Annotated in this window: 51 protein-coding genes and 1 pseudogene (1 of these 52 cut by a window edge); 32 read left to right on the forward strand and 20 right to left on the reverse strand. The window is 68.3% G+C overall.

What is annotated here, in order from left to right:
• Positions 1-946, forward strand: a 946-nt coding sequence (locus tag A7B20_RS10905) for an ABC transporter ATP-binding protein (RefSeq protein WP_157937656.1), incomplete at its 5' end; no start/stop codon positions are given.
• 149 nt (positions 947-1,095) lie between these two features.
• Here the strand turns inward: A7B20_RS10905 and A7B20_RS10910 are convergent.
• Entirely contained in the window at positions 1,096-1,767 is a 672-nt protein-coding gene (locus A7B20_RS10910; RefSeq protein ID WP_102108614.1) for a FadR/GntR family transcriptional regulator, read from the reverse strand.
• 152 nt (positions 1,768-1,919) lie between these two features.
• Between A7B20_RS10910 and A7B20_RS10915 the strand changes: the two genes are divergently transcribed.
• From A7B20_RS10915 to A7B20_RS10935, 5 genes are all read left to right on the forward strand, one after another.
• The gene (locus tag A7B20_RS10915) at positions 1,920-2,789 is read left to right on the forward strand and encodes a fumarylacetoacetate hydrolase family protein (RefSeq protein ID WP_102108615.1); all 870 of its coding nucleotides are present in this window, start codon (positions 1,920-1,922) and stop codon (positions 2,787-2,789) included.
• A 93-nt stretch (positions 2,790-2,882) separates the two neighbouring features.
• A complete protein-coding gene (locus A7B20_RS10920; protein WP_102108616.1) occupies positions 2,883-3,827 on the forward strand; it encodes a TAXI family TRAP transporter solute-binding subunit in 945 nt (314 codons plus the stop codon).
• Between the two features lie 75 nt (positions 3,828-3,902).
• Positions 3,903-5,834, forward strand: coding sequence for a TRAP transporter permease (locus A7B20_RS10925; protein WP_102108617.1), 1,932 nt, complete (start codon positions 3,903-3,905; stop codon positions 5,832-5,834).
• Between the two features lie 236 nt (positions 5,835-6,070).
• Positions 6,071-7,225 (forward strand): iron-containing alcohol dehydrogenase, encoded by a 1,155-nt coding sequence (locus A7B20_RS10930; RefSeq protein WP_102108618.1) that lies wholly within the window; start codon positions 6,071-6,073, stop codon positions 7,223-7,225.
• Positions 7,225-7,656 (forward strand): acyl-CoA thioesterase, encoded by a 432-nt coding sequence (locus tag A7B20_RS10935; RefSeq protein WP_102108619.1) that lies wholly within the window; start codon positions 7,225-7,227, stop codon positions 7,654-7,656. Before A7B20_RS10930 ends, A7B20_RS10935 begins: the two co-directional genes overlap by 1 nt.
• Positions 7,657-7,670: 14 nt before the next feature.
• Here A7B20_RS10935 and A7B20_RS10940 read toward each other — a convergent pair whose 3' ends face one another.
• The 3 genes from A7B20_RS10940 to A7B20_RS10950 are packed head-to-tail and all read right to left on the reverse strand — an operon-like array spanning position 7,671 to position 10,704.
• Positions 7,671-9,173, reverse strand: coding sequence for a tripartite tricarboxylate transporter permease (locus tag A7B20_RS10940; RefSeq protein ID WP_102108620.1), 1,503 nt, complete (start codon positions 9,171-9,173; stop codon positions 7,671-7,673).
• Between the two features lie 3 nt (positions 9,174-9,176).
• Complete coding sequence (locus A7B20_RS10945; RefSeq protein WP_102108621.1) at positions 9,177-9,659, reverse strand: tripartite tricarboxylate transporter TctB family protein; 483 nt, start codon at positions 9,657-9,659, stop codon at positions 9,177-9,179.
• Positions 9,660-9,714: 55 nt separating this feature from the next.
• Positions 9,715-10,704: a Bug family tripartite tricarboxylate transporter substrate binding protein gene (locus A7B20_RS10950; RefSeq protein WP_102108622.1), complete on the reverse strand. Its 990-nt coding sequence runs from the start codon at positions 10,702-10,704 to the stop codon at positions 9,715-9,717.
• 144 nt (positions 10,705-10,848) lie between these two features.
• Here A7B20_RS10950 and A7B20_RS10955 point away from each other — a divergent pair, with 144 nt between their 5' ends.
• Complete coding sequence (locus A7B20_RS10955) at positions 10,849-11,583, forward strand: GntR family transcriptional regulator (RefSeq protein ID WP_102108623.1); 735 nt, start codon at positions 10,849-10,851, stop codon at positions 11,581-11,583.
• Complete coding sequence (locus A7B20_RS10960; protein WP_102108624.1) at positions 11,580-12,452, forward strand: isocitrate lyase/PEP mutase family protein; 873 nt, start codon at positions 11,580-11,582, stop codon at positions 12,450-12,452. Before A7B20_RS10955 ends, A7B20_RS10960 begins: the two co-directional genes overlap by 4 nt.
• A gap of 45 nt (positions 12,453-12,497) precedes the next feature.
• On the opposite strand, the gene A7B20_RS10965 is transcribed toward A7B20_RS10960, so the two are convergent.
• The 3 genes from A7B20_RS10965 to A7B20_RS10975 are packed head-to-tail and all read right to left on the reverse strand — an operon-like array spanning position 12,498 to position 16,184.
• Positions 12,498-13,484 (reverse strand): ABC transporter permease, encoded by a 987-nt coding sequence (locus A7B20_RS10965; RefSeq protein WP_102108625.1) that lies wholly within the window; start codon positions 13,482-13,484, stop codon positions 12,498-12,500.
• A complete protein-coding gene (locus tag A7B20_RS10970) occupies positions 13,481-15,073 on the reverse strand; it encodes a sugar ABC transporter ATP-binding protein (RefSeq protein WP_102108626.1) in 1,593 nt (530 codons plus the stop codon). The genes A7B20_RS10965 and A7B20_RS10970 overlap by 4 nt, the downstream gene beginning before the upstream one ends.
• Positions 15,074-15,077: 4 nt before the next feature.
• Positions 15,078-16,184 (reverse strand): sugar ABC transporter substrate-binding protein, encoded by a 1,107-nt coding sequence (locus A7B20_RS10975; protein WP_102108627.1) that lies wholly within the window; start codon positions 16,182-16,184, stop codon positions 15,078-15,080.
• Between the two features lie 141 nt (positions 16,185-16,325).
• On the opposite strand from A7B20_RS10975, the gene A7B20_RS10980 reads away from it, so the two are divergent.
• Positions 16,326-17,354 carry a LacI family DNA-binding transcriptional regulator gene (locus A7B20_RS10980; protein ID WP_102108628.1) on the forward strand — a complete coding sequence of 343 codons (1,029 nt, stop codon included), beginning with the start codon at positions 16,326-16,328 and terminating at the stop codon, positions 17,352-17,354.
• Between the two features lie 6 nt (positions 17,355-17,360).
• Here the strand turns inward: A7B20_RS10980 and A7B20_RS10985 are convergent, their stop codons facing one another.
• Both A7B20_RS10985 and A7B20_RS10990 read right to left on the reverse strand, forming a co-directional pair.
• Positions 17,361-19,133 (reverse strand): hydantoinase B/oxoprolinase family protein, encoded by a 1,773-nt coding sequence (locus A7B20_RS10985; RefSeq protein WP_102108682.1) that lies wholly within the window; start codon positions 19,131-19,133, stop codon positions 17,361-17,363.
• 5 nt (positions 19,134-19,138) lie between these two features.
• On the reverse strand, positions 19,139-21,196 hold the full coding sequence (locus tag A7B20_RS10990) for a hydantoinase/oxoprolinase family protein (RefSeq protein ID WP_102108629.1): 2,058 nt from the start codon (positions 21,194-21,196) through the stop codon (positions 19,139-19,141).
• Positions 21,197-21,332: 136 nt separating this feature from the next.
• Here A7B20_RS10990 and leuC point away from each other — a divergent pair, with 136 nt between their 5' ends.
• From leuC to A7B20_RS11005, 3 genes are read left to right on the forward strand one after another with little or no spacing between them, the layout of a single operon-like run.
• Positions 21,333-22,736: a 3-isopropylmalate dehydratase large subunit gene (gene leuC, locus A7B20_RS10995; protein WP_102108630.1), complete on the forward strand. Its 1,404-nt coding sequence runs from the start codon at positions 21,333-21,335 to the stop codon at positions 22,734-22,736.
• The gene (gene leuD, locus A7B20_RS11000; protein WP_102108631.1) at positions 22,736-23,362 is read left to right on the forward strand and encodes a 3-isopropylmalate dehydratase small subunit; all 627 of its coding nucleotides are present in this window, start codon (positions 22,736-22,738) and stop codon (positions 23,360-23,362) included. The genes leuC and leuD overlap by 1 nt, the downstream gene beginning before the upstream one ends.
• A complete protein-coding gene (locus A7B20_RS11005; RefSeq protein WP_102108632.1) occupies positions 23,359-24,327 on the forward strand; it encodes a 3-hydroxyacyl-CoA dehydrogenase NAD-binding domain-containing protein in 969 nt (322 codons plus the stop codon). The genes leuD and A7B20_RS11005 overlap by 4 nt, the downstream gene beginning before the upstream one ends.
• A 3-nt stretch (positions 24,328-24,330) precedes the next feature.
• On the opposite strand, the gene A7B20_RS11010 is transcribed toward A7B20_RS11005, so the two are convergent.
• Positions 24,331-26,046 (reverse strand): thiamine pyrophosphate-requiring protein, encoded by a 1,716-nt coding sequence (locus tag A7B20_RS11010; protein ID WP_102108633.1) that lies wholly within the window; start codon positions 26,044-26,046, stop codon positions 24,331-24,333.
• Between the two features lie 243 nt (positions 26,047-26,289).
• On the opposite strand from A7B20_RS11010, the gene A7B20_RS11015 reads away from it, so the two are divergent.
• Entirely contained in the window at positions 26,290-27,246 is a 957-nt protein-coding gene (locus tag A7B20_RS11015; RefSeq protein WP_157937657.1) for a TAXI family TRAP transporter solute-binding subunit, read from the forward strand.
• Positions 27,247-27,304: 58 nt separating this feature from the next.
• Here the strand turns inward: A7B20_RS11015 and A7B20_RS11020 are convergent, their stop codons facing one another.
• The 6 genes and pseudogenes from A7B20_RS11020 to A7B20_RS11045 all read right to left on the reverse strand — a co-directional run bounded on the left by A7B20_RS11020 (position 27,305) and on the right by A7B20_RS11045 (position 33,872).
• Positions 27,305-29,242, reverse strand: a complete 1,938-nt coding sequence (locus tag A7B20_RS11020; protein ID WP_157937658.1) for a TRAP transporter permease — start codon at positions 29,240-29,242, stop codon at positions 27,305-27,307.
• Between the two features lie 85 nt (positions 29,243-29,327).
• Positions 29,328-30,509, reverse strand: coding sequence for an ABC transporter substrate-binding protein (locus tag A7B20_RS11025; protein ID WP_157937659.1), 1,182 nt, complete (start codon positions 30,507-30,509; stop codon positions 29,328-29,330).
• Positions 30,510-30,838: 329 nt separating this feature from the next.
• A pseudogene (locus tag A7B20_RS21795) lies at positions 30,839-31,279 on the reverse strand (ABC transporter ATP-binding protein); the annotation flags it as partial.
• Entirely contained in the window at positions 31,254-32,027 is a 774-nt protein-coding gene (locus A7B20_RS11035) for an ABC transporter ATP-binding protein (RefSeq protein ID WP_102108638.1), read from the reverse strand. The pseudogene A7B20_RS21795 and the gene A7B20_RS11035, both read right to left, overlap by 26 nt.
• Entirely contained in the window at positions 32,024-32,950 is a 927-nt protein-coding gene (locus tag A7B20_RS11040; protein WP_102108639.1) for a branched-chain amino acid ABC transporter permease, read from the reverse strand. Before A7B20_RS11040 ends, A7B20_RS11035 begins: the two co-directional genes overlap by 4 nt.
• Before the next feature lies 1 nt (position 32,951).
• Positions 32,952-33,872, reverse strand: a complete 921-nt coding sequence (locus A7B20_RS11045; RefSeq protein WP_245866817.1) for a branched-chain amino acid ABC transporter permease — start codon at positions 33,870-33,872, stop codon at positions 32,952-32,954.
• A gap of 243 nt (positions 33,873-34,115) precedes the next feature.
• Here A7B20_RS11045 and A7B20_RS11050 point away from each other — a divergent pair, with 243 nt between their 5' ends.
• From A7B20_RS11050 to A7B20_RS11080, 7 genes are read left to right on the forward strand one after another with little or no spacing between them, the layout of a single operon-like run.
• Positions 34,116-35,354, forward strand: a complete 1,239-nt coding sequence (locus A7B20_RS11050) for an FAD-dependent oxidoreductase (protein ID WP_342747256.1) — start codon at positions 34,116-34,118, stop codon at positions 35,352-35,354.
• Positions 35,355-35,379: 25 nt separating this feature from the next.
• Positions 35,380-36,126, forward strand: coding sequence for a maleate cis-trans isomerase family protein (locus tag A7B20_RS11055; RefSeq protein WP_102108641.1), 747 nt, complete (start codon positions 35,380-35,382; stop codon positions 36,124-36,126).
• 9 nt (positions 36,127-36,135) lie between these two features.
• Positions 36,136-37,047 carry a polysaccharide deacetylase family protein gene (locus A7B20_RS11060; RefSeq protein WP_102108642.1) on the forward strand — a complete coding sequence of 304 codons (912 nt, stop codon included), beginning with the start codon at positions 36,136-36,138 and terminating at the stop codon, positions 37,045-37,047.
• Entirely contained in the window at positions 37,047-37,778 is a 732-nt protein-coding gene (locus A7B20_RS11065) for a GntR family transcriptional regulator (protein WP_172960997.1), read from the forward strand. The genes A7B20_RS11060 and A7B20_RS11065 overlap by 1 nt, the downstream gene beginning before the upstream one ends.
• On the forward strand, positions 37,775-39,283 hold the full coding sequence (locus tag A7B20_RS11070) for an aldehyde dehydrogenase (protein ID WP_102108644.1): 1,509 nt from the start codon (positions 37,775-37,777) through the stop codon (positions 39,281-39,283). Before A7B20_RS11065 ends, A7B20_RS11070 begins: the two co-directional genes overlap by 4 nt.
• Complete coding sequence (locus A7B20_RS11075; protein WP_102108645.1) at positions 39,280-40,101, forward strand: SDR family NAD(P)-dependent oxidoreductase; 822 nt, start codon at positions 39,280-39,282, stop codon at positions 40,099-40,101. The genes A7B20_RS11070 and A7B20_RS11075 overlap by 4 nt, the downstream gene beginning before the upstream one ends.
• Before the next feature lies 1 nt (position 40,102).
• The gene (locus A7B20_RS11080; protein ID WP_102108646.1) at positions 40,103-40,978 is read left to right on the forward strand and encodes an MBL fold metallo-hydrolase; all 876 of its coding nucleotides are present in this window, start codon (positions 40,103-40,105) and stop codon (positions 40,976-40,978) included.
• A 10-nt stretch (positions 40,979-40,988) separates the two neighbouring features.
• Here A7B20_RS11080 and A7B20_RS11085 read toward each other — a convergent pair whose 3' ends face one another.
• Entirely contained in the window at positions 40,989-41,768 is a 780-nt protein-coding gene (locus A7B20_RS11085) for a GntR family transcriptional regulator (protein ID WP_245866821.1), read from the reverse strand.
• Positions 41,769-41,942: 174 nt separating this feature from the next.
• Between A7B20_RS11085 and A7B20_RS11090 the strand changes: the two genes are divergently transcribed.
• Genes A7B20_RS11090 through A7B20_RS11105 form a run of 4 tightly spaced genes read left to right on the forward strand, consistent with a single transcriptional unit; the run spans position 41,943 to position 44,947 of the window.
• Positions 41,943-42,677, forward strand: a complete 735-nt coding sequence (locus A7B20_RS11090; protein ID WP_102108648.1) for a maleate cis-trans isomerase family protein — start codon at positions 41,943-41,945, stop codon at positions 42,675-42,677.
• Between the two features lie 20 nt (positions 42,678-42,697).
• Positions 42,698-43,558, forward strand: coding sequence for an isocitrate lyase/PEP mutase family protein (locus A7B20_RS11095; protein WP_102108649.1), 861 nt, complete (start codon positions 42,698-42,700; stop codon positions 43,556-43,558).
• A 16-nt stretch (positions 43,559-43,574) separates the two neighbouring features.
• Complete coding sequence (locus A7B20_RS11100; RefSeq protein ID WP_102108650.1) at positions 43,575-44,228, forward strand: isochorismatase family protein; 654 nt, start codon at positions 43,575-43,577, stop codon at positions 44,226-44,228.
• The gene (locus A7B20_RS11105) at positions 44,225-44,947 is read left to right on the forward strand and encodes an SDR family NAD(P)-dependent oxidoreductase (RefSeq protein ID WP_102108651.1); all 723 of its coding nucleotides are present in this window, start codon (positions 44,225-44,227) and stop codon (positions 44,945-44,947) included. Before A7B20_RS11100 ends, A7B20_RS11105 begins: the two co-directional genes overlap by 4 nt.
• Before the next feature lie 74 nt (positions 44,948-45,021).
• On the opposite strand, the gene A7B20_RS11110 is transcribed toward A7B20_RS11105, so the two are convergent.
• Both A7B20_RS11110 and A7B20_RS21475 read right to left on the reverse strand, forming a co-directional pair.
• Positions 45,022-45,480, reverse strand: coding sequence for an SH3 domain-containing protein (locus A7B20_RS11110; RefSeq protein ID WP_102108652.1), 459 nt, complete (start codon positions 45,478-45,480; stop codon positions 45,022-45,024).
• Between the two features lie 17 nt (positions 45,481-45,497).
• Positions 45,498-45,743: a CsgG/HfaB family protein gene (locus tag A7B20_RS21475; RefSeq protein WP_216641195.1), complete on the reverse strand. Its 246-nt coding sequence runs from the start codon at positions 45,741-45,743 to the stop codon at positions 45,498-45,500.
• Here A7B20_RS21475 and A7B20_RS21480 point away from each other — a divergent pair.
• The 4 genes from A7B20_RS21480 to A7B20_RS11135 all read left to right on the forward strand — a co-directional run bounded on the left by A7B20_RS21480 (position 45,736) and on the right by A7B20_RS11135 (position 50,770).
• Positions 45,736-46,587 carry a hypothetical protein gene (locus A7B20_RS21480; RefSeq protein ID WP_216641196.1) on the forward strand — a complete coding sequence of 284 codons (852 nt, stop codon included), beginning with the start codon at positions 45,736-45,738 and terminating at the stop codon, positions 46,585-46,587. The two genes, A7B20_RS21475 and A7B20_RS21480, sit on opposite strands and share 8 nt — an antisense overlap.
• Positions 46,588-46,653: 66 nt before the next feature.
• On the forward strand, positions 46,654-47,877 hold the full coding sequence (locus A7B20_RS11125) for a hypothetical protein (protein ID WP_102108655.1): 1,224 nt from the start codon (positions 46,654-46,656) through the stop codon (positions 47,875-47,877).
• 75 nt (positions 47,878-47,952) lie between these two features.
• Positions 47,953-49,281, forward strand: coding sequence for a hypothetical protein (locus A7B20_RS11130; protein WP_102108656.1), 1,329 nt, complete (start codon positions 47,953-47,955; stop codon positions 49,279-49,281).
• An 88-nt stretch (positions 49,282-49,369) separates the two neighbouring features.
• Positions 49,370-50,770 (forward strand): hypothetical protein, encoded by a 1,401-nt coding sequence (locus tag A7B20_RS11135; RefSeq protein ID WP_102108657.1) that lies wholly within the window; start codon positions 49,370-49,372, stop codon positions 50,768-50,770.
• 33 nt (positions 50,771-50,803) lie between these two features.
• On the opposite strand, the gene A7B20_RS11140 is transcribed toward A7B20_RS11135, so the two are convergent.
• Complete coding sequence (locus A7B20_RS11140; protein WP_102108658.1) at positions 50,804-51,796, reverse strand: GlxA family transcriptional regulator; 993 nt, start codon at positions 51,794-51,796, stop codon at positions 50,804-50,806.
• Positions 51,797-51,893: 97 nt separating this feature from the next.
• Here A7B20_RS11140 and A7B20_RS11145 point away from each other — a divergent pair, with 97 nt between their 5' ends.
• From A7B20_RS11145 to A7B20_RS11160, 4 genes are all read left to right on the forward strand, one after another.
• Positions 51,894-53,147 carry a sarcosine oxidase subunit beta family protein gene (locus tag A7B20_RS11145; RefSeq protein WP_102108659.1) on the forward strand — a complete coding sequence of 418 codons (1,254 nt, stop codon included), beginning with the start codon at positions 51,894-51,896 and terminating at the stop codon, positions 53,145-53,147.
• An 86-nt stretch (positions 53,148-53,233) separates the two neighbouring features.
• On the forward strand, positions 53,234-53,533 hold the full coding sequence (locus tag A7B20_RS11150; protein WP_102108660.1) for a sarcosine oxidase subunit delta: 300 nt from the start codon (positions 53,234-53,236) through the stop codon (positions 53,531-53,533).
• Entirely contained in the window at positions 53,530-56,523 is a 2,994-nt protein-coding gene (locus A7B20_RS11155) for a sarcosine oxidase subunit alpha (protein WP_102108661.1), read from the forward strand. The genes A7B20_RS11150 and A7B20_RS11155 overlap by 4 nt, the downstream gene beginning before the upstream one ends.
• 15 nt (positions 56,524-56,538) lie before the next feature.
• Positions 56,539-56,830, forward strand: the 5' portion of a protein-coding gene (locus tag A7B20_RS11160; RefSeq protein ID WP_102108662.1) for a sarcosine oxidase subunit gamma. Its footprint extends 245 nt past the window's final position; only the first 292 of its 537 coding nucleotides appear in the window; the start codon lies at positions 56,539-56,541; its stop codon lies beyond the right edge, outside the window.

The raw sequence follows: 56,830 nt of genomic DNA on the forward strand, positions 1-56,830 counted from the left end.
GCAGGACGCGCCGCGCGCCGCCGCGCCGGGGCCGCTCCTGCGGGTGCGCGACCTGACGAACCGCTTCCCGGTCCGGGGCGGCATCCTGCGCCGCACCGTGGCCGAGGTCCACGCGGTCGAGCGGGTGGGCTTCGATGTCGCCCCCGGCCAGACCCTGGCGCTGGTCGGCGAATCCGGCTCGGGCAAGTCCACCTGCGGCCGCTCGATCCTGCGGCTGGTCGAACCGCAGGAGGGCGAGATCACGCTTGCGGGCCAGAACGTCCGCGCCCTCGGCCCCGAGGGCCTGCGCCGGGCCCGCCGCGACATGCAGATGGTGTTCCAGGATCCCTTCGCATCGCTGAACCCCTACATGCGCCTCGGTGCGCAGGTGGCGGAACCGATGCGGAATTTCGCCATCGCCTCCGGTGCCGAGTTGGACGAGCGGGTGGCCGGCCTGTTCGACCGCGTGGAACTGCCCAGAAGCTTCCTGCGCCGCTTCCCGCACGAGCTTTCGGGCGGCCAGCGCCAGCGCGTCGCGGTGGCGCGGGCGCTGTCGCTGAACCCGAAGCTGATCATCGCGGACGAGGCGGTGTCGGCGCTCGACGTCTCGGTGCAGGCTCAGGTGCTGAACCTGATGATGGATCTCCAGGCGGACCTCGGCCTGTCGTTCCTGTTCATCAGCCACGACATGGCGGTGGTCGAGAGGGTGTCCCACCATGTCGCCGTCATGTACCTCGGCCGGATCGTCGAGATCGGACCCCGCGCCGCGATCTTCGAGGATCCCCGCCACGGCTACACCCGCTCGCTGATGGCGGCGGTGCCCGTGGCCGATCCGCGCCGCCGACGCCTGCGCGAGGACCTGGGCTTCACCCCCATCGCCTCGCCGGTGTTCCCCGTCGGACACCGCCATCCCGCGCCGGTCTACGACGAGGTGAGCCCCGGCCACCTTGTGCTGCGGGAGGGGTGAGGACGACCGCAGCCCCTGCCCCGGAGAAACGATGGCGCGTGCCTTTTCCTTGGCCATGTTGAACGCCGCTTGAGGCTATCCCCGGCGACAGGAGCCGGGGATCCCGGGCGGGCCGCCACTTCACGGAAACTCGGCCGCAGGGAAGCCAGTCAGGGGCGACCCAGAAGGTTGTGCTGAACGGTCAGAAGATGCGCGCGCATGGCCGCCGAGGCCTGTTCCGGATGGCGCGCGTTGAGCGCGTCGAGGATCTGGGCGTGTTCCTCGCAATAGCGCAGCCGACGCGCCTCGACGAAGCTGCGCTTCTTCATCTCGAACCATTTCGGCTGGTCCCGCAGCACCCGCAGCACCTCGTGGATCTCGCGCAGCAGGTCGTTGCGGGTACAGGAGAAGATCCTGTGGTGAAACTCCGCGTCCCAGTATTCGAACTCGGGCATCTCGGCCGATGCGACCGCGGTCTCGTGCGCGGCGCCGATGGCTGCCAGCGCCGAGGCGCTGGCGTTGGACGCGGCGAAGGCGGCGGCGGCGGGTTCCAGCAGCAGCCGCACCTCCATCATGTCGGCGGGCGACGTGCCCTCCATCCGCCGCACGATGTCGGCGATGCCGTTCCCCGGCGCCTCCTGCAGGTAGGTGCCGCGCCCGACGTGCCGCACGAGGATGCCGTCGGCCTCCAGCCGGTCGAAGGCGCGGCGGACGGTGTTGCGGGCGACGCCGTATTCCTCGGCGAGGTCACGCTCGGTCGGCAGCCGCCTGCCGCCGGACCATTCGCCTGCCGCCACACGGCCGCGCAGTTGCGAAGCGATACGTTCGGCGTTTCCCCGCATGGCGGCTCCCAATGATCCAATCTTGCGCCAATTTGCCAACCACACGCAAATTTGGCAAGTCCCGCGCAAAGATGCTTGCCAGAATTGCCCGCATTCTGTACCATTTAGTGAACCAAATTGATCCAATCAAGAAAAATGGATGGGAGGGACGCTTGAAGGTCGCGACTTACCGGCATGAAGGCAGGCGGTACGTGGGTCTTGTCGACGAGGCCGCGGGGACGGTTTCGCCGCTGGATCTGCCCGCTGAAGAGGCCGAGCGCGGGGTTGCCGCCCTGATCGGACGGGACACGCCGACCGCGGGCGGGCCGGTGGCGCTGGCCGATGTGCAGCTTGAAGCCCCGGTGCCGCGCCCCGCGCGCAACATCTTCTGCGTCGGCAAGAACTATTTCGAGCACGCGCACGAGTTCTCGAAGAGCGGCTTCGATTCCAGCGCCGCCAAGGGCGCGGTGCCGAGCGAACCGATCATCTTCTCCAAGGTGCCGGACTGCGTGATCGCCCACGACGAGCAGGTGCTGATCGACCCCGACGTGTCCGGGGCCATCGACTATGAGGCCGAACTGGCCGTCATCATCGGCACGGGCGGGCGCGGCATCACGAGGAACGCCGCGATGGAGCACGTGTGGGGCTATACCATCGTCAACGACGTGACCGCGCGCGATCTGCAGGGGCGGTACAGCCAGTGGATCGTCGGCAAGTCGCAGGACACCTTCTGCCCCATGGGCCCCTGGGCCGTGACCCGCGACGAGATCGACGTGTCCGACACCGCGATCCGCTGCAGCGTGAACGGCGAGCTTCGGCAGGATTCGAACACCGGCCTGCTGATCTTCGACATCCCGACGATCATCGCCACCATCTCGCAGGGGGTGACGCTGAAGCCCGGGGACGTGATCGCCACGGGCACCCCGGCGGGCGTCGGCATCGGCTTCGATCCCCCGAAGTACCTGGTGCCCGGCGACGTGGTCGAGATCGAGATCGACGGGGTGGGCAGGCTCAGGAACACCTTCGGGCGCTGGAGCGCCTGAGGAAGGACAGACCCCGGGAAACGGGGCGGACGGGAAGGACGGCGGCGCCGGTCGCCGCAAGCGATTACCCAGAAAGTGGAGGAGGAGAACCAGATGAAACACATGCTTTGCACCGCGGCGGCCCTGACCGCGCTGGCCACGGCAGGCCATGCGCAGTCGACGGAGGTCGCCTGGGGCGGCTCGAACCCGGGCGGCGTCATGTACTACATGGTCGGCGTCGCGGGCACCGAGCTGGCCAAGGACCTGCCGGACGTCAACATCACGCAGGTCACCACCGGCGGCTCGACCGAGAACGCCAAGCGGCTGATCAAGGGCGAGCTGGACATGGGCATCGTCTATGGCAGCCACGTCTACATGTCGCAGAAACCCGAGGGCCCGTTCGAGGGCGGTGACAAGGGCACCATGCTGCGCGGCGTCGCCATGGCCTACGAGGGTCCGACCTATTTCGTGACGCTGGGCGACAGCGGGATCGAGTCGCTGGCCGATCTGGATGGCAAGAAGGTGGCGCTTGGCCCGCCGGGATCGGGCACCGTCTTCAATTGCACGAACGTCCTGACGGCGCTTGGCCTGATCGGCAGCATCGATCCGCAGCTGATGACCTTCGCCGATGCGGGGCGTGCCCTTGGCAACGGACAGATCGACGCCTTCTGCCAGTCGTCCTCGCCCGCCGCGGCGGTGACCGAGCTGGCCGAGACCCGCGACATCACGGTCATTCCCTACGCGGAGGACCAGCTGGCGCAGATCAGCGAGGCCTATCCGTTCTACCACACCGGCACGATGCCCGACACGACCTACAAGGGCGTGCCGGCCACCGACATGCCCTTCACCACCGTCTACTGGGTCGCACACGAGCGGGTGCCCGAGGACGTGGTGAAGCGGATGGTCGCCGCGGCCTATGACAGGCAGGACGCGCTGGCGGCCGGTCACAAGGCCTGGGCACAGATGAAGCCCGACGTCGCCAACTTCCAGAAGCTCGGCGCGCCGATGCATCCGGGCGCCGAGGCCTACTACCGCGAACAGGGCCAGTGGCCCGAGTGATCCGCACCCCCTGACACTCCTTCGCCCCGGTCCGCGCGGCCGGGGCGTTTCTCGATCTTGCGGCAGGACGCACCGATGTTCGACTTCTCGTGGCTGTTCCGGGTGAACGGCGCAAAGCGCAGCCTCACCGGGGTCTGGGCGCTGGTCTTCAACCTGACCGCCATCGGCTTCTCGCTGTTCTACCTCTACACCTCCGGCTTCGGCCTGGTCTCGACCCAGAGCAACCGCGGCGTCTACCTGATGCTGACCTCGGTGCTGGTGTTCCTGCTCTATCCCGCGCACCGCCGCTCGCCCACCGACCGGCCCAGCATCGTCGACCTGGTCCTGATCGGCCTCACCGTCGCCTCGATCGGGTACTGGATCGACCAGTACGTCAGCTACGCCATCTTCCGCGTGTCCTCGCCCAACCAGTACGACCTGGTCATGGGCGCCATCGCCATCGCGCTGATGCTGGAAACCAGCCGCCGGGTGCTGGGGCCGATCATCTCGATCCTCGCGCTCGTGTTTCTCTGCCAGCTCTACTTCGGCCCCTACCTGCCCGGCCGCCTGGCGCATTCCGGCATGTCCGTCGAGCGCATCCTGGAGTTCACCTATTCCACGCAGGAGGCGCTGTTCGGCGTCGTCACGGCGACCTTCGCGACCTTCGTGTTCCCGTTCATGATCTTCGGCGCGTTCCTCGAACGCTCGGGCGCGGGGGCCTTCTTCATGGACCTCGGGACCGCGGTCGCGGGCAGGTGGCGGGGCGGCCCGGCCAAGATCGCGGTGATGACCTCGGCGCTGTTCGGGTCGATCTCGGGGTCGTCGGTGGCGAACGTCGTGACCACCGGGTCCTTCACCATCCCGCTGATGAAGCGCACCGGGTTCCGCCCGCACCATGCCGGCGCCATCGAGGCCATCGCCTCGACCGGCGGACAGTTCATGCCGCCCGTCATGGGGGCCGGGGTGTTCATCCTCGCGACGCTGACCGAGACGAGTTACCTCTACATCGCGCTGATCAACGTAATCCCCGCCTGCCTGTTCTTCCTGTTCCTGCTGTCGATGGTCGACCTCGAGGCGGTGGGGCTGGGCCTGAAGGGCTTGCCCGACGAGGAGATCCCGAGCCTCAGCAAGGTACTGGCGGGGGGCTGGCATTTCTTCCTGCCGCTCGCCACCGTGATCGGCCTGCTGTTCTGGGGGTATTCGGCCGAGTTCTGCGCCTTCTGGGGCACCGTCGCGGCGGCCGTCCTGTCGTGGCGGAACAAGGCGACGCGCATGGGACCGAGCGACATCGCCCAGGCCCTCGCAGGGGGCGCGGCCAGCAACACGTCGGCGGGCGCGGCCATCGGCACCCTCGGCGTCATCATCGGCGGGATCGTCCTGGCGGGGCTGGGGCTGAAGTTCTCGGCCGTGCTGATCGACTTCTCCGGCGGCAACCTGTTCGTCGCAGTGCTGCTGGTGACGCTGGTGTCCGTCGTCATCGGCATGGGGTCGTCCACCACCGGCTCCTACATCATCCTGTCGGTCGTCGCGGCCCCCGCGCTGATCCAGCTTGGCGTGCCGACGGTCGCGGCGCACCTTGCGGTGTTCTATGCCGCGTGCCTCTCGAACATCACGCCGCCGGTCTGCGTCTCGGCCTTCGCGGGGGCGGCCATCGCGGGCGCGCCGCCCATGAAAACCGGCTTTGCCGCCCTCAAGTTCGGCGCGACGTTGGCGCTGATGCCTTTCACCTTCGTCTACGTTCCGGAAATCCTGATGCAGGGCGACTGGCCGGACATCATCGTCTCGAGCCTGCTCTATGCCGTCGGAAGCGTGGCGCTGGCGATCTGCCTGCAGGGCAGCGCGCCGATCGGCGGACGCATAGCGATGGCGCCCCGCGTGCTGTTCGGGGTGTCGGCGGTCTTGCTGCTGTTCCCCAGCTCCTGGATCACGGATGTCGCCGGGCTGATCGTCGGTCTGGCAGCGGTTCTCCTGACGTCGGCGATGCGGGCTCCCGCAGTGGCGAGCGAAGCGGGAAGCCGCCAGGACTGATAGCTTCCCCAGGAAAGACCCGAGGCCGACGCCGCGCGGTGACGGCCTGGGCGACGACCGCCAGTACACCGGTCAAATGCCCTCGCGACGCCTTGACGGTCTGCGTACCTTTCCAGCCATGGCCCGGGTATTTGGTCCATACAAATTGCCTCCGCTCTTCGGACCCGGTAGAGGTGGCGCAGCCACCGGGCCCGTCGGGCCCCGACGACAGCGCGAGATTGCGAGGGTATCCAGGAATGCAGCCGTTCTTCTTCAACACCACGAAGTCCATCGTCTTCCGGCCCGGCGCCTCGGCCGAGCTTGCGTCGGTGGCGGGCGCGCTGCTGGGCGGCAGGATCCTGTTCGTGACCGACCCGGGATTGCGGCGGCTGGGTCTGTGCGACGCCGGTCTCGCCTCGCTCGAGGCGGCGGGACACGAGGTCACGGTCTTCGACGCGGTCGAGGCCGATCCGTCCCGCGCCACGCTTGAGAAGGCGGTCGAGGCCGGGCGCGGATGCACCGGCGTCGTGGGCTTCGGCGGCGGCTCCTCGCTTGACGTCGCCAAGGTGGCGGCGCTGCTGCTGGGCTCGGGCGAGGATCTGGACGAGGCCTGGGGCGTGGGACAGGCGAAGGGGCCGCGGCTGCCGCTGGTGCTGGTGCCGACCACGGCCGGGACCGGCTCGGAAGTGACGCCGGTCTCGATCATCACCGTCGGCGCGGAGGAGAAGCGCGGCGTCTCCTCGCCGGTGATCCTGCCCGACATCGCGGTGCTGGACGCGGACCTGACCCTGGGCCTGCCCGCGTCGATCACGGCGGCGACGGGGGTGGATGCGATGGTGCACGCGATCGAGGCCTATGCCTCGGGCAACGCCAACAACAACCCGCTCTCGCGGATGCTGGCGCGCGAGGCGCTGCGGCTGCTGGGCGCGAACATCCGCACCGTCGTGGCCGAGCCCGGCAATGTCGAGGCGCGGGGCGCGATGCTGCTGGGCTCGATGCTGGCCGGGCAGGCCTTCGCCAATTCGCCGGTCGCCGCCGTCCATGCGCTGGCCTATCCCATCGGCGGGACGTTCCACGTTCCGCACGGGCTGTCGAACGCGCTGGTCCTGCCCCACGTGCTGCGCTTCAACGCGCCCGACGCCTATGCGCTCTATGCCGAGATCGCGGCCGATGCCTTCCCCGACCTCGCCGCGGTCGAAGGGTCGCAGGCCCGCTGCGCCGCCTTCATCGAGGCGCTCGCCGACCTCGCGACCGAACTTCGGATGCCGACGCGCCTGCGCGACGTGTCGATCCCCGAGACGGCGCTGGAGAAGATGGCGGCGGACGCGATGGTCCAGCAGCGGCTTCTGGTGAACAACCCGCGGACCGTCGGCGAGGCGGACGCGCTGGCGATCTATCGCGCGGCCTGGTGATGGCGGCGCCCCGGGCGCGGCGGGACGGATTTGCCACGTTCCGCCGGTTGCAGACACGCTGGATCGACAACGACATCTACGGCCACATGAACAACGTGGTGCATTATTCGCTGTTCGACACCGCGGTGAACGGCTGGCTGATGGAGCGCGGGCTGCTCGATCCCGCGACGTCCGAAAGCTACGGCCTCGTCGTCGAGACGGGGTGCCGGTATCACGGCGAGATCCGCTTCCCGGACGTGGTGCATGCGGGGCTGCGCGTCGCTAAGCTCGGTACCTCGTCTGTGCGCTTCGAGATCGCGCTGTTCCGCAACGATGCGCAGGAGGCGGCGGCCGAGGGCTTCTTCGTCCACGTCTATGTCGCGCGGGGGACGCACCGCCCGGTGCCCATCGACAGCCCGCGCCGCGCCGCCTTCGCAAGCCTCATGCCCTAGCCGCGCGCCCCGGCTCAGTCCGGGGCGGCGCGGGCCTTCAGCCGCTTCATCCCGAGCGGCAGCGCCACGGCGAGGCAGAGGGCGATCAGGAGGCCGAGCGAGATCGGCCGTTCGAGGAAGATCGTCAGGTCGCCCCGGCTGAGCTGCCAGGTGCGCAGCAGGTTGCCCTCCATCATCCGGCCAAGCAGCAGCCCGATGACCATGGCGACGACGGGATAGTTGTAGTGCTTCATGATCAGCCCGAGGATCGCCGCGGCGGCGAGCGTGATCGGCCCGACCATGGAGTTCGACACGGCATAGCTGCCGAGCACGGTCAGCGTCGTGATGACGGGCAGCAGGTACTTCAGCGGCACCTTCACGATGGTCACGGCGATGCGCAGGAACAGAAGGCCCATGCCCGCCAGCAGCAGCGCCTGCACCAGGTTGCCGCCGATGATCGCATAGACGATGTCCTTGTTGTCGGAGATGAAGCGCGGGCCGCCGGTGACGTTGTGCATCGCGAAGGCGCCGAGCATGATCGCCGTGCCCGCGCCGCCCGGGATCCCGAGCGCGAGCAGCGCCACCATGGAGCCGCCTTCGGAGCTCGAGTTCGCGGATTCCGCGGCGATGACGCCCTCGGGATGGCCGGTGCCGAAGCGTTCGCCCTCGGGCGAGCGGCTGCGGGCGTAGGAGTAGCTGACGAGGTTGGCGACGGTCGAGCCGACGCCTGGCACCGTGCCGATCAGCGCACCGATCAGGCCGCCGCGCAGCACGAGGTACCAGTTCCTGAAGGCGTCGAGGAAGCCGCGGGCGATCAGCGCGATGCGCACTTCCCGCGCCCCCGCGTCGGCGACAATGTATTCGCTCTTCACCAGCGCGAAGATCTCGGAGGCGGCGAAGAGGCCGATGATCGCGGCCGTGGTCGAGATGCCGTCGAGCATGTACATCGAGCCCATCGTGCCGCGCATGATGCCGGAGGAACTCATCCCCACGGTGCCGATCATCAGGCCGAGCGCGCCGGCGAGGACGCCGCGCCAGAAGAACTTGCCCGACAGCGCCGCGATGAGGAACAGCCCCGCGAGGGCGATCAGGAACAGCTCGGGCGCACCGAGCTTCAGCACCAGCCGCGAGATCGGTTCGAGGATCACGAACAGCAGCGCGTAGCCGATGATCGTGCCGACGGTGGAGGCGGCGAGCGCAAGGCCGAGCGCCTCGTTGTGGCGGCCCTGTTTCGACATCGGGTAGCCGTCGAAGCAGGTGGCGATGGCGGCGGTGGTGCCGGGCACGTTCATCAGGATCGCCGGGACCGAGCCGCCGAAGCCGCCGCCGGTGAAGATCGCGGTCAGGAACAGGATCGCCGACAGGAAATCCATGTAGAGCGTGAATGGCAGGAACACGGCCATGGCGATGGGCACCGACAGGCCCGGCAGCACGCCGAAGACGAGCCCGATCAGCAGCCCGGCGGGGACCACCAGCCAGGCCATGGGGTTGCTGGCGAGAAGCGACATGGCATCACTGGAGGCGGCAAGGTCGATCATGGCTCAGAGCACCAGCGTGGGAACGGGAATGGACAGCATCTCCTCGATCGCCCAGACGGGCAGCAGCCCCGCGACGAGGGAGAAGGCCAGGATGATGCGCCAGTCGCGGGCCCCCTGAAGGACCATGCTGACCGCGACATAGACGACCGTGGCGACGTCGAAGCCGACGAGCGGCATGGCGATGACGTAGACGCCCATCAGACCGGCGGCGATCGGCGTGCCGTGCTTCGCCGCGAAGGTGTCGGGGGGCGTTTCGGGCGGGGGTGCGGCGTCGGTGCCCTTCGCGATGCGCCGCGCCTCGGCCACGGCGAGGACGAGGATCAGCACCAGCGACAGGGCCGCGGCGGGGCCGATCAGCAGCATGTTCTGGACCTTGGACTGCGCGGCCCAGGCATCGGCGGTGTACCACACGGTGAAGGCGGCGAAGGCCGCAAGCAGGGCCAGATGCCCTGCGCCGCCGGTCAGATGGCGCGACAGCCTGTTCATGTTGTCCCCTCCCCTGAAAGGGCGCGGAGCCTCTGCCCCGCGCCCGGTTGCCGGATTATTCCAGCACGTCGATGTACTTGGCGAAGATCTCGTAGCTTTCGTTCAGCGATTCCGCCGTCGCCTCGGGGCCCATCCACTGGCCACCGATCTGGCCTTCCTCGATGAACGCCTTGAAATCGTCGCGCTCGAGCATCCGGCGGTAGGCGTCGACCAGCTTCTGGTAGGTCTCGGGGTGCTTGTCGACGAAGCTCTGGTGCACCGTGAAGGTGCGCAGGTCGGCGGCGAGCAGCGGGATCTCGACGCCGTACTCGGCGAGGATGTCGTTGATGTTCGGCGCGTCCCACAGGTCGTCCGGCTCCTTCTTGATGACGGCGAGCGGACGGACGTCGTCGGCGATCACGCTCGAGCCGAGGGCCGAGATGACCGAGAACGTCACCTGGTTGCCCGCCAGCGCGGTGCGCATCGGGGCGCCGCCGTCATAGCTGATGAAGTTCACGGCGTCCTTCGGCAGGCCGAGACGTTCCAGCATCACCACCGTCGCAAGGTGGCCGCCGTCGCCGTTGATGATCGCCGAGCTGGCCTCGCCCGGGTTCTCCTTGATGAAGTCGATCAGCTCCTTGCCGGTCTGGAAGGGCTGGTCCTTGTTCACGAGGACGACGTAGTAGTCCTGCCACTGGCCGTTGACGAAGTGGAACTTGTCCCATTCCAGCATCCCCTGCCCGCGCAGGATGTTGGAGATCAGGTAGGGGTTCACCGGCGACACCAGCGCGAACGACCCGTCGTCGGGCTGTTGCAGGAAATAGGTATGGCCGAGCGCGCCGCTGCCGCCCGGCTGGTTCATGACGGTGACGGGCACGCCCAGCTCCTCGGGCAGGAACTGCGCAATGGCGCGGGCCATGCGGTCGGCCGAACCGCCGGGGTTGAAGGGCACGACGATGGTCAGGCGGCCAGGCTCGTAGGTGTCCTGCGCCGTCGCCAGCCCCGGCATCAGTGACAGGGCTGCGATTCCGCCAAGCACGGCGCGGCGTCCCATTTCGAAAAGCATGCAATTCCTCCCTATGTCTGGATCTCAAGCATCCAGATTTGTCTGGACCATGGGACCGAAAACTATTGATTGCATACAATCCGTCAAGTAAAATGTGTCAAGTATAGGCAAAACGTTGGTTTTGCATACAAACAAGGGGCCAAGATGGCGGACGACAGCAAGACCGACAGGCGGACCGCGGCAGAGCGGGCCTATGTGTCGGTGCGCGACTCGATCTCGTCCGGCCGGTTCGCGGTCGGCGAGCGGCTGACCGAAGGCGCCTTGGCGGAAGAGGCGAAGGTGTCGCGCACGCCGGTGCGCGAGGCGCTGCGGCGGCTGGCGAGCGAGGGGTTCGTCACGCTCTCGCCCCATGCCGGGGCGATCGTGAAGGGCTGGTCCGAGAAGGACGTGCGCGACGTGTTCGAAACCCGCGCCCTGATCGAGAGCCATGCCGCCGGCCTGGCGGCGCGCCATGCCAACGCGGCGGACGTGCAGCGGCTGGCCGCGATGGCCGAACGGATGGAGCCGCTGGCCCGGTCCTCGCCGCGCGAGGTCATGGCCTATTCCGAGGCCAACCGCGCCTTCCACGCCGAGATCCTGCGGATCGCGGGCAATCTCCGGATGGAGGAGATCGCGCTCAACTTCATGGACCTCGGATTTCTCGTCCGCTCCTACGCGCAGTTCGAGACGGAGGACGTGCAGCGCAGCCTCTCGGACCATCGCCAGCTGGTGACGGCCATCGGCGCGGGCGACGAGCGCTGCGCCGAAGCCGTGATGCGGGGCCACATCCTGTCCGCGGCGCTGATCTTCCGCGGCACCGGGCCGGAGGCCGCCCCGCGCGGCACGCGCCCCCTGCCCGCCGCACCGACACCCGAACACGAAAAGGAACCTTCACGATGACCAAACCCAGTCTTCGCGCCGCGCTGGACGCCGGCACCTTCGTCTGCGCCCCGGGGATCCACGACATGATCTCGGCCGTCGTGGCCAACAAGGTGGGCTTCGATTTCGTCTATTCCTCGGGCTACTGGGGCACGGCCTCGGCCGAGGGGCTGCCGGACGCGGGTATCACCACCTATTCCGAGATGGTGGGGCGGCTGAGGATCCTGGCCCGGACCTCGAACGCCAGCGTGATCGCGGATGCCGACACCGGCTTCGGCGGCCTGCTGAACGTGCAGCACGCGGTGCGCGGGTACGAGCGTGCGGGTGCCGTCGCCATCCAGATGGAGGACCAGGAGTTCCCCAAGAAGTGCGGCCACACGCCGTTCAAGCGGGTGATCCCCGCCGAGGACATGGTGCAGAAGATCCGCGTCGCCTGCGACGCGCGCGAGACGCCGGGCGAGACGCTGATCATCGCGCGCACCGACGCGCGGGCGATGGAGGGTGTCGACAAGGCCATCGAGCGGGGGCAGCGGTATCGCGACGCCGGCGCCGACATGGTCTTCGTCGAGGCGCTGGACACGGAGGAGGAGATGCGGCTGGCCTGCGAACGGATCGACGCGCCGATGATGGCCAACATGGCCGACGGCGGGCGCACGCCGATCCTGCCCGCGGCGACGCTGAAGGATATCGGGTTTTCCATGGCGATCTTCCCGGCGCTCACCGGGCTCGCGGCGGCCGCGGCCGTCGAGACGGCGCTGCGGCATCTGAAGGACGCCGGCACTTCCCGGTCTCCCGATGTACCGCTGTTCGACTTCGGCGAGTTCAACCGGCTGATCGGCTTCCAGGACGTCTGGGACTTCGAGAAGAAGTGGGGCACCGCCGCGGAGTGAGGCGCCGGTGGCAGGGGGCGGCGGCGGTCGCTGCCCCCCGACGGTTCAGCCGATGTCGGGGGCTTCGCGGCCCCGGGTCAGCTGCGAGATCGTCACCGCCAGGATCAGCGCGCCGCCGTTGAACACGTTCGTCACCCAGAGCGGGATGCCGAGCATCGTCAGCCCCGTGATCCCGGTGCCGAGGAAGTAGACCGCGACCATGGCGCCCCACGGGTTGAACCGGCCCGGCATGATGGTGGTCGAGCCGAGGAAGGCCGCGGCGAAGGCCGGCAGCAGGTAGTTCAGGCCCGAGTAGGGGTCGGCCGAGCCGAGCACGCCGGCATAGAGGATGCCCGCGCAGGAGGCGACGACCGAAGACGCGACCAGCGCGCCGACCCGCACCCGTTCGACCGCGATGCCGTTCAGCCGGGCGACCTCCCTGCCCCGTCCGACGAACAGCAGGCGACGGCCGAGCGGCGTGTAGTCGAAGATGTACCAGAGCACCACGACTGCGGCGAAGGCATAGTAGAAGGCATATGGCACGCCGAAGAGGCGGCCTCCGACCACGGACATGATCAGCGCGTTGTCGATGCCGCCGATGGTCGAGGACTTGGTGAACCACTGCACGATGCCGGAGATCAGCGAGGTCGAGCCCAGCGTGACCACCAGCGAGGGGATCCGGACATAGACGATGAAGAAGGCGTGGAACAGCCCCACGGCCACACCCGCCAGCACCGCCAGAACGAGGCAGAGCAGGATCGGCAGGCCCATCCAGGCGTTCAGCACCGCGATCAGGCAGGACGAAAGCGTCATCACCGCCCCCACCGAGAGGTCGTAGTCGCCCGAGGTGAGCGGGATGATGATGGCCAGCGCCAGCAGCGCCGCGGGCGCGTAGGAGGCGAAGAGGATCGAGAAGTTGCCCCACCGCGGGAAGGAGTTCGGCAGCGCGATGCTGAAGCCGAGGATCAGCAGCGCCCAGACGACGAGCAGGGCGTAGCGTTCGAACAGGCGCATCCGGCGGGCGGCGGCATGGGCGCGGTCTTCTGTGGTCATGTCGGGCTCCGGTCGGGTCGGTCGAGGGAGGCGTAGCAGGCCTGGGTGATATGGTCCTTCGTGACCTCGGCGCCGGTCAGTTCGCGCACCACGCGGCCGCGAGCGAAGACGAGGACGCGGTCACAGATCCGGGCCAGCTGTTCGGCGTCGGAACTGGCGCAGAGGACGGACATGCCGCCGGCGGCCTCGGCGGCGATGGCGTCGAAGATCCGCGCGCGGGTGCCCACGTCGACGCCCTGGGTCGGTTCGTCGAGCAGCAGGAGGCGCGGCTTCCGCTTTATCCAGCGCGCGATCAGCACCTTCTGGGCGTTGCCCCCGGACAGCGACGACAGCGGGCGGTCGGGATCGTTCGGCCGCACCTCGTAGGCGTCGCCCAGCCGTTTCGCCTCGCGCCGCATGGCGCGGTTGCGCAGGAGGCCGCCGCGGAACCAGTCCGAGACGTCGGGCAGCAGCATGTTGTCCGCGATCGACAGGCTGCCGACCCCGCTTTTCGCCTCGCGGTCGCCGGGCAGCAGGGCCAGGTTCTCGGCGATGGCGCGGGCGGGGGTCATCGCGGCAAGCGGCAGGCTGCGCCCGTCGAGGACAAGCTCGCCCGCCGTGGCAGGAGTCGCGCCGAAGACGAGGTAGGGCACGAGGTCGTAGCCCGCGCCGATCAGCCCCGTCAGCCCGATCACCTCGCCCTCGCCGATCTCGATGGAGAGCGGCGCGACGCCCTTGCCCTCGAGCCCCTTCAGCGACAGGCCGGGCGCGAATGTCCTGGCCGTCTCCGGCCGCGCCTTCGCCGCGCCGAGCGAGCGGCCGATGATGAGCTCGATCATGTCGTCGTGGCTGGCGGTCTTCGTCTCGACGTCGCCGGACACGCGGCCGTCGCGCAGGATGGTGGCGCGGTCGGTGATCTCCATCACCTCGTCGATGTCGTGGGAGATGAACAGGACGGAAGATCCGGTCGCCCGGATCTCGCGCATCAGCGCGAACAGGCGCTTCACCCCCTCCTCGGGGAGGAAAGGCGTGGGTTCGTCCAGCAGCACGAGGCCCGGACGCCCGGACGCTTCGCAGCCCTCGCGGATCTCCTCGAAGGCGCGGACGATGGCGAGCAGGGCGCGGTTCACGGCGCTGAGTTCGTCCACCCGCCGCCACAGCGGGATGTCCAGCCCGTAGCGGTCGAGCACCGCCTGCGCCTCGGCCCGCTCCCTTCGCCAGTTCAGATGGACGCGCGGGGCCAGCGCCACCTGCTTGAGACGCAGGTTCTCGAGCACCGTCAGCGACGGCAGAAGGCCGAGGTTCTGGTGCACGAAGCTCATGCCGAGGCGGCGGAAATCGGAGGCGGCCAGCGGCAGCGACACCTCGGTGCCGTTGAAGTAGAGGCGGCCGCCGGGATCCGGCGCGTGGTAGCCGGCGAGGATCTTGATCAGCGTCGACTTGCCCGACCCGTTGGTGCCGAGCAGGCCGTGGATCTCGCCCGGCCGCACCTCGACCGTCACGTCGTCCAGCGCCCGGGTCGCGCGGAATGTCTTGGAGACGCCTTCGAGACGGAGGGTCGGCGGCACCCGTCCGGGTGCCGCCTGCAGGTCTGCCGTTCCGGACGTCACGGGGTTATTCCAGGCCCCACAGCTTGGCGAAGCCCGAGACGTAGGCGTCGCCGTAGCCGGTATCGAACTGCGCGGGCGTCCCGGCGTCCTTCGCGTTCGATTCGTCGAAAATGTAGAACGGCACGTTCAGCTTCTCGGGCACCGGCAGGCCGCAGAGGTCGCGCATGTGGCCGTCCACGGTCGCGTAGGCGATCCAGTCGAGGCTTTCGCCGATGTCCATCGACACCGCGCCCTGCTGGATGAAGTCGAGCACGAAGGGTGTGCCGTTGAAGGTCGGAACCTTCACCTGGCCCAGCTTGCCGGTCAGGCGCAGCGCGGGAACGACGAACTGAGACATCGAGTCGTAGATCGGGATCACCACGTCGATGTCAGGATCGGCCTGCAGCGCGGACTGCACTGAGGGCTGGATCTTCGTGCCCCACTCGGCCACGCCGACGTTGATCTCCTGCGCGATCTCGCAGTCCGGGCAGTTCGCCGCCAGTTCCTCGGTGAAGCCGTCGACCAGCGGGATCGTCGGCGGCACCTCGCGGCTGACGATCAGCGCGACGCGGCCCTTGCCTTCGGTGTTGACCGTGACCCAGTTGGCGAGGATGCGGCCGATCTCGTTGAAGCCGATGGGCAGGGAGGAGGAGAGCAGCGGGTTGCGCGGGAAGCTCGGGTCGTAGAAGTGCGAGGTCATCACCTTGATGCCCGCATCGTTCGCGGCCTTGATCTGCGGCTCGACCGTGTCGGGCGAGATGCCGGAGATCAGGTTGATCACGTCGAACTCGTCGCGGATCGCATAGTCGAAACCCTGGACCCACTGGCTGGGCTGGCCCTGGTTCTCCCACTCGACCACCTCGAGGCCGATCTTGTCGCCGACCGCCTTCATCCGGTCGATGATCCCCTTCAGGAACGGGTTGCCCGAGTTGTTCGGGATCGAGAGCATCTTCCTGCCCTCGGCACACTGCTTGATGTCGAAGGGGTCGCCGGGGGCGACGAACTCGGGCTTTTCGGTGTAGGTCGCCAGTTTCTCCTTCGCGCGGGCCATTCCGTCCTGGGCCTGGGCGGCGAAGGGAGCGGCGGCCACGGTCGCTGCGACGAGAAGCGTCGTCATGCGTAGTTTCGTCATGGATAACCTCCTTGTGATCCGCGGAGCGTCTGACGCGACTCCTTCGAACGTGTTTGAATACGCATTCACATCTTTGTCACGGGGTTTCGATCTGTCAATGATCCATCCGGGGCGTTCGAGAAAAACAGGGCCAGACTGAAGATGAGCGAGTTGAAGAAGGCCAGGCGGTCGCGGGTGACCTCGTTCGATGTCGCGCGGGCGGCCGGCGTGTCGCAGCCGTCGGTGTCGCGCGCCTTCACCCCGGGGGCGAGCATCACCGAGGAGACGCGCAACCGGGTGCTGACCGCGGCACGCGAGCTTGGCTATGTGCCGAACGTCTTCGCCTCGTCGCTGTCGAAGAAGTCCTCGGGCATGATCGCCGTCATCAGCGGCAACCTGAACAACCCCTTCTATTCCGAAAGCCTCCAGGTCTTCGTCGAGAACTTCCAGCGGACCGGGCGGCAGGTCCTGGCCTTCAGCGTCCGCGACCAGACCGGCAGCGACGAGGTGATCATGCAGGCGCTGCGCTATCCGGTGGACGGGATCGTGATGACCTCGGCCCGGGTGACGTCGGAGATGGTGAAGATGTCCGAGGGGCTGGGCATCCCGGTGGTCATGTTCAACCGACGGGTGCCGGGCACGAACCTTGCGACGGTGCAGTGCGACAACGCGTCGGGCGGTGCGGCGCTGGCGCGGCGGATGCATGCCGCGGGGGCGCGGGACTTCCTGGTGCTGCGGGGCGATCCGCTGGGCTCCACAACCAACGACCGGGTCGGCGGCTTCCGCCGCGCGCTGGACGAGATGGGCGGCGCGACCGTCACCGAGGTCGAGGGCGGCTCGAACTATTCCGGGGCCTACGGGGCGATGATGTCGCGGTTCGGCTCGCCCTCGCCCCGATGGCCCGACGCGATCTTCGCGGTCAACGACATCATGGCCATCGGCTGTGCCGACGCGCTGCGGGGCAACTTCGGCATCCGCATCCCCGAGGACATTATGCTGGCGGGCTTCGACGGGATCCGCGAAGGCCAGCGCGAACCCTACCGGCTGACGACCGTGCGCCAGCCGATCGAGAGCATGGTGAGCGAGACGCTGGCGATCCTCGACCATCCGGGGCTGCGCGGCCCTTCCCTGCGGCTGATCCCCGGGGATCTGATCCCGGGGAACACCGTCAGGGCGCGGGGCGAGGCCTAGCCACTCTCACTCGGCGGCGTGGACGCCGGGGATGAAGCCGAAGTCGAACGGCGCCGCCTCGCCCCGCTCGGCCCGCTTCTTCTTGCGCAGCGTCTCGGTCGCGGCCGGATCCAGCACGTTGCGCTCCGAGATCACGACGCCGTAATCCGCCTCCGCCTTCTCGCGCGAGACGAGATCGTTCCTCACGTCCGCCAGCACCTTCTCGGGCGCCCGTTCCAGCGGATCGCCCCAGCCGCCGGAACCGGCGGTGATGAACACGATCCGGTCGCCCGGCTCGACCTTGAGGTTGTCGAGCTTGGAGGCGATTCGCTCGCGTTCTTTGGATCCGGCGCGGATCAGCCACTTGGACGAGGTGCCGCCGTGCAGACCGCCGTTGATCCCCCACGGCGGCACCACCTCGCGGTCGTCGTGGATCGAGACCGAGCCCGCCTCGAGCACGCGGTAGGTCTTCTCGATCCCCGCGCCGCCGCGGTGCAGCCCTGCCCCGCCCGCATCCTTCACCGGGCGATAGCTTTCGACGATCACGGGATAGTAGTTCTCGATGTACTCGATGGGCGTCGCCGAGAAGAGCGGCCACCAGGCGTGCCCGTCCAGACCGTCGCCGCGCGGACGCCCCGGCACGCCGCCGAACAGCAGCTCCATCAACTGGAAGTACTTCCCGTTCCGGTCCTGGCCCGTGAAGATGAAGTGCGGCGAGGTGCCGTAGCCGGCCGCCATCGACAGGTGCGGCGCCCGCTGGCCCAGCGCGCCGGCCTGGCAGTCGAAGAACCGGGTGTGGGTGTTCAGCCGGTTCGACAGCGCCGCCGGGAATTTGGGGTTCAGCAGCGAGCCTTCCGGCAGCACGATCTCGAACAGGTCGTAGAAGCCTTCGTTGAACATGATCTTCGGGTCGAAGGCCATGATCATGTAGACCCCGAAGAACAGCTTGCAGAGCCCTTCGTGGATGTGGAAGTTGATCGGCCCCTCGGCCTGGTCGTCGGTGCCGGTCCAGTCGAAGACCGCGATGTCGCCGCGCCGGTAGATCGACAGCTGCATCTTGAACGGGCCGTTGCCCACGCCGTCGTCGTCGACGTAATCGGTGAAGCTGACCGCCTCCTCGGGGATGTACTTGTTGATCAGCACCCGCATCGCCTCGCGGGTGCGGTTCAGCAGCAGCTCGCACGAGGCGAGATAGGTTTCGCGGCCGAACCGGTCGCAGATCTCCTGCACCCGCTTCGCCGCCGTCCGGCAGCCCGCGATCAGCGCCATCAGGTCGGCGCGGTTCATGTCGGGCGTGCGCGTGTTGTTGAGCATGATCTTCAGCACGCCCTCGTTCAGCACGCCCTTCTCGTAGATCTTGACCGGGGGCACGCGCAGCCCCTCCTCCCAGATCGAATAGGCGTCGGCGGGCATCGAGCCCGGCACCTTCCCGCCCACGTCGACCATGTGGCCGAAGATGGAGGAGAAGCCGACATGCACGCCCTCGTGGAAGATCGGCATCATCACGCACCAGTCGTTGTTGTGCGAGATCGAGCCCTTGCAGGCGTAGGGGTCGTTCCAGACGAAGATGTCGCCTTCGTTGATGTCGGTGTATTCCTCGACGATGGCGGGGATGTAGCTGCCGAACTGGCCGACGACCATGCGGCCCGCCGGGTCGCAGATCATCGGAAACTCGTCGTGCTGTTCGCGGATCACAGGCGACAGGGCGACGCGCACGACAACGCTGTCCATCTCGAAGCGGGCGTTCAGAAGCGCGTTCTCGATCAGGTCGAGGACGATGGGATCGACGTCTTGGCTCATGGTCTTCACTCCCCTTTCTCGTTCGGCCAGATCAGCAGGTTGCCCTGTTCGTCCACGACGGCGTGGTGATCGGCCAGCAGCACGGTCGTGGTGTCGTATTGGCGGATGATCGCGGGGCCCTCGACGCGCGCCCCCGCGGCCAGCCGGTCGCGGTCGATGTGCGGCGTGTCACGCCATTCGCCCTTGAAGTAACCGGGCCGGGTTTCCATCACCGCCTCGGAGACGTCCGTGGTGCCGGACGCGGGCGCCGCCTCGTTCACCGGCGGGGTCGCGCCGGTGGCGACCACGCGCAGCGCGACGAGTTCGATCGGCAGGTCGAAGCGCACGCCGTAGAGCCGGTCGTGGGTCGCGTGGAAATCGTCGAGCACGGCGTCGAGCCCCTCGCCCTTCTCGATCAGCGAAGCGGGCACGTTGATCGCCACCTCGAAGCCCTGCTGTTCGTAGCGCAGATCGGCGGAATAGGTCAGCCCGCGGTCCTGCTCTGCGACGCCCTCCTCGTCCAGCCAGTCGACAGCCTGCCGCTTCAGCTCGCCGAAGACCTCGAACAGGTGGGCATCGTCGATGCCCGCGACCGAGCCGATCAGGGTGCGCACGTTCTCGTTCTTGAACTCGGCCTCGAGGAAGCCGAGCGCCGAGAGAACGCCCGGGTTGTGCGGCACGACCACCGGATAGCAGCCGAGGATCTGCGCCATGGCGTTGGCATGAAGCGGACCCGCGCCGCCGAAGGCGACGATGCCGAAGTCGCGGGGGTCGAGACCGCGCTGCACGGTGATGACCCTGAGCGCGCCCAGCATCACCTCGTTCGCGATGTCGAGGATGCCCTGCGCCGCCGCCTCCGGCGAAAGGCCGATGGACTTGCCGATGGAGGCCACCGCCTCGCGCGCGCCGTCGAGATCGAGGCTCATGTCGCCGCCCAGGAGCTTCGGCGGCAGGTAGCCGAGCACCACGTTCGCGTCGCTGACCGTGGGTTCCGTGCCGCCTCGCCCGTAGGCCACGGGGCCGGGCATCGCGCCTGCCGAGCGGGGACCGACGCGCAGCGAGTTCGTCAGCTCCGACACCTCGGCGATGGACCCCCCGCCCGCGCCGACCGAGCGCACGTCGAGGGTCGGGACCTTGGCGGGAAAATAGCCGACATCGGTCGAGCGGGTGATCGTCGGCTCGCCGTCGATGATGACCGACACGTCGGTCGAGGTGCCGCCCATGTCGAAGGCCAGCAGCCGCGGCAGCTTGGTGCGCCGCGCGATCATCGCCGTCGCGGTGACGCCGCCGGCGGGACCGGACAGCACCGTGTGGACGGGGCGCGCCGCGGCGGCCTCGGCGCTCATCAACCCGCCGTCCGAGCGGACGATGTGCAGGCGCGCGTCGACGCCGGTTTCGCCCAGCCGGCGCTCGATCCGGCTGAGGTAGCGGGTCATGATCGGGCGGACATAGTCGTTCATCACCGTGGTGATGGCGCGGTCGTATTCGCGGAACTCGGGCAGGATGTCCGAGGACAGCGAGACGTGCATCTCCGGGAACCGCTCCAGCACGATCTCGCGCAGGCGGCGTTCATGGGCGGGATTGGCATAGGAGTGCATGAGCGAGATCGTCAGCGCCTCGATTCCCGAGCCGCACAGATCCTCGATCATCGCGGTCGCGGCGGCTTCGTCCAGCTCCCGCACCACGTTGCCGCGGGCGTCCATGCGTTCGGGGATGCCGCGGGTGTCCGCCAGGGCCGCCAGCGGATCGGGCTTGTCCATCACGATCCAGCCGAACAGCGGACCGGGTGTCCAGGATTTCGCCAGGTGCAGGACGTGTTCGAACCCGGCCGTGGTCAGAAGCCCGACCCGCGCGCCCTTCCCTTCCAGCACCGCGTTCGTCGCCACGGTGGTGCCATGCAGCACCAGGCTGATGTCCGAGGGCTTGACCCCCGCCTTCTCGCAGATCAGCCGCACCCCCTCCGCCACGCCGATGGACTGGTCCTCCGGCGTCGAGGGCGTCTTGGCCCGGTATGTGCGCTGCGACTCGTCGTCATGCAGAAGTAGGTCCGTGAAGGTCCCGCCGACATCGACTCCCAACCTCATGAGCTTCTCCCTGTAAACGCGGGCTTCCGACTGTGTCGTGCCGCTTGAATGCGTATTCATGAGACAGTAATCTTCTCTCCGGAACAAGAGAATTGTGAGTCTTGCGCGATGCGAGGCCGGAAAGGATCCAGACCATATGACCGGCAGGACGCTTTACGATAAGATCTGGGAACAGCATGTCGTGGCCGACTTCGAAGGCGGCGACAACTTGTTGTATGTCGACCGGCACCTCGTGCAGGAAGTCTCCAGCCCGCAGGCCTTTGCCTATCTTCGGCAGAACAACCTGCCCCTGCGGCGGCCGGACCTGCACATCGCCGTGGCCGACCATGCCGTGCCGACGCGGCGCAAGGGTCATCCTTTCGCCGACGGACTGGCGAAGCGCCAGGTCGAGCGGCTGCGGGAGAACGTCGAGACCCATGGCATCGCCTACATGCCGATGAACGGCGACCGGCACGGCATCGTCCACGTCATCGGGCCCGAGACGGGATTCACCCTGCCCGGCTGCACGCTGGTGTGCGGCGACAGCCACACCTCGACCCACGGCGCCTTCGGCTGCATCGCCTTCGGCATCGGCGCCAGCGAATGCGCCTCGGTCTTCGCGACGCAGACGATCCGCCAGGCGCGGCAGAAGACGATGCGGGTGAACCTCGACGGCGGCCTGCCCGTCGGTGTCACCGTCAAGGACGTGATCCTGGCGCTGATCGCCGAGATCGGCACCGGCGGGGGCGTCGGCTATGCCATCGAATACGCCGGGTCGACCATCCGGGACCTTTCGATGGAGGCCCGAATGACGCTGTGCAACATGACGATCGAGGCCGGCAGCCGTGTCGGCATGGTCGCGCCGGACGAAACGACCTTCACCTATCTCAAGGGACGTCCCCTGTCGCCCGAGGGCGAGATGTGGGAGCGCGCCGTCGCCGCGTGGTCGGACCTCAAGAGCGACGAGGATGCGGTGTTCGACCGCGAGATCACCTTCGACACCTCGACGCTGGAACCGCAGGTCTCCTGGGGCACGACGCCCGAGCAGACCGGCGCGATCTCCGGCGTGGTTCCCGACCCCGACCGGATCGCGGACAGGGGCCGCGCCTCGCGCGTGCGCAAGAGCCTCGCCTACATGGGGCTGACGCCGGGCACGCGCCTGAACGACATCCCGGTGGACCGGGTGTTCATCGGCTCCTGCACCAACGGGCGGCTCGAGGATCTGCGCGCCGCCGCCGCGGTGCTGAAGGGGCGGCAGGTGGCGCAGTCGGTGAGGGCGATCGCCGTGCCCGGCTCGGCCGCCGTGCGCATCGCCGCCGAGGCCGAGGGACTGCACGAGGTGTTCCTCGCCGCCGGGTTCGAGTGGCGCGATTCGGGCTGCTCGATGTGCGTCGCGATGAACGACGACCGGCTGGAGGAAGGGGAGCGCTGCGCCTCGACCTCGAACCGCAATTTCGAGGGCCGGCAGGGCAAGGGCGGGCGTACCCACCTGATGAGCCCGCAGATGGCCGCCGCCGCGGCCGTGACCGGCCGACTGTCCGACGTGAGGGAGCTTCTGTGATGGAAAAGTTCACGCGCATCACCAGCATTGCCGCACCGCTGCTGGAAAACGCCATCGACACCGACATCATCTTCCCGGCCCGCTTCCTGCTGCTGCTGGATCGCGAGGGGCTTGGGAAATACGCCTTCAACGAATGGCGCGGCGAGGGTTTCGTGCTGGACACGCCGCCGTACGACACGGCGCAGATCCTCGTCACGGGCGAGAACTTCGGCACCGGCTCCTCGCGCGAGCAGGCGGTCTGGACGCTTGCGGACAAGGGGATTCGCTGCGTCGTCGCCCGCAGCTTCGGCGAGATCTTCTATTCCAACTGCTTCAAGAACGGGGTGCTGCCGGTCCGGCTGACGGGCGCGGACATGGACGCCGTGGAAGCGGCTGCCGAGGCGCAGGAACCGCTGACGGTGGACCTCGAGGACCGGTGCATCCGCCTGCCCGACGGCCGCACCATCGCCTTCGACATCGCCGATCACCACCGCCGCGCCCTGCTCGCGGGCCTGGACGAAGTCGGCACGATCCTCGCCGATCACGCCGAAAGCATCGCGCGACACGAGGAACGGCGCAGGGCATCCGCGCCCTGGCTCGACCTGCCGCAGGCGAAGCTCGACGCGCTGGCGGAGGAGTCGGCATGAGCCCGCGCAGGATCGCCTGCATCGGCGCGGGCACCGTCGGGAGTGCCTGGGCCGTCGTCTTCGCCCGCGCGGGGTTCGAGGTGGCGCTGTGGGATTCGGTGCCCGAAACGCTGGAATCCTTCGCCCTGCCCCGCGTCGCCCGCCTGTGCCGCACCCTCGCCGAGGACATGCCGACCGGAGAGGAGGCCGACACCGTCGCCGCGCGGATCCGCGCCGCCTCGTCGCTCGGCGACGCCGTGGCGGGGGTCGAGGCGGTCCAGGAGAGCGTGCGCGAGGACCTGGAGATCAAGCGGGCGGTCTCCTCCGAGATCGCGCAGGCCGCTCCGGCCGACGCGCTCCTGATGTCGTCGACCTCTGCCCTGCCCGGCTCGAAGTTCCTGGCGGACGTGCCGCACCCCGAGCGCGCGCTGGTCGCCCACCCGGTCAACCCCCCCTCGCACATCCCGCTGGTCGAGCTCTGCGGCACCGGCAGGACCGGGGCGGCCGAGCTGGAACGCGCGCGGCAACTGTTCCTCGACGCCCGGATGGAGCCGGTGGTCCTGCAGAAGGAGATCGAGGGGTTCCTGCTGAACCGTCTTCAGTACACGATGGTGGCCGAGGCGATGCACCTCGTCGGCGAAGGCTACTGCACGGCCGAGGACATCGATCGGGTCCTGACCTCGGGCCTGGCGCTGAGGTGGGCGTCGATCGGGCCCTTCATGACCGCCCACCTGAACGCGCGGGAGGGATTCCGCGGCTTCGTCGCGCAGCTCGGGCCCATGATGAAGACCATGGGCCGCGAGGCGCGGACCGATTACGACTGGGGCCCGGACCTGGCCGAGCGCATCCACGACACCGTGGCCGGGATGCTGCCGGTGGAGGCGATCCCCGACGCCCAGGCCTGGCGCGACGGCCGGATCCTGGCGACGCGGCGGATGCAGCAGTCCGACCGGATGCCGGGTCGGCGCGACACCGACCCGGACTAGCCTTCAGCTCTCGATCACGAGGTCGATCAGCACCTGCTGGCCGCCTGCAAGGGCGGTCAGGGCCCGGTCGATGGCGGCGGGCAGGGCCTCCCCCGACCGGACCGTTTCGCCGATGCCGCCGTGCGCACGGCAGATCGCGGCATAATCGGGCGCGGGCGACAGGTCGGCCAGGAACATGCCGTCGGAAGCGGCCGCCGCCCCCTGCGGGTACATGGCGAGGGTCGAGTTGCGCACCGCGCCCCACCGCCGGTTGTTGAAGATCACCGACAGGATCGGCAGGCCGTGCGCGGCCGAGGCCCAATGGCAGGCGACCGGATTGTTGAACATGTAGGCGCCGTCGCCCAGCATCGCGACCACCGGGCGGTCACGCAGGCCCGCCCGCGCGTCGGCCGCGGCGATGCCCAGCGCGGCCCCCATGCCGAACCCCAGACCGCCCGCAGGCGTGAAGCCGTAGAACTGCCCTTCGCGGTCGAACGGGGCAAGGTCGGTGCGGAAGGAGTATTCGTTCACCACCACCGCCTCGCGCGGGAGGCGCTCGGCCAGGATGGCGCTGGCGGAGGCCGCGGTGAAACGGCCGCGGTCGATCGCGGCACGATCCATCCGCCGGGCGCGCAGAGCGGCCACCTGCGCGGTGCGGTCCGCCACCCGGCGGGCGCGGTCGCCGGCCGGCTCGCCAAGCGCGGCGCGAAGGGCGGAAAGGGCCGCGCGGGGCGACGCGACGATGGACTGCGCCGCGCCGAAACTGCGCAACGGATAGCGCGAGAACAGCGGATCGCGGTCGATCTCCCACATTTCCGCCGTCGGGCGCGGGGTGGTGACGGCCGGCACATAGGGCACGTCGCAGGCCAGCGACACGATCAGGTCCGCCGCGGGCAGCAGCGACTGGGGATCGAATCCGATGCACATGGGATGCTCGAACGGCAGGTTCACCGAACGCGGATTGAACTGCACGACGGGGATCGACCACGCCTCGACAAGATCGCTCAGCGCGGCGAGGGCACCGGGCTCGCGCCCGGAATTGCTCGTCACGATGACGGGAAGGCTTGCCGCGGCGATGCGCTCGGCCAGCCGGTCGATGGCGTCCGGATCCGGCCGCCCCTCGGCCAGCCGGGTCCGCTTGCGCCGGGGAAGATCGGGCGGCACCTCGCGCGCCAGCAGCTCGCGCGGCAGCGAGAGGTAGACGGGGCCGGGCGGCGGAGCCTCGGCGATGTCGAGGGCGCGGATCGCCACATCCCCGGCCTGCCCCGCGCTGCGCAATTCGTAGTCCCACTTCACCGCCTCGCGGATCATGCCGCCCTGGTCGAACATCTCCTGCGCCCAGTGGATGAAGCGCGTCCGCGTGCCATGCTCCCCCTCCTCGGTGAGCGGGGTCCGCCCCGCGCTCAGCACCAGGGGCACGCCGTCGCGCACCGCGTTCAGCGCGCCGCAGACCATGTTGGCCGTGCCGACGCTGACATGGACCATCGCGACCTGCGCCCGCCCGGTGCGCAGCGCATCGCCGTGCGCCATCGACACCGCGAGGTTCTCGTGCGGAACGGTATAGGGGCGGGGCAGCGCGCCGGACGATCCGGCCTTTTCGTATGCCTCGATCACCGAAGGGAAATCGGTGCCCGCGACGGCATAGAGCGCGTCGACCCCGCCTTCGGACAGGGTTCTGAGGTAGAGCTCGGCGGCGATTTCCGGCCGGGTCGTGGGACCGGGCCCCGCGGGTTGGGACATGGGCTTTCCTTTCTGATTTGTCCGTATCTTATGGCGCAGTCAGGAAGGATGGAAGCCGCCAAATCCTGCGCGGGCATTTTGCCGTACTCAAGAATTATCGTTCTGCGTCAATATCATGCACAAACCCGCACGGCGCCCGGAATATGGATTAATGCAGTGACAGCCGACCCGGTCCCGGGTAGTCTGAATACGCATACAAATCTGTGCGCGACAGGGATTCCAGGACAACGAAAGGACAGAGAGATGACGCTCTGCTATACCTCGAACAGACTGCTTGCGGGCGCGGTCGCCGTGGCGGGTTCGCTGCTGGCCACGACCGCCGGGGCCCAGACCCTCGGGCTTGGCACCACGCAGGGCGGCGCCACCGGCCAGATCGGCACGGCGCTGGCCCAGGTGATCTCGATGAACTCGGACCTCCAGGTGATCCCGCAGATCAGCGCGAACACCTCGCAGTACATTCCGCTGCTGGACCAGGGCAAGCTGGAGCTCGCGATCGCGAATTATCCGCAGACCTGGTACGCCGTGACCGGCACCGGCATGTCGACCGAGAAGGCCGAGAACCTCCGCCTCGTCGCGACGCTGATGCCCTTCCTCGCCGCGCTGGTGGCTCCGGAGGACTCGGGCATCAAGAGCTATGCCGACATCAAGGGGCACAAGGTGCCGCGGTATTCCGAGAACTCGCTGGGCGATTTCGTCATCCGCGCGGCGCTCGCGGCGGGTGACCTGACCTATGACGATGTCGAGTCGGTCCCGATCTCGAACTTCCCGCAGCAGTACGAGGCGTTCAAGGATGGCCGGATCGACGTCTCGATCGCCACGGTCGGTTCGCAGGCCAGCTTCGATCTCGAGGCTTCGGTCGGCGACATCCAGTTCCTCCCCGTCCCCGAAAGCCACCTGGAGCAGGCGAAGGAATTCCTGCCCGGCGCCTATCTCCAGCCGATCGCGGCGAACGACGACCTGCCCGGACTGGACGAGCCCACCACCGTCTTCGCCTACGACTACCTGCTGTTCGCCAACGCCTCGGTGCCGGACGGCGAGATTTCGCAGGTCGCCGGGGCCATCTACGAGGGGTCCGACTTCCTGATGAACTCAAGCCCGGTCTGGGCGGACTTCGTGAAGGAGGACATGGGAAAGAAGGCCGACATTCCCTATCACCCGGGCGCCATCGCCTACTACGAAGAGATCGGCATCCTGAATTAGGCGCCGCCCGCGAGGGGGGCGTGCCGCCTGGCGCGCCCCGCCTCCCCCGGTACAGCGCTCAGTCGCGCAGCGCGGCCATCTCCGCCCGCGCCGACCTGGTCCGCAGGACGTAGAGGACGACCACCGCGATCCCGAGGGCCGACACCCCGAACTCGAGCGCCGCGGGCCCGACCTGGCGCAGCGGCGCGATCATCGCGACGCCGAGGACCGCCGCCGCGATCCGCGACGGCATCGCCAGACGGTCGAGCGCATGGCCGATCAGCCCGGCCGACACCAGCACCAGCGCGGCCATGGAACTGACGAAGACATAGGCGATCTCGTACCACGGGCCGGACATCAGCAGACCGGGCTTGTAGATGAAGAGAAACGGCAGCAGGTAGGCGATCCAGCCGAAGCGGAAGGCCTGCATCGCGGTGCGGATCTGCGGCGCGCCGCTGATCGACGCCGCCGCGTAGGCCGCCAGGGCGATCGGCGGCGTGATCATCGACAGCATCCCGAAGTAGAAGACGAACATGTGGGCGGAGAGCGTGGGAATGCCGAGTTGCACCAGTGCGGGCGCGGCCAGCGTGGCGAGCAGCAGGTAGACGCCGGTCGTCGGCAGGCCCAGCCCCAGCACGATGCCGACGATAGCGGTCACGACCAGCAGGCCGAACAGGTTCTGTCCGCCGAACTGGATCAGGAACAGAGACAGCGAGAAGCCGAGACCGGTGGTCGCGAGCAGCCCGATGATCATCCCCGCGGCGGCACAGATCAAGAGCACGTCGCAGACCTGCCCGCCCGTCTTCGCGATGCCCGAGGCAAGCTCCTTCGGGCTGATCGCCGGGCCCGAGGAGACGCCCGCGAAGCGCAGCGCCCAGAAGCACAGGGCGACGGCGACGATCAGGCCGAGCGCCCAGATCGCCGCCACCTCGGCACGGGTGTTCCAGGCGAAGATGCTGCCCAGAAGCACGACGAAGGCGGCGAGCGGCAGCCACCCTTCGGCAATGACACGGCCAAGGGGGCGGTGCTCGATCCAGTCCGCGGCCCTGTGGTCGTCGCGCCGGGCGATGAAGTCGATCTGGACGTAGAGCGAGATATAGTAGATCGCCGCCGGCAGGATCGCCGCCAGGAGGATCGACTTGTAGGGCATCTGAAGAAGCTCGGCCATCAGGAAGGCGGCCGCGCCCATGACCGGCGGTGCAAGCTGCCCGCCGGTGGAGGCCACGGCCTCGATCGCGCCGGCCTGGTCCGCCCGGAACCCCGAGCGGCGCATCATCGGGATCGTCATCACGCCGGTCGACATGACGTTCGACACCGCCGAGCCCGAGATCGAGCCGAAGAGGCCCGAGGCGACGACGGCGATCTTCGCGGTGTTCCCGGGGCCGCGCCCGGCGAAGCGGGTCGCGATCTGGGTGAAGAACTCGCCGCCCCCGACGGCCAGGAGAACGCCGCCGAACAGGACGAAGATCACCACCACGAAGGCCGCGATCTGGAGGGCGGCCCCCCAGGTGCCGGCGCTGTCAGTGCCGATGAAGCGCATGACGTCGGCAAACTCCTGCCCCCTTCCCCGAAGCGGACCGGGAACGAGGTCGCCCCAGAGCGCATAGGCGAACATGGCGAGCGTGATGACGACGAGCGTCCAGCCGACGACCCGGCGCAGCCCCTCCAGCACCAGGAGCGTGACGACGATCCCGAGGACCAGCGCCTCGGTCGGGTGCAGGTGGCTGCCCTCCGTCAGCACCGGGAACCGGAGGAAGACGTAAAGCCCGAGGCAGAAGGAAAGGATGGCAAGCGCGCCGTCGAGGAGAAGCCGCGGGCCTTCCGCCGCGGCCGCGCCACGGCTGAAGGCGACGCAGAGCGCCGCGCCGAGCATGAGAGCCGCCACCTGTTCGGGATAGATCAGGAACCCAAGGCGCTGCGGGACGGCGAGAACCCAGAGCACCGCGACCAGCGGCACGAGAAAGGCCAGCACTGCGGAAGCGGCCTGAAACGGGCGGCGGACGTCGGCGTCTTTCATCGCGATCTCCGAGGTGGGAAACGGCCCGGCACAGGAGCCGGGGATCAGGTGCAGGACCCGGACCCGATCCGGATCCTGCGCGGGGTCATTCGCAGCTGTCGGCCGGGGCCTCGGCGAACTTGGTCCACTTGCCGTCCTTGATCTCGATGACATAGCCCGGAAGCTCGGCATCGTGACCCGCGAAGCAGATGTCGTCGGCGAGGATGCCCGAGAACCGCACGCCCTCCATGCCGTCGACCAGCGCCTGGCGCTCTTCCTGCAGCTTGTCGGGATCGCCGGTGGTGCCGGCCGCTTCCATCAGCTGCTTGACCAGATAGACGGTGTCATAGGCCTGCGCGTCCGAGTGGTGGGCGCCGAGCTTGTGGATGCCGCGCGCCTCGGCTTCGGCGACGAACTTGTCGTCGAAGGCCTGGCTGGCCTCGGTGCGGCCCTTCCAGAACCCCGCGACCAGCAGCGTTCCCTCGCCCTCGGGCCCGAACAGTTCCAGCACGTTCGGATCCGCGAAGATCTGCGAGCCGATCACGCGCCCCTTGTAGCCCTGGCGATGCAGCTCGGCGATCAGCTTCGACGCCTGCTCGGGCAACGCGGCCACGGCGACGAAATCGGGGTTCGACTGCACAATCTTGGCGACCTGCGCCGACATGTCGAAGCTCTTCCACTGCACCGGGATCGGATCGCCCACCTTCACGCCCGCTTCCTCGAGCAGCGCGGGATAGAGCTTGGTGCCCGCGCCGTTGGCCACCACCTCGTCCGAGACATAGACGATCTCGGCCGTCTCCATCGGCAGGCCCTTCTCCTTCATCGCGGCCAGCAGGCGGCCGAACTGCTTCCGCTCGTCCTCGGTGAGGCGCCAGCCATAGGTCTTGCCGTCGGTCAGGCCGGGCGCCGAGGAGGAGGTCGGCAGCATCAGCACCTTCAGCCGCTCGGCATCGTTCAGCGCCACGTTGGCCTCGCCCGAGGAAAAGGGCCCGACGATGGCCAGCACCTCGTCGTCCTGCACCAGCGTGCGCGCCGCCACGGCGGCCTGTTTCGGGTCCGAACCGGTGTCGTAGCGCTTCAGCTCGATCGGCTTGCCGTTGATGCCGCCGGCGTCGTTGATCTCCTGCACCGCGATGTCGACGGCGACGTTCGTCGGCTCGCCCACGGATTTCAGGAAGCCGGAGCTGACGGAGATGTGGCCGATCTTGATCGTGTCCTGTGCCAGGACGGGTGCCGTGGTGGCCAGTGCGGCCACCGCGGCGAGAAGGATGCGTTTTCCGGATTTCATTGAGGTACTCCCCGTTTGTGGTGTCATGCGCCCGAGGTTTCGGGCAGGGACTCGCCGCCGAGGTACGCCTCGGTCAGCTGGGTGTTGCTCGACAGGGCATCGGCGCTGTCCTCGAGGACGACCTTGCCAAGTTCCAGCACGTAGCCGCGGCTGGCGATTTCCAGCGCCATCGCGGTGTTCTGTTCGACCAGCAGGATGCCGATGCCGTCGTCGTTGAGTTCGCGCAGGAGGCCGAACAGCCGCTCGACGAACAGCGGCGAAAGCCCGAGCGAGGGCTCGTCCAGCATCACGAGGCGCGGCCGGGCCACCAGCGCGCGACCGATGGCAAGCATCTGCTGCTCGCCGCCCGAAAGCGAGCTGGCGCTAGCGTACTTGCGGCTGGCGAGGTTCGGGAACCGGTCATAGATCGCGTCGAAATCGGCCGCTTCACGCCCGTCGCGGCGCAGGTACGCCCCCATCAGCAGGTTCTCGTGCACGGTCATCGAGACGAAAATCTGCCGCCCCTCCGGCACCAGCACCATGCCCGAGGTGACGCGGGCGGCGGGGCTTTGCGCGGTCAGGTCGCGGCCGTCGAAGACGACCCGGCCCCCCGCGGGCCGCACGGCCCCGTGCAGCGCCCGCAGAAGCGATGTCTTGCCGGCGCCGTTCGCGCCGAGAACGGTGACGATCTCTCCGGCCCCGACCCGCAGGTCGACGCCCTTGACGGCCCGGGTCCGCCCGTAGACCACATCCAGTTCCGTGACCTCAAGCATGGACGCCCTCCCCTGCATGGCGGCTTCCCAGATAGGCTTCCAGCACCTGCGGGTCCTTCTGGACGTCGCGGGTGGAGCCGTCGTAGATCAGGCGGCCGAAGTTCAGCACGACGGCGCGGTCGCACAGGCTGCGCACCAGGCCCATGTCGTGCTCGACGATCAGGATCGTCGTACCGCCTTCCGAGATCTGCACGAGAAAGTCCCGCAGCGCCGCCGTCTCCGAGGGGTTGAGCCCTGCGGCCGGCTCGTCCAGCATCAGCAGCTTCGGCTGCGCGGCAAGCGCGCGCACGACCTCGATCTTCTTGCGGATGCCGTAGGGCAGCGTGGCGACGACCTCGCCCGGATAGGTGTCGATGTTCATGTCCGCCAGCAGCGCCTCGGCCTGCCGCCGCCAGCGCGAGCGTGCGCCGAGCGGAGAGAGCATCGCGCCAAGGCTGCCCGCCCGGCTCTGCTGGCCCAGCATCACGTTCTCGACCACCGAGAGGTGCGGCATCAGGCGGATGTTCTGGAAGCTGCGGGCCAGACCCAGCCCGATCCGCTTGCGCGACGGCAGGTCGGTGATGTCGCGCCCGTCGAAGATCACCCGGCCCCGGTCCGGCGCGTAGGTGCCGGACATCAGGTTGAAGATCGTCGTCTTCCCGGCGCCGTTCGGCCCGATCAGCGCCATCCGGGCGCCGCGCGGCACCTCGAAGCTCACGTCGTCGATGACCTGCACCGCGCCGAAGGCCTTGGACAGGTTTTCGAGCTTCAGGATCGGGCCGCTCATTCCGTCGCCTCCTTCATGCCCGGGGCGGTGCGGCGGCGGAAGCTCAGGCGCTCCACCATGGTGCGGGTGATCAGGCCCTCCGGCCGGATCGCCATGAAGGCGACGGCCAGCACGCCGAGGATGACGAAGCGCCAGCTTTCGTCGGGCCGCGATCCGTCGGGCACGCCGCCGAACAGGGTCACGACGACCTCCTTGGCGGCCGGCAGCACCTCGCGCAGGATTTCGGGCAGCAGGGTGAAGAAGGCGGCGCCGACCAGCGGCCCCCAGGCTGTCTGCGTCCCGCCCAGCAGGACGTAGAGCAGCACGTAGATTGACACCATCGCGTTGAACCCCTGCGCCTCGATGTAGCCGAAGTTGTGGGCGTAGAAGGCCCCCGACAGCCCGGCCAGCGCGGCGCCGACGCCGAAGGCCGCGACCTTCACGTTGCGGATCGACACGCCCATGAGGTCCGACACGTCCTCGTCGTCGTGGATCGCCCGCATCGTCAGCCCGAAGCGCGTCGTCATCAGGTAGAAGACCAGCAGCGCCACCACGACGGCGCCGATCATCGGCACCTGCCACTCGACATAGCCCGGCACCGACATCCCCATGGCGCCGCCCAGGGCATCGGTGTTCAGGATCAGCCCGGCGACGACCTCGGCGAAGGCAAAGGTCGCAAGGACAAGGTACACCCCCCGCGTGCGCAGGATCGGAAAGGCCAGCGCCACGCCGACCAGCCCCGCGACCACCGCACCGGCCAGCAAGGTCAGCGCCACGGGCAGGCCGAGGTTCGCCGAGAGCCAGCCGGCTGCATAGGCCCCGACCGCCTGGAACCCGGCGCCGCCGAGGTTCAGCTGGCCCGATGCCACGGCAAGGAAGATGCCGTAGGCGAAGATGACGTTGATCGACAGGATCGCGATGATCCCGGCAAGATAGCCGCTCATGTCACAGTTTCCCCTTGCCGATGGAATGGTGGCCCAGGATGCCCTTGGGATAGAGGATCAGCACCACGAGGAGCGCGCCCCAGACGACGATCTGCACCGTGTCGGCCCCGAAGAAGTGGACCGTCATCATCTCCAGCAGCCCGACGCAGAGCCCGCCGAGGACCGCGCCCCAGATCGAGCCGAGACCCCCGATCACCATGCCGGCGATGGCCTTCGACCCGATGTCCTCGCCCATCATCGGGGCGACCTCGCCGTAGTTGACGGCGAACAGCGCCCCGGCCAGCCCGCAGAGAAGCCCGGTCAGCATGAACACGACCGGCACGATGCGCTTCGTGTCGATGCCGAGGATGTTGGCGGCATCGGGATTTTCGGCGATGGCGCGCAGGCCGCGCCCGATGCGCGAGCGCTTCATCATCTGAACGAGGGCGAAAACGATCAGCACGGTGATCAGAAGACTGACGAGTTGGGGGATCCGGACGAGGATCCCGCCGACATCCAGCGTCATGTTCGCGTCGGGCCCCGGGAAACGCCGCGCCTCCGTGCCATAGGCGATCCGGACGAGGTTCTCGACGATCAGCAGGAAGCCGAGCGAGCTGACCAGGGGAATCGCGTGTTCCGTGCTGTCGCCGTACTTCGTCTTGAGATAGCGGAAGGTGAACCTCTCCACGATCAGCGAGACCGCGATCGCGGCGGCGATGCCGATGGCCAGCGCCAGCGCCCAGTGCAGCGGACCGGACAGGCCGAACGGAAGCCCCCAGTAGCTCAGCGCCCAGCCGACCATCCCGGCCAGCATGAACAGCGTCGGAATGGTGAAGTTCAGGAAGTTGAGAATGCCGATGGTCAGCGTGAAGGCGACGGCGACCGTGACATAGACGCTGCCGAGCATCAGCGCGTTCACGAGTTGCTGCAGGAAAAGCATCATTCACGACCCCGAATATTGTGTACAAACTCGGCACCAAGTGCATGGCAATGCATCCGGACCTCAGCCAATGGGCATGAGCGAGTCGCCTGCACCCGACCATGAAAAACACCGGCTACCCCACTGTAACGATCTGATATAACTGCCATATTCCCCTGCCCGACCTGATTTTTTGGCTTGATGTTTCTTCTGACCTGGTGTTGATTTGTCCAAACCTTTTGTACACATTGAAAAGGTCAAATCGACCTGTCAAGCACGGATAAGGAGGCAAGGCCCAGGATGAGCAAGAAATCCGAGCGCGTGCTCATTGTAGGAGCAGGCCCTGTCGGACTCGTCGCGGCGGCGAGTCTCGCGGATGCGGGGATCCCGGTGACGATCCTGGAACGCAGCGCCGAACTGCCCCAGGACCTGCGGGCCTCGACGTTCCATCCGCCGACGCTCGACATGCTCGACCGCTTCGGGATCTCCGCAAAGCTCGTCCAGCGCGGACTGGTCTGCCCCACCTGGCAGTTCCGCGACCGGAGCGAGGGGGTGGTGGCGCATTTCGACCTCTCGCTGCTGAAGGGCGAGACGAATCACCCCTACCGGCTCCAGTGCGAGCAGTGGAAGCTGACCGAGGCGATGCGCGAACGCTTCGAGGCGAAGGGCGGCGTGGACCTGATCTATGGCGTGACCGGCCAGAGCGTCACGCAGGACGACGACGGCGTGACGCTGCACTACACCGATGCCGACGGCGCCGAGCAGCAGATCACCGGCCGCTATCTCATCGCCTGCGACGGCGCGCATTCACGGATCCGCCGTTCGCTCGACATCGAGTTCGAGGGCCTGACGATCCCCGAGATCTTCCTGTCGATGTCCACCCATTTCGACTTTGCCGAGGCGATCCCGGACCTTGCTCCGATCGCCTATCTGACCGATCCCGAGGAATGGGCCGTGCTGCTGCGCACGCCGTCGCTGTGGCGCGTCCTGCTGCCCACCGATCCCGCCATGTCGGAGGACGAGATCAAGGCGCCCGCCGTGATGGAGGCCCGCCTGCAGAAGCTCTGCCCGAAGGACGGGCCCTATGACGTCGTGCACGCCACCGCCTACCGGGTGCACCAGCGCGTCGCCAAGGAATACGTCAAGGGCCGCGTCTTCCTTGCGGGCGACAGCGCGCACCTGAACAATCCGCTGGGCGGCATGGGCATGAACGGCGGCATCCACGACGCGATCAACCTGGCCGAAAAGCTGGTGCCGGTCTGGCGGGGCGAGGCTTCGGCCGACAGCTTCGGGCGGTACGAGCGTCAGCGGCGCCAGGTCTGCATCGCCACGGTGCAGGAACAATCCATGCGCAATCGCAAGATGATGGCCGAGAACGATCCGGCCGCGCGCAAGGCATACCACGACGAGCTGCGCGCCATCGTCGCCGATCCGGTCCGCCACAAGGACTACCTCATGCGCTCCTCGATGCTCCAGTCCCTGAGGGACCTCGAGACGGTCGCCTGAGCCACTGAACGAAAGGAACAGACCCATGACCGACACGCTTGGCTACCGCATGAAGTTCGGCGTCATCGCGCCGTCCACCAACACATCTGTCCAGCCGGAGTTCGACGACATGCGCCCGGCCGGCGTCACCAACCACTTCTCGCGGATCCTGATCCCCGACATGCCGGTGAACTCGGACGAGGATTTCAATAACCTCGTCCTCGGGATCCGGGAAGCGACCATGGACGCGATCGACGCGGTCAAGACCTGCTCGCCCGGCGCGCTGGTCATGGGCATGTCGGCCGAGACGTTCTGGGACGGGAAAGAGCGCGCCGACAAGCTGCAGGCCGAGATCATCGAGCGGGCGGGGATGCCGGTCGCCATGGGCTCGGACGCCTGCATGAACGCGCTGAAATGCTTCGGCGACATCAAGCGGATCGCCGTCATCACCCCCTACATGCCGGTCGGCGACCGGCAGGTGGAACGCTATTTCACCGACTGCGGCTACGAGGTGGTGCAGGTGAAGGGGCTGAAGAGCAGAAGCCCCATGCTGATCGCCCACGAGACCGAACAGACCCTGCGCGACGCGATCATCGAGGTGAACGATCCCTCGGTCGAGGCGATCATCCAGGCGGGCACCAACCTCGCCTGCGCCCGCGTGGCGATGATGGCGGAGTTCTGGCTCGACAAGCCGGTGCTGGCGATCAACACGGCGACCTACTGGCACGCGCTGCGGATGAACGGGATCGAGGACAAGGTGCAGGGCTTCGGCACGCTCCTGTCCCATCACTGAGGCGCGGCCATGGAATACGATTTCGTCCCCCTGCCCGACCGCAATCCGCTGGTCTGGCCCGACGGCAAGCGGCTGGCGGTGATCCTGACGATCAACATGGAATACTGGGACCCCGTGCAGGAGAGCGACCGCCCCTTTTATCCCGGCGGCCCCGGCATCGTCGGCGGCAGCCTGCCCGGCAACGTCTACGACAACCCGAACTTCACCTGGCGCGAGTACGGCCAGCGCGTCGGCGTCTGGCGGATCCTCGACCTGCTCGACGCCGAGGGAGTGCAGGCCTCCTGCACCATGAACGCGAAGATGGCGCTGAAGCGCCGCCGGGTGATCGACGCCGCGAAGGAGCGCGGCTGGGAGATCGTGCCGCACAACTTCGTGCAGGACGAGCTTCTGACCGACTACATGTTCGACGAGGCGAAGGAGCGCGACGTGATCCGCCGCACCCTCGACGTCTACGAGCAGGCGATCGGCAAGCCTGCGAAGGGCTGGCTGTCCTCCTCGCTCCGCTCGACGCTGAACACGGTCGACATCCTGGCGGAAGAGGGTCTGTACTTCATCACCGACCTGCTGAACGACGATCAGCCCTACATGGTGAAGACGCGCTCGGGCGCGCCCATGGTCTCGATCTCCTACACCTCCGAAGTGAACGATTTCAGCTTCCTGCGGCAGGGCCTGACGGTCGAGACCGGCTTCGCGATGTTCCGCGAACAGTTCGACTGGCTCTACGGCGAAAGCGGAACCAGCGGTCGCTTCATGAACATCGGCCTGCATCCCCACGTGATCGGCCAGCCGTTCCGGATCCGCGCCCTGCGCGATTTCATCCAGTATGCGAAGGGCTTCGACGGAGTATGGTTCGCCAATCGCGAGGAGATTGCGGATTGGTACCTGAAGACCCACGAAAGCCACATCGTGCCGAAGACATGATGCCGGACGACCTTTCCCCGCTGGCCGAGGGCCTGGGCGAAAGCCTGTCCCTCGATGGCATCGAACGGCCCGCGGACCGGGCCTATACCGGCATCCGCCGGGCGATCCTGTCGGGCATCCTGAAGGGCGGCGCGCATCTCGGGGAAGAGGCGCTGGCGCGGATGACCGGCACCAGCCGCACCCCGGTGCGCGAGGCCCTGCGCCGGCTGGTCGGCGAGGGCCTCGCGCGGGACGAGGGGCGGTCGCGCTTTGTCGCCGAGTTTCCCTTCGAGGAGGTCGCGGTGATCTTCGACATCCGCGCCCGGCTCGAAGGCTATGCCGCCCGGCTTGCAGCGGAACGCATCACGGCGGCCGAACTGGACCGGCTCGCCGGGCTGATCGAGGAGATCGACCGGCTGTCCGGCCCCGACGGGACCTCGACCCGGATCCAGGACTTCGCCAAGCTGAACACCGCCTTCCACGCCACGGTCCTGTCGGCCACCCGCTCGCCCCAGATGCAGAGCCTTTCGGCCCAGGCGACGGCGATCCCGCTGGAGCTGATCAAGCAGTTCGTCTGGTCGCAGCCGGTGAACGTCGAGCGGTCGAACCGGCAGCACCGCGACATCCTCGACGCGCTGGCCGCCAGGAACGGCAACTGGGCCGAGAACATCATGTCCGCCCACATCCTGTCGACCAAGCCCGTCAGGCCCGGTGCGAACACCACGCAAGACACGCAGGAAACATCGACGTGAAAGACATCCGCACGGAACTGACCGCCGCGCCGCAGATCGTCACGGGTTACGTCGGCGGCCGCTTCGAATCAGACACGGGGGAAGCGATCGACGTGACCGACCCGGCAACCGGAACAGCCATCGGCCTTCTGCGCGAGAGCGACGCCGACCAGGTGGACCGGGCCGTCGCCGCGGCGCGCGCGGCCTTCCCGGAATGGTCGCGCACGACCGTTGCCGAGCGGCAGAAGGCGCTCATGGCGATCCACGACGCGATCCTCGAGAACGCGGACGAGCTGGCGCGCCTGGAAACGCTGAACACCGGCATTCCGCTGACCCAGACAAGCGCCATGCACATCCCGCGCGCCGCCCAGAACTTCCGCTTCTTCGCGGAATTCATCAACCAGGACAGCGGCGAGGTCTTCACCCAGGAACCGGGGTACATGAGCTTCGTCACCCACGAGCCCCTGGGGGTCTGCGCGCTGATCGGCCCGTGGAACATGCCGCTCGGCCTGACGGCGATGAAGATGGCGGGGGCGCTGGCCTTCGGGAACACCTGCGTGGTCAAGCCGTCCGAGATCACGCCGCTGACCCTGGCCCGTCTGTTCGCGATCCTCGATGCGCGCGGCGTTCTGCCTCGCGGCGTCGCGAACCTCGTCAACGGGCGGGGCCACGTCACCGGATCGGCCCTGTCCGGGCATCCCGACATCGACATGGTCTCCTTCACCGGCGGCACCGAGACCGGCGCGCGGATCCTGACGGCGCTGGCGCCCGGCATCAAGCTTGGCGCGATGGAGCTTGGCGGCAAGTCGCCGTCGATCGTCTTCGCCGACGCCGACCTGGAGCGCGCCATCGACGGGGCGATGCTGGGCAGCTTCATGAACAACGGCCAGATGTACCTTGCCGGCAGCCGGATCTTTGTACAGCGGGCGGTGGCCGAGCCCTTCATCGAAGCCTTCGTCCGGCGCACCCGCGCGCTGAGGGTCGGCGACCCGTTCGATCCCGTCACCGAGGTCGGGCCGATGATCAACGAGGCGCAGCTGCAACGGGTCGAACGCTTCGTCGCCTCCGGACTGTCCGAGGGCGCCGAACTCGTCGCCGGTGGCGCGCGGCACGACGGGCCGTCCGGCGGGTTCTACGTGCAGCCGACCGCGATGATCGCGGGGTCGAACGCCTTGGCCGTCTGCCAGCAGGAGATCTTCGCGCCCTTCGCGACGCTCCAGGTCTTCGACGACGAGGAAGAGGTGATCGCGCGCGCCAACGACAGCGTCTTCGGCCTTGTCGGCTATGTCTGGACGCAGGATCTGGAACGCGCCCTGCGCCTGTCGCGGGCGCTTGCGACCGGCACCGTGCTGGTCAACACGCCGATCCTGCGCGACCTGCGCACGGGCTTCGGCGGAGTCCGCCAGTCCGGCCTCGGACGCGAGGGGGCGAAAGGGTCCCGCGCCATGTTCACCGAGATGAAATCGACCATCGTCGCGCTGGAACGGCCCCGCCTGCCCCGCATCGGCCTCGGGGATGCGGCATGAGTCATCCTTCCCTCGCGGGCCGGGTGGTCCTGATCACCGGCGCGTCCCGCGGTCTGGGGCGGGAGATGGCGCTGGAACTGGCCGCCGCGGGCGCCTGCCTGGTCCTGACCGGCAGCCGGATGTCCGATGACCTGCGCGCCGTGGTGGCCTCCCTCGACCGCGGACGGGTCCTGGCGCTTGCCGCCGATGTCGCCGATCCCGACGCCGCCGCCCGCGCCGTGGCCCAGGCGGAGGCGCGGTTCGGCCGCCTGGACGTGCTGGTCAACAATGCCGGGCGCGGCATGCGGCTTGTCAGCGAAACCTTCAACACGGTCCCCACCCGGTTCTGGGAGACCGAGCCCGCCGCCTGGAACGCCATCGTCGCGGCCAATCTCAACGGCGCCTTCCACATGGCGCGTGCGGCGGCGCCGGGAATGATCGAGCGGAAGTTTGGCAAGATCCTGAACATATCGACCTCGGTCCCGACCATGATCCGGCGCGGCTATGCGCCCTATGGCCCGTCGAAGGCAGGGCTGGAGGCGGCCTCGCGGGTCTGGGCGCAGGACCTCGCCGGAACCGGCGTGGACGTGAACATCTACCTGCCCGGCGGCGCGGCGGACACCGACCTGCTGCCGCCGGGGCCGGGCAAGAAGGGGGCCGACGGCAACCTGCTGCCCGCCGACATCATGCGCCGGGGGATCTCGTGGCTGTGTTCGGACCTGTCGAACGGCATCACCGGGGGGCGGTTCATTGCCCGCGCCTGGGGCAGTGGAGAGGACGAGACCGCAAACGCGACCGCCGCCCGCGACGACGGCGCGCTCTGGCCGACAGGAGGGTGACATGCTGACATTCGGAGACGCCCGCATCGACAAGATCGTGGATCTCGATCCCTTCGTCCTGCCCGCCTCCCTGATCTTTCCGGGCCGCCGCCTCAAGGAACTCGCAGGCGAAGACGCGCTTTTGTCGCCTCACCACGTGGACTTCGCCGCCGACGCGGTGATCCTCAGCCTGCACTCGTTCCTGCTGCGGCTGGACGGGAAGACCGTCCTGGTCGACACCTGCGTCGGGGAATGCAAGCCGCGACCGCGGCGGACCGACTGGCACGACCGGCGCGCGACGGGATATCTCGACCGGCTGGCCGCCGCGGGCGTCCGCCCCGAGGATGTCGACGTCGTCATGTGCACCCACCTGCACGCCGATCACGTGGGCTGGAACACCCGGCTGCAGGACGGCCGCTGGGTGCCCACGTTCCCGAACGCCCGCTATGTCATGGGGCGGGACGAGCTGGCCCATTGGGAGCGCGAGGAAGCCGCCAATCCCGGAGGACACAACCACGGCGCCTTCGCCGACAGCGTGCTGCCGGTGTTCGCGTCGGGACAGGTGGAGCGGGTGGAAGACGGCTTCGCGCTGACGCCCCGGCTGTCCGTGGTCCCCCTGCGCGGGCATTCGCCGGGACACGCCGGGCTGGAGCTGGACGGCGGCCGCCATGGCAGGGCGGTGTTCTGCGGCGACGCGATCCACAGCCCGGTCCAGGTGTTCCGCCCGGACTGGAGCAGCGGCTTCTGCCACGACCCGGACCGTGCGGCCGCGACCCGCCGCGCCCTGCTGGAGCGTGCGGCGGACGAAGACCTCCTGCTGCTGCCCGCCCACACGAGGCTGGCCCACGGATTCCGCGTGCGGGCCGGCGCGACCGGCTTTCGTCCGGCGATGGTCTGAAAGGATGCGGTCAGTCCCGGCTCTGGCGGCGGCGCACCCTGGTGCGATAGATCATCTTGTCGGCCGGGTGCCAGTTCACCGAGGCGATCAGGATCCCCCGCGCCGTCAGATAGCGGCGCGTCAGCTGCAACGACAGCGCGCCCTCCCGCAATCCGATCGCCCGCGCCACGTGCTGCGGCATCGGCATCGCCCGGATTTCCTGCTGCGCCTCGATGATGGTTTCCTGCGACCGGGTCTCGAGAAGGTCGAAGAAGGGGCCGTTGTGATCCGCGAAGGCGGAGGTGTGGTCCCGGAACCGCTCGGGCACATAGCTCTGGATGAAGGACAGCGGCCGCCCGCCCGGCGCGGTCCAGCGCACGCTCTCGAAGAGGATCCAGCGTTCGCCCGCGCGGACAGGCCCGTCGTCGCCGCCGATCCGCTTGGCGATCTCCGCGTCAAGCACCACGTCCTCGCTGCCGAGAACGACGAGATAGGTTTCGACCGCGATCTGGAACAGCTCCTGCAGCGACTCGAAGGACTGGTAATAGCCGGTCGTGGGATTGGCGGTCAGAACCCGCGTCCCCATCCCCTGCCGCCGCTCCACGTAACCGTCCTGCATCAGGTTCCGCAGGGCCGACCGTATGGTGAACCGGCTGGTGGCGAACTCCTCGGAAAGCTCGATCTCGGTCGGCATCAGCGACCCGACGGCATAGCGGCCCTGGGCGATCCGGTCCTGGAGGATGCGCTGGATCCGGACATAGCGCGGCGCCTCGCCGCCGGGCGTCTGGGGGCCGGACTGCTCGCTTTTCAAGTCGCTCTCCCTGTCAATCGACCGTGGTGCCATACTGGCCGATCCTGCGAGATGTCCAGCCTTTTGCAGGGGCGGGGCGCGCTATTGCGTCCAATGGTCCGGTTTCACCATATTGGTCTGGACAAATATTGATGCCGATGCAAGAAGTGTGCCGACACCCTCCGGACCGATGACATGACGACGCGCCACGCTTCCACCTACTCCTACAGGGCCAGGCTTGGCCTGATCGTCCCGCCCACCAACACGGTGAACGAGGCGGAATGGTCCCGCATGGTGCCCGAGGGCGTGACCTTCCACACGCACCGGATGCCCCTGCATGGCGCCGGCGAGGACGCGGCGCTGCTGGCCGACCTGACCGCCTCGGTCGCCCTGCTGGCGCAGGCCGGAACCGACGCCGTGGCCTATGCCTGCACCGCGGGCAGCATGACGGTGCCCGCCACGCGCCTGCCCGAGGCGGCAAGCCGCGCGACGGGACAGGAGGTGCTGACGACCTCCGCCGCGCTGATCGACGCCTTCGGGGCGCTCGGCGCGCGCCGCATCTCCATCGCGACGCCCTATGCCGATGCCGTGAACGACCACGAGGTCGAGTTCCTTGCCGCCCACGGGATCGAGACCCTGGCCATCGCCGGGCTCGGGATCGGCGCCGACGGGCCGCAGGATTTCGTCCGGATCGCCCGGACCCCGCTCGAGCAGGTGCGCGCCCATGCGCTTGGCATCTTCGACCCGGCCAGCGACGCGCTGCTGATTGCCTGCACCGATTTTCCGACCCTGCCGCTGATCCCCGAACTCGAGGACCGGCTGGGCGTGCCCGTCGTCACGTCCAACCAGGCAACGCTCTGGTCGATGTTGCGCACCGTCGGCATCGACGATCGGCTGTCCGGGTTCGGTCGCCTCTTCCAGGATCACTGAAACCAAAGAAAGGACATCGCATGCCTGATGCCTCCATCCGCAAGGCCATCCAGAACGGCGACTTCGTGCTCGCCCCCGGCGTGTTCGAGCTGATCTCGGCCCTGATCGCCGACCGCGCCGGCTTTCCCGCGCTCTACGTCACCGGCTACGGCACCGTCGCCTCGGCCCTCGGGCTGCCGGATGCCGGACTTGCCACCTATTCGGACATGCTGAACCGGATTTCGCTGATCTGCGAGCGCACCACCACGCCCGTGATCGCCGACGCCGACACGGGCTATGGCGGCCTTCTGAACGTCGCCCACACGGTGCGCGGCTACGAACAGGCGGGCGTCACGGCGATCCAGCTGGAGGATCAGGAGTTTCCGAAGAAGTGCGGCCACACGCCGAACCGACGGGTCGTGCCGCTGAACGACATGCTGAAGAAGATCGAGGTTGCCGTCGACAGCCGCCGCTCCGACGATTTCCTGATCATCGCCCGCACCGACAGCCGAACGGGCATGGGCATCGACGAGGCGATCAAGCGCGGCCAGGCCTTTGCCAGGGCCGGGGCCGACGTGGTCTTCGTCGAAAGCCCCGAGAGCGAGGAGGAGATGAAGCGGATCGCGGGCGAGATCGACGCGCCGCTCTTCGCCAACATGGTGAACGGTGGCCGCACGCCGCTGCTGTCCGCCGACCGGCTGAAGGAGCTGGGCTTCGCCATCGCCATTCACCCCGCCGTCGGCTTCCTTGCCATGGGCGCGGCGCTGGAAAAGGCCTACGGCGATCTGAAGACCCATGGCGAGACGACGGAGGCCGTCGAGCTTTACGATTTCGCCCGGATGAACGAGGTGATGGGCTTCCCGGCGGTCTGGGAGTTCGAAAAGAAATACGCGCAGGTCTGAGCGACAGGAGCCGGAAATGAGCACTCTTCAGGAAAACTACGCCAGGGCCTACTCAAACCGGGCGGGCTTCGGACGGCGTCCCGCCCTGGTCATGGTCGATTTCGCCCAGGCCTATTTCGATCCCGACTGCGTTCTCTTCGGCGGCGACGGCTGCCGGGACGCGCTGGCCTCGGCCCTGCGCGTGCGCGAGGCGGCCCATGCGGCCGGCGTGCCTGTGATCCTGACGGAAGTGACCTATCAGAAGGGTCTGGGCGGCGTCGACGGCGGGCGGTTCTTCGAGAAGGCGCTGCCGCTGAAGTCCTTCATGGAAGGCGAAAGCACCGCGGCTTTCGCCGAGGGGCTGACGCCGCGGGCGGACGAACTGATCGTCTCGAAACAGTACCCCTCGGCCTTCTTCGGCACCTCCCTCGCCTCCACCCTGACCGCGGCGGGACATGACAGCGTGATCCTGACCGGGCTCACCACCTCGGGATGCGTGCGCGCCAGCTGCGTCGACTCCATGTCTCACGGCTTCCGGACGGTGGTGGTGGCCGAGGCCTGCGGCGACCGGCACAAGGACCCGCACGAGGCCAACCTCTTCGACATGAACGCCAAGTACGCCGACGTCGTGAGCGAGGCGGACATCCTGCGCTATCTCGCCAGCCTGTCCGACAAGGCCGCCGCCGAATGAGCGGGCGGCGGATCGCGCTTCTGGGCGGGGCGGGCGGCATCGGTCGCGTCCTCGCGGCCGAGCTGACGGCGCAGGGCGACGACGTCGTGACCCTCGACCTGCCCGGCTCGCTGGAACGCCACGGGGTCGACGGGGGCATCGCCATCGACGTCACCGACGAGGACAGCGTCCAGGCGGCCTTCGCGGCGCTCGGGGGACAGATCGAAGGCTTCGTGAACCTCGCCGGGTACAATTCGGCGCTCACCCCTCTCGCCGAGATGACGACGGCCTATTTCGACGACATCATCGGCGCCAACCTGCGCGGCGCCTTCCTTGCCGCGCGCGCCGCCGCGCCGCTGCTGGGCGACGGCGGCAGCATGGTGAACATCGCGTCGGGCCTGGCATCGAACGTGCGCCCGGGATACGGCGCCTACGCGGCCTCGAAGGCCGCCGTGATCGCCATGACCAAGACCCTCGCGCTGGAGCTCGCGCCGAGGCTCAGGGTCAACGCCGTGGCGCCGGGACTGGTCGATACCGCCTTCCTGCGCGGCGGCACCGGCCGGTCGGACGAGACCGGCGAGAGCATCGTGAACCTCGATGCCTACCGGGCGATGACCCCCCTCGCCCGTCTCGCACGACCCGAGGACGTGACCGGGCCGATCCGCTTCCTTCTTGGAAACGACAGCCAGTTCATGACGGGCCAGGTGCTCTGGGTGAACGGCGGAGGCTACGCGCCCTGATCCCTGCCCGCCCGGCTCAGGTAGACGCAGCCTCAACCGGAGCCATCACCCAAACCCTGCCGCGCCTGGGCGGCTCATCCCGTTTCGGGCGTCCCCGCCACGTAGGTCACGATCGGCCATTCCTGCTGCCGGAGCGCGGTCTTGGCCAGCCAGCCCTCGTTCTCGCCGAAGGCCGCGCGGCACCAGATGCCGTCGGAGGCCTGGAGGCAGTCGTTGACCTTGATCGACGTGTCGGCCGGCACGATCCCGAGGCTGGGTGCGTCCCGGCGCGGCTGGGACCGGACGTTGAGGTTGACCAGAACGTCGATCACGCCATAGGCGCCACCCCCTTCGGTCAGCTCGGGGCGGCTGACCTGTTCGGGCTTGGCGCAGTCCTGGGTGAACCCGAGGTAGTAGCAGCGATGCCGCGCCAGCGCCGAGGACAGGGCCGTGCCGCTGCCGTCGCCGTCCGCCCGTTCCAGCACGATCCCCGCCCCGCCCGCTTCGAGCTCGCCGGTGATCCTTCGCTGGTTGCCGCCAAGCGCCGTCACCACCGTGCCGCCCTCCTCGGTCAGCAGGATGCGCCCGTTGTCGATCCGCCATCCCGCAACCGCACCACGACGCTGGCCAGAACCTCGCCCGTGTTCGTCGCCACGGCGCGCATGCTGACGGTCACGACATCCAGCTTCCACTTGCTGTTGGCGCCGATCCCGAGATAGCGCGCGCCAAGGCCGCCGGTCAGCGTGTTGGTGTCATAGCCGGTGATCCCGCCCTGCGGCAACATCGCGACGATCCGCCAGGGCGAACCGGTGACCACCAGCGCCCTGAACCACATCGGCAGCGTGGCACAGGTGCGCGAGGCGTCCTCGGGCAACACGCTCGACGTCACGCAGCGCGGCGGCCAGAACCGGATCCAGCGGATTTCCCAGTACACGACCGGCACCGACAACCAGACCAACACCCTGACCGTGACCATGAGCGGACTGTTGAACGGTTCGGCACAGCCCTGGAGCGGTGGCCCGGCAGCGCAGACCGGGGCCGAGGCCTCGGCCCTGTTCCAGGGCCAGGCGGGCGCGCAGGCCCAGGGCAGCAACGCGACCCTCGTCATCGGCGGGGAGTTCAACCGCTTCGGCACCGCGCAGTACGGTCAGGGCAACACGATCGCCATGCTGACCATGTCGGGGGGCATGAACGAGGCCGGCATCTACCAGGTCGGCACCGGGAACCGGGTCGGCTCCGCCAACGTCTCCGGGTCGGATAACCGGCTCGGCATCCGCCAGAACGGGACCGAGAACCGCGTCGAGGCCGATGTCGGCGGCAGCTTCAACGGCCTTCTGGTCGACCAGATCGGCACCGACAACGACGCCGACGTGACGATCGACGGCGAGCGGAACGGCTGGGACCGCAGCTTCGGCGGCGATGCCGCCGCCCTCGGGTTGCAGCCGGGCCTGATCGCCCAGGATGGCATCGGCAACGTCGCCTCGCTGACCGTCGACGGCAGCTGGAACGTCTTCGCCTTCGACCAGGACGGCGACGGCAACCGGATCGAAGGCCGCCAGGACGGCGACAGCAACCAGGTCGCAATCGCGCAGAGCGGCAACCACAACCTCGTCAACTTCACCCAGATCGGCGGTTTCAACACCGCAGCCGTAAGGCAGTAACCGCCGGGACGGGCGGACCGCCCCGCCCTCCCGATCCCCCGAAGTTCCACTCGAAGGAGAAACGACATGACCCTCACGAAACTCGCCCTCATCGGCGGCACCGCCCTGACCCTGTCGCTGTCAGCAGCTCTCGCGTATGGAAATGACGCTTTCCTCGATCAGAGTGGCGCCGACAACTCGGCGCTGATCACGCAGTCGGGAGACAACAACGACGCCGGCAGCAACGCGCAGAATGTGACCCAGCTCGGCAACCGCAACGACCTCACGATCGACCAGTCCGGCAATGACAACCGGATCGGTCTTGGTGCGAATGCCGACTCGGCCCTGCTGGGGGTGACGCAGACCCGCGGCACCAACCAGTCCAACTACCAGTCCAACACGATGTCGATCACCCAGACCTCCGCCCAGAACAGCGTCGGCTCGGCCGTGCAGAGCGCGACCGGCCAGCGCGCCCTGTCCAACCGCCTGACGATCACGCAGGGCGGGTCCGGCGGCAACCGGGTCGACAGCATCTATCAGCGGCAATCCTCGACCGTGACCAACATCGCGACCATCACCCAGAATGGCAGCGGCAACACTCTTGCCAGGGTGTCGCAGGATGCCCGGGTGGGTGGGTCGTACAATCCGAACGAAATCACGGTGACGATGGAAGGCACGGACAACGGGGGCGCTGGGTCGCTGACTGGCGCGGCGGCCGCCTCGGGCGCCTTGTCCTCGACCCTGATCCGGGGCACGGACCTGGGCACGAAGGGCAACAAGATCACGCTGAATGTCGGCGGCAGCCTGAACCAGTTCGGTGTTTCCCAGTACGGCAACAACAACAGCGTCGGCACGCTCACCATCTCCGGCACGATGAACGAGGTCGGCGTCCATCGGGACGGCGCGTTCAACAGCCTGACCCTGGGCGATGTCAGTGGAGCCGGAAACAATCTGGGCCTTCGCCAGATGGGCAACTTCAACGTGGCCGCCGTGAACGTCCAGGGCGATTACAACGGCGGCCCGGCGTTCTCGGGTGGCGTGGCCGGAAGGCTGGCAACCTCCGCCGGTCTTACGGCCGGCCTGATGGAGCAGAACGGGGACGGCAACAGCATCGATCTCACGGTGCTGGGTGACAACAACATCTTCGCCAGCCTCCAGAGCAGCACCGGCACCGGCATCGGTTCGGGCAACAGCATCGACGGCACCCAGGATGGCGACGGCGACCAGGTGGCGGTGGTCCAGAATGGCACGCTCAACATGGCCAGCTTCACCCAGACGGGCAACGGCAACAACGCCGCGATCAGCCAGTAAACCGGAGGCCGGCCGCAGCACAGCCGTTGCGGCCGGTCCCGTCCTGCCAACCAGACCAAGGCAACGAGGATACCCATGAAACTCACCAAACTCGCCCTCATCGGCGGCACCGCCCTGACCCTGTCCATGTCGGCGGCGGTTGCCGACGGCAGCGGTGCCTGGCTCGACCAGAACGGCAGCAGCAACACCGCGCTGATCGAGCAGTCGGGCGACAGCAATTTCGCCGGATCTTCCACGGCGGCTCGCAACTTGAAGCAGAATGGCGACAACAACGACCTGAATATTCTTCAGAGCGGCAACAACAACCGGATCGGCAACGACTCGCGCGGCGGCGATCTTGGACTGGACCAGAACGGCAATCTCAACTCCGCTTCGATCACCCAGAGTTCCAGCTATTCCTACGTCAACCAGATCCAACAGAATGCCTCTTCGACTGGTACTGCCGTCTCCAACACGCTTACCGTCATTCAGTCTGATCCTTCGCCCACCAATGCGAAGGGCAACGTGATCAGCAACGTGAGTCAGACGAATGACGGTGCGGGAACTGATGCAGCCCAACAGAACACCGTGTCGATCACTCAGAACCGTTCGATCAATCAGGGCAACGGTGGCTTCGGTTCGAACGTGATCGCCGAGCAGGGTGTCGGCGGCAATACCTCTGACCGTGGCGGTCGGATTGCGGGCGGGGTGATCCAGTCCGGCACTGCGAACTCGGCCACAATCCAGCTGGAGGGAGGCAACAACATTCTGCGCGAAGTGAACCAGGATGGAAGCGGCAACACTCCCTTCGCCCGCCAGGATGGCGTCAGCAACGGTCAATCCGCTTGGACAGGGGCGGCTGCCGCTGCCGGTGGGCTTGCGGAGGACCGGATTTTCCAGATCGGTAACGACAACAGCGTTCAGGTGACGGCAGAAGGCGATTCGAACCAGTTCGGCTTCACTCAGTCGGGCAACTCCAACTCGGCCACGAGCATCACATTGCTGGGCAATTCGAATCAACTTGGGGTCAATCAGGCAGGTGACGACAACACACTGTCTCTGGGAACCGTTACCGGCAGCTTCAACAACGTCGGCGTGGAGCAGGTCGGGGATACCAACCTGGCCACCCTGTCGATCACGGGCGACAGCAATGGCGCCGGCCTCGGCTTCACTGGATATGCCGCGATGGCCGCAGGCTCCTTGTCGTCCGGTCTGATCAGCCAGCAGGGCGACCTGAACACGGCCAGCCTGACCGTCGCCGGCGACTTGAACGCGTTCCTGCTAGCCTCCATCGGCGACGGCAACACCATCACCGGCACCGTTTCCGGCAATATGAACCAGGCCGCCGTCGTGCAGATGGGCGGGGCGAACACCGCAAGCTTCACCCAGACGGGCAACGGCAACAACGCCGGGATCAGCCAGTGATCCAATGACACCGGCGGACCCGGGCGACCGGGTCCGCCCTTTCCGCCCCCTAGGGGGCGGAACACACCGATGACGCACAGGAGCGGCCATGGCCCTGAACCGGACCTCCCTCGCCTGCATCGCGCTGGCCCTTGCCGCGCCGTCCCTCGCGCTGGCCCAGTCCAACGACAGCTCGGTGTTCATCGGACAGGACGGCCGCGACAACGCCGCCGCCATCGCCCAGAACGGCGACACCAACCAGGCCGGTTCCGACGCCGTGCCGATGCGCCAGCAGGGTCTCTACAACGACATCTCCATTCTCCAGTCCGGGCTGTCCAACAGCATCGGCCTGACCGCTCCCGGCGTGTTCCAGCTGGGCGAGTTCACGACCGCGACCACCCACAACTCCATCGACATCGAGCAGCGGACGAACGACAACGTCGTCGGCTCGGTGGTGCAGCGCGCGCTCGGCGCGGTGCCGCACGGCGCGAACGCCTTGGTCGTGCGGCAGGCCATCGGCGAGGCCAACGTCCTGAACTCGGTCAACCAGACCCAGGAGGCGGGCGAGGCGCGGCAGGAGGCGATGGTCGAGCAGTTCGGCCTGCGCAACGTCGTCGACCGGGTCGAACAGTTCGCCAACAGCGTCGACCGACTGGAACAGAACTACATCCGCATCACGATGGAGGGGAACTTCAACGGCCGCCTCTCCCTCGAAGGCTATGCCGCGATTCCCGACACCGCCGACAGCAGCATCCTGCAGCAGGCCGAGAGCGAGGACAGCAAGGCGAACGGCAACATCGCCGACCTCCTGATCTACGGCGACGACAACCGCTTCGGGATCCGCCAGGGCGGGCGTCTCAACACCACCGGCCTCCTGACCCTGTCGGGCGACGCGAACCAGATCGGCCTGCGCCAGGACGGGACCGAGAACGACATCTCGGTGGCCGCGATCGACGGCGACGGCAACAACATCGGCGTGGACCAGTACGGCACCAACGTCGTGACCCTCGACCTGATCGGCCAGAGCGGCAGCAACGGCGTGCTGGTGCGCCAGCAGGGCACCAACCGGCTGTCCGCGCAGATCGAGGGGAACCGGAACACGATCACCGGCGACCAGGACTACGACGCCGGGCTTGGCGGGCAGAACGAGGCGACCGTCGGCGTCACCGGCTCGGACAACGCGGCGCACCTGGCGCAGCGCGGCAGCAACCTCTTCGTCCTGGGCGTGACCGGGGATCAGAACAATGCCGCCGGACTGCTGTCTCCCGAGGCGCGCGCGCTGGGGCTCGAGGCCGGGTATTTCACCCAGACCGGCAGCGGCAACGCCGCGACCATGACAGTCGAGGGCGACCGCAACCTGTTCGCGACCTCCCAGACGGGCCTTGCGAACATCTTCTTCCTCGACGTCCAGGGCAACGACAACGAAGCGGCGCTGCTCCAGGCGAGTTCGGGAAACACCGCCTCGGTGCGCCAGCGCGGTTCGGAGAACGTCGCCCTGATCCGCCAGTAGGCCGGGCGCCGGGTCGTTCCGCGCCGCTGGCCTTCAGGCCTGCGCCGTCGATCTCGCCGTGCTGCGCCGCCAGGCGTCGGGGGTGACGCCCTCACGCTCGCGGAACACGCGGGCCAGGTGCGAGGCGTCGCAGAAGCCGGTCTCGGCGGCGATCTCGGTCACCGTGCGTCCCGACGTTTCCAGAAGCAGGCGCGCCTGGGACAGGCGCAGGCGGAGGAAGGCCTCGGACGGGGTCAGGGCAATGGCGCGCAGGAAGTGGCGTTCCAGCTTGCGGCGGCTGACCTCCATCGCCTCGGCGATGCGGGTGACGCTGGGGGCGCTGTCCATGTGCTGCTGCATGTGCAGGATCGCCCGGCGCACCAGCGGGTCGCGGGTGTGCAGGTCCGACGGCAGGATCGGCTGCGGCTCGTCCGCGGGCATGGCATCGTCGATGATGAGGATGTGCAGGCTTTTCCGCGCCGCCGAGGTGCCGATGTGGCGGTCCACGAGATGCGCGGCGAGGTGCGCGGCGCTGGCCCCGCCCGAGCAGGTGAGGCGGTCGCGGTCGACAACGAAGATGCGGTCGGACACCGGCTCGATCCCGTCGAAGCGTTCCAGGAAATCCTCGTGGTGGAACCAGCTGACGCAGCAGCGGTAGCCCTGCATCAGGCCCGCGTCGTGCAGCAGGAAGGCCCCGGTGCACAGCCCGACGAGCGGGATGCCCGCGGCGGCGGCGCGGTGCAGGAAGGCGGCGTACTCCGGCGCGAGGCGGCCCACGTCGTCGAGCAGTCCGCCGACGACCACGACGTAGTCGAAGCGCGACGCATCGCCCAGCCGCTCGTTCGGCCCGACCGAGACGCCGCAGGACGAGCGGACGGGGGCCATGTCCGAGGACAGCACGCTCCAGCGGCAGCGGATCGGGCGCGAGCGGTCGCCCTCGTCGGCGGCAAGGCGCAGGACATCGACGAAGTTGGCGAAGGCCGACAGCGTGAAGCGTTCGCCAAGGATCAGACCGACGCGCAGGGCGGGATGAGTCGTTTCGGGCATGACGCGATCATACCGGAGATCTGGCGCATATCTACTCCCCTGCCCCGCGGCTTTCTGGCATGACGCGCAGGATCGCCCCCGCCCAAGGACCGCCGCCATGACCCGATTCTCCGCGCTGTCGCTCGTCAGGAACGCCCTCTCGGGCAACAGGGACTGGGACCAGCAGTGGCCCGACGCCCAGCCGAAGACCGAGTACGACGTGATCATCGTCGGCGCGGGCGGGCACGGCCTCGGCGCTGCCTACTACCTCGCGAAGGAGCACGGGATCACCAATGTCGCGGTGATCGAGAAGGGCTGGCTGGGCGGCGGCAACACGGGCCGCAACACCACGATCATCCGCTCGAACTATCTCTACGACGAAAGCGCGCGGCTTTACGACCATGCGCTCGACCTGTGGGAGGGCTTGAGCCAGGAGCTGAACTACAACGTCATGTTCAGCCAGCGCGGCGTGCTGATGCTGGCCCACAACGTCCACGACGTGCAGAGCTTCCAGCGCCATGTCTATGCCAACCGGCTGAACGGCGTCGACAACCAGTGGCTGACCCCGCGCCAGGCGAAGGAGTTCTGCCCGATCCTGAACATCTCGCCCGACGCGCGCTATCCGGTCATGGGCGCGGCGCTTCAGAAGCGTGCGGGAACCGCGCGTCACGATGCGGTGGCCTGGGGCTATGCGCGGGCGGCGGCGGCGCGCGGGGTCGACATCATCCAGAACTGCCCGGTGACGGCGATCCGGCGCGGCGCGAACGGCGCGGTCGAGGGGGTCGAAACGGCGCGCGGCTTCATCCGGGCGAAGAAGGTCGCCGTCTCGGCCGCCGGGCACACCAGCGTCATCATGGAGACGGCGGGCGTGCGCCTGCCGCTGGAAAGCTATCCGCTCCAGGCGCTGGTCAGCGAGCCGGTGAAGCCCTGCATGCCCTGCGTCGTGATGTCGAACGCGGTCCACGCCTACATGAGCCAGTCCGACAAGGGCGAACTGGTCATCGGCTCGGGCACCGACCAGTACACGAGCTATTCCCAGCGGGGCGGCCTGCCCCTGATCGAGCACACGCTGGCCGCGATCTGCGAGATCTTCCCGACGGTGACGCGGATGCGGATGCTGCGGAAATGGGGCGGCATCGTCGACGTGACGCCCGACCGCTCGGCGATCCTCGGCAAGACGCCGGTGCCGGGACTTTACGTCAACTGCGGCTGGGGCACCGGCGGGTTCAAGGCGACGCCGGGGGCGGGCCACGTCTTGGCCTGGACCGTGGCGAAGGACGAGCCGCACCCGATCAACGCGCCCTTCACGCTGGAGCGGTTCACGACCGGACGGCTGATCGACGAGGCGGCGGCGGCGGCCGTGGCGCACTGAACCGGCGGCAGCGGGCGGGGTGAAACCCCACCCTGCCCTTCGACCCGCGGGGACCGCCCCCGGACGACATCTTCGAGGACACGCACATGCTTCTGATCCATTGTCCCTACTGCGACGAGACCCTGCCGGAGTCGGAGTTCGCCTATGCCGGCGAGGCGCATATCGCGCGGCCCGCCGACCCCTCGGCCACCACCGACGAGGAGTGGCGCGACTACCTGTTCATCCGCTCGAACGTGAAGGGCGCCCATTACGAACGCTGGCGCCATGTCCACGGCTGCGCGCGCTTCTTCAACGCCGTGCGCGACACCGTGTCGGACCGGTTCCTGACCACCTATCCGGCGGGCGCGCCGCGCCCCGCCCTCAGCGATCTGGAGGCTTCCGAATGAGCCGCTTCCGCGTCACCGGCAAGGGCCGGGTCGACCACCACGCCCCCGTGCGCTTCACCTTCGACGGGAAGAGCTTCTTTGGCCTGCGCGGCGACACGCTCGCCTCCGCCCTGCTGGCCAACGGCGTGCACCTGGTGGGCCGGTCGTTCAAGTACCACCGCCCCCGCGGCATCGTCACCGCCGGTTCGGAAGAGCCGAACGCGCTGGTCGGCACCTCGCGCGGGCGCGGCCGGTTCGAGCCGAACACACGGGCGACGCTCCAGGAGCTGCGCTCGGGGCTGGTCGCGGAAAGCCAGAACCGCCTGCCCAGCCTGAAGTTCGACGTCGGCGCGATCAACGACGCGCTGTCGCCGCTGTTCTCGGCCGGCTTCTACTACAAGACCTTCATGTGGCCGAAGGGCTTCTGGGACAAGGTGTACGAGCCGGTGATCCGCGCCGCCGCCGGTCTCGGCCGCGCGCCCGAGACGACCGACCCCGACCGCTACGCCTCGCGCCATGCCCACACCGACGTGCTGGTGATCGGCGCCGGTCCCGCGGGCATCGCCGCGGCGCTGGCGGCGGCAAAGGCGGGGGCGAAGGTGGTGCTGGCCGAGGAGACGGCCGAGATCGGCGGCGCGCTGCTGTCCGATCCCGAGGTGGTCATCGATGGCGCGAAAGCCTGGAACTGGATCGCCGCGCGGGCGGCGGACCTGGCCGAGTCGGGCGTCCGGGTGATGACGCGCACCACCGCCATCGGCTATTACCACCAGAACATGATCGGTCTGGCCGAGCGGCTGACCGATCACCTCGACAGCGTGCCCGAGAACGCCCCGCGCGAGCGGCTGTGGCGGATCCGGGCGCGGCATGTCGTGCTGGCCCAGGGCGCCATCGAGAAGCCGCTGGTCTTCCACGGCAACGACCGGCCCGGCGTGATGCTGGCGGGGGCGGCGCAGACCTATCTGCACCGTTTCGGCGTGCGCGTCGGCGACAGCGCCGCCGTGGTGACGAGCCACGACAGCGCCTGGCATGCGGCCTTCGACCTGCAGGATGCGGGCACGGGGATCGCCGTGATCGTCGACACCCGCACCGACGTGCGCGAGGACCTGGTGGCCGAAGCCGAGCGGCGCGGCATCCGCCTGCGCCTTGGCCACACCGCGACGGGCACCGACGGGCGGCTGCGCGTCTCGGCCCTGCGGATCAACCCCCTGCGCGACGGCAGCGTCGGCAACGGCACGAAGGTCTTCTGCGACTGCGTGCTGATGTGCGGCGGCTGGACGCCCTCGCTGCACCTCTTCTCCCACACCAAGGGCACGCTGAAGTGGGACGCGGAGAACACCGCCTTCCTGCCCGACCGCAAGTCCGAGGCGGTTGAGATCGCGGGCGCGGGCCGCGGGCTCTGGGGCTACGGCGCGGCGCTCGACGACGGGGCGAAGGCGGGCGCGCTGGCGGCGGAGGCGCTGGGGCTCTCCGCCGCCGCGCCGACCCATGACGTGCGCCAGGACCGCCCCGGCACCGGCACCGCCCACGAGGAACTGCCGACCGACCACGACCGCGGCCACACCCGCGCCTTCGTGGACTTCCAGAACGACGTCACCGCGAAGGACATCCGCCTGGCGGTGCGCGAGGGCATGCGCTCGATCGAGCACGTCAAGCGCTACACCACCACGGGCATGGCGACGGACCAGGGGAAGCTTTCGAACATCAACGGCCTGCTGATCGCCTCGAACGCCCTGGGCAAGGAGCCGCCGAAGGTCGGCCTCACGACCTTCCGCCCGCCCTACACGCCGACGACCTTCGGCACCTTCGCGGGCTACCACCGCGGCGCGCATTTCGAGGTGACGCGCAAGACCCCCATCGACAGCTGGGCCGCCGAGAACGGCGCGGTGTGGGAGCCGGTGGGCCAGTGGCGCCGCGCGCGGTATTTCCCGCAAGGGTCGGAGGACATGGACGACGCCGTCGCCCGCGAATGCCGCGCGGTGCGCGAGGGCGTCGGCCTCTTCGACGCCTCGACCCTCGGCAAGATCGAGGTGACGGGCCCCGACGCCGCCGAGTTCATGAACCGGATGTACACGAACCCCTGGACCAAGCTCGCCCCGGGCAAGCTGCGCTACGGCGTGCTTCTGGGCGAGGACGGGTTCATCCGCGACGACGGCGTGATCGGCCGCATCTCCGACCACCGGTTCCACGTCACCACCACCACGGGCGGTGCGGCGCGGGTGCTGAACATGATGGAGGACTACCTCCAGACCGAGTGGCCGGACCTGGACGTGTGGCTGACCTCCACCACCGAGCAGTGGGCGGTCGCGGCGCTGAACGGGCCAAAGGCGCGCACGGTGCTGGATGGGCTGGTCGAGGGGCTGGACATCTCGAACGAGGCGTTCCCGATGATGTCGGTGGCCGACTGCACCGTCGCCGGGATCCCGGCGCGGCTGTTCCGCCTCTCCTTCACCGGCGAACTCGGCTACGAGATCAACGTGCCCGCCCGCCACGGCCGCGCGCTGTGGGAGGCGCTGATGGAGGCCGGAAAGGCCCACGGCATCACCCCCTACGGGACCGAGACGATGCACGTGCTGCGGGCCGAGAAGGGCTTCATCATCGTCGGGCAGGACACCGACGGCACGGTGACGCCGGACGACGCGGGGCTCGACTGGGCCATCGGCAAGGCGAAGCCCGATTTCGTCGGCAAGCGCTCGCTCGCCCGCCCCGACCTTGTGGCACAGGGGCGGCGGCAGCTCGTCGGCCTGCTGACGCAGGACGGCAAGGTGCGGCTGGACGAGGGCGCGCAGATCGTCGACGACCCGAACCAGCCGACGCCGATGAAGATGATCGGCCACGTCACGTCGAGCTATCACAGCGCCACGCTGGGCCGCTCCATCGCCATGGCGGTGATCGAGAACGGCCGCGCCCGCATGGGCGAGACGGTGCATGTGCCGACCGGGAAGGGCGTCGAGGCGGCGGTGATCGCCTCGGCCGTGTTCTACGACCCCGAGGGCGGCCGCGCCAAACTCTGAGAGCAGGAGACGACGATGAAGCATACCGACGACTTCGCCCCCGAGGACCTGCCGGCGATCGAGGTGCTGCCGCCCGCCGCCCGCTTCTCGCTGCGCGCCCGTCCGGCGCAGGCCGAGGTGCTGGGCCGCGCGCTCGGGCTGACCCTGCCCGGCCGGGTGGGCGAACGCACTGGCGAGGCGGGGCGCGAGGCGATGTGCCTCGGCCCCGACGAATGGGTGATCCTTGCGCCGGAGGAGGACGGCGCGGCCATCGTGCAGGCGCTGGCCGATGCCTATGGCGAGGCGCCCCATGCGCTGGCCGACATCT

This window comes from Oceaniglobus roseus (assembly GCF_002869745.1).
Taxonomy (GTDB): Bacteria; Pseudomonadota; Alphaproteobacteria; order Rhodobacterales; family Rhodobacteraceae; genus Oceaniglobus; species Oceaniglobus roseus.

Coding starts and splice junctions, on each gene's coding strand:
- A7B20_RS11015 (WP_157937657.1), top strand. CDS start 26,290: ATGACGCTCTGCTATACCTCGAACAGACTGCTTGCGGGCGCGGTCGCC.
- A7B20_RS11040 (WP_102108639.1), bottom strand. CDS start 32,950: ATGAGCGGCTATCTTGCCGGGATCATCGCGATCCTGTCGATCAACGTC.
- A7B20_RS11080 (WP_102108646.1), top strand. CDS start 40,103: ATGCTGACATTCGGAGACGCCCGCATCGACAAGATCGTGGATCTCGAT.
- leuC (WP_102108630.1), top strand. CDS start 21,333: ATGACCGGCAGGACGCTTTACGATAAGATCTGGGAACAGCATGTCGTG.
- A7B20_RS11090 (WP_102108648.1), top strand. CDS start 41,943: ATGACGACGCGCCACGCTTCCACCTACTCCTACAGGGCCAGGCTTGGC.
- A7B20_RS11035 (WP_102108638.1), bottom strand. CDS start 32,027: ATGAGCGGCCCGATCCTGAAGCTCGAAAACCTGTCCAAGGCCTTCGGC.
- A7B20_RS11155 (WP_102108661.1), top strand. CDS start 53,530: ATGAGCCGCTTCCGCGTCACCGGCAAGGGCCGGGTCGACCACCACGCC.
- A7B20_RS11125 (WP_102108655.1), top strand. CDS start 46,654: ATGACCCTCACGAAACTCGCCCTCATCGGCGGCACCGCCCTGACCCTG.
- A7B20_RS10985 (WP_102108682.1), bottom strand. CDS start 19,133: ATGAGCCAAGACGTCGATCCCATCGTCCTCGACCTGATCGAGAACGCG.
- A7B20_RS10910 (WP_102108614.1), bottom strand. CDS start 1,767: ATGCGGGGAAACGCCGAACGTATCGCTTCGCAACTGCGCGGCCGTGTG.
- A7B20_RS10920 (WP_102108616.1), top strand. CDS start 2,883: ATGAAACACATGCTTTGCACCGCGGCGGCCCTGACCGCGCTGGCCACG.
- A7B20_RS11060 (WP_102108642.1), top strand. CDS start 36,136: ATGGAATACGATTTCGTCCCCCTGCCCGACCGCAATCCGCTGGTCTGG.
- A7B20_RS11055 (WP_102108641.1), top strand. CDS start 35,380: ATGACCGACACGCTTGGCTACCGCATGAAGTTCGGCGTCATCGCGCCG.
- A7B20_RS11145 (WP_102108659.1), top strand. CDS start 51,894: ATGACCCGATTCTCCGCGCTGTCGCTCGTCAGGAACGCCCTCTCGGGC.
- A7B20_RS11075 (WP_102108645.1), top strand. CDS start 39,280: ATGAGTCATCCTTCCCTCGCGGGCCGGGTGGTCCTGATCACCGGCGCG.
- A7B20_RS11095 (WP_102108649.1), top strand. CDS start 42,698: ATGCCTGATGCCTCCATCCGCAAGGCCATCCAGAACGGCGACTTCGTG.
- A7B20_RS10980 (WP_102108628.1), top strand. CDS start 16,326: ATGAGCGAGTTGAAGAAGGCCAGGCGGTCGCGGGTGACCTCGTTCGAT.
- A7B20_RS11020 (WP_157937658.1), bottom strand. CDS start 29,242: ATGAAAGACGCCGACGTCCGCCGCCCGTTTCAGGCCGCTTCCGCAGTG.
- A7B20_RS11150 (WP_102108660.1), top strand. CDS start 53,234: ATGCTTCTGATCCATTGTCCCTACTGCGACGAGACCCTGCCGGAGTCG.
- A7B20_RS10990 (WP_102108629.1), bottom strand. CDS start 21,196: ATGAGGTTGGGAGTCGATGTCGGCGGGACCTTCACGGACCTACTTCTG.
- A7B20_RS11140 (WP_102108658.1), bottom strand. CDS start 51,796: ATGCCCGAAACGACTCATCCCGCCCTGCGCGTCGGTCTGATCCTTGGC.
- A7B20_RS10935 (WP_102108619.1), top strand. CDS start 7,225: ATGGCGGCGCCCCGGGCGCGGCGGGACGGATTTGCCACGTTCCGCCGG.
- A7B20_RS10960 (WP_102108624.1), top strand. CDS start 11,580: ATGACCAAACCCAGTCTTCGCGCCGCGCTGGACGCCGGCACCTTCGTC.
- A7B20_RS11130 (WP_102108656.1), top strand. CDS start 47,953: ATGAAACTCACCAAACTCGCCCTCATCGGCGGCACCGCCCTGACCCTG.
- A7B20_RS10940 (WP_102108620.1), bottom strand. CDS start 9,173: ATGATCGACCTTGCCGCCTCCAGTGATGCCATGTCGCTTCTCGCCAGC.
- A7B20_RS10955 (WP_102108623.1), top strand. CDS start 10,849: ATGGCGGACGACAGCAAGACCGACAGGCGGACCGCGGCAGAGCGGGCC.
- A7B20_RS11005 (WP_102108632.1), top strand. CDS start 23,359: ATGAGCCCGCGCAGGATCGCCTGCATCGGCGCGGGCACCGTCGGGAGT.
- A7B20_RS11100 (WP_102108650.1), top strand. CDS start 43,575: ATGAGCACTCTTCAGGAAAACTACGCCAGGGCCTACTCAAACCGGGCG.
- A7B20_RS11135 (WP_102108657.1), top strand. CDS start 49,370: ATGGCCCTGAACCGGACCTCCCTCGCCTGCATCGCGCTGGCCCTTGCC.
- A7B20_RS10975 (WP_102108627.1), bottom strand. CDS start 16,184: ATGACGAAACTACGCATGACGACGCTTCTCGTCGCAGCGACCGTGGCC.
- A7B20_RS11010 (WP_102108633.1), bottom strand. CDS start 26,046: ATGTCCCAACCCGCGGGGCCCGGTCCCACGACCCGGCCGGAAATCGCC.
- A7B20_RS10930 (WP_102108618.1), top strand. CDS start 6,071: ATGCAGCCGTTCTTCTTCAACACCACGAAGTCCATCGTCTTCCGGCCC.
- A7B20_RS10965 (WP_102108625.1), bottom strand. CDS start 13,484: ATGACCACAGAAGACCGCGCCCATGCCGCCGCCCGCCGGATGCGCCTG.
- A7B20_RS10945 (WP_102108621.1), bottom strand. CDS start 9,659: ATGAACAGGCTGTCGCGCCATCTGACCGGCGGCGCAGGGCATCTGGCC.
- A7B20_RS11105 (WP_102108651.1), top strand. CDS start 44,225: ATGAGCGGGCGGCGGATCGCGCTTCTGGGCGGGGCGGGCGGCATCGGT.
- A7B20_RS11045 (WP_245866817.1), bottom strand. CDS start 33,872: ATGATGCTTTTCCTGCAGCAACTCGTGAACGCGCTGATGCTCGGCAGC.
- A7B20_RS10950 (WP_102108622.1), bottom strand. CDS start 10,704: ATGCTTTTCGAAATGGGACGCCGCGCCGTGCTTGGCGGAATCGCAGCC.
- leuD (WP_102108631.1), top strand. CDS start 22,736: ATGGAAAAGTTCACGCGCATCACCAGCATTGCCGCACCGCTGCTGGAA.
- A7B20_RS11025 (WP_157937659.1), bottom strand. CDS start 30,509: ATGAAATCCGGAAAACGCATCCTTCTCGCCGCGGTGGCCGCACTGGCC.
- A7B20_RS10925 (WP_102108617.1), top strand. CDS start 3,903: ATGTTCGACTTCTCGTGGCTGTTCCGGGTGAACGGCGCAAAGCGCAGC.
- A7B20_RS11065 (WP_172960997.1), top strand. CDS start 37,047: ATGCCGGACGACCTTTCCCCGCTGGCCGAGGGCCTGGGCGAAAGCCTG.